Source organism: Allobosea massiliensis (genome assembly GCF_042655245.1).
In the GTDB taxonomy this organism is placed as follows: Bacteria; Pseudomonadota; Alphaproteobacteria; order Rhizobiales; family Beijerinckiaceae; genus Allobosea; species Allobosea massiliensis.
Map to the genome: position 1 here is coordinate 1 of NZ_JBHSLU010000010.1, position 56,045 is coordinate 56,045.

Annotated in this window: 51 protein-coding genes (1 of these 51 running past the window's edge); 30 read left to right on the plus strand and 21 right to left on the minus strand. The window is 69.3% G+C overall.

Translation table 11 applies throughout. From position 1 onward, the window contains the following. Nucleotides 1-207 precede the first annotated feature (207 nt). From ACFPN9_RS06430 to flgF, 6 genes are all read right to left on the minus strand, one after another. The gene (locus tag ACFPN9_RS06430; protein WP_377815990.1) at nucleotides 208-1,404 is read right to left on the minus strand and encodes an IS91 family transposase; all 1,197 of its coding nucleotides are present in this window, start codon (nucleotides 1,402-1,404) and stop codon (nucleotides 208-210) included. Further along, entirely contained in the window at nucleotides 1,368-2,234 is an 867-nt protein-coding gene (locus ACFPN9_RS06435) for a tyrosine-type recombinase/integrase (protein ID WP_465247892.1), read from the minus strand. The genes ACFPN9_RS06430 and ACFPN9_RS06435 overlap by 37 nt, the downstream gene beginning before the upstream one ends. Before the next feature lie 517 nt (nucleotides 2,235-2,751). Continuing rightward, on the minus strand, nucleotides 2,752-3,534 hold the full coding sequence (gene flgH / locus ACFPN9_RS06440; RefSeq protein WP_066720915.1) for a flagellar basal body L-ring protein FlgH: 783 nt from the start codon (nucleotides 3,532-3,534) through the stop codon (nucleotides 2,752-2,754). A gap of 25 nt (nucleotides 3,535-3,559) precedes the next feature. Beyond that, nucleotides 3,560-4,630: a flagellar basal body P-ring formation chaperone FlgA gene (gene flgA / locus ACFPN9_RS06445; RefSeq protein WP_066720883.1), complete on the minus strand. Its 1,071-nt coding sequence runs from the start codon at nucleotides 4,628-4,630 to the stop codon at nucleotides 3,560-3,562. A 17-nt stretch (nucleotides 4,631-4,647) separates the two neighbouring features. Further along, nucleotides 4,648-5,439: a flagellar basal-body rod protein FlgG gene (gene flgG / locus ACFPN9_RS06450; RefSeq protein ID WP_066720890.1), complete on the minus strand. Its 792-nt coding sequence runs from the start codon at nucleotides 5,437-5,439 to the stop codon at nucleotides 4,648-4,650. Nucleotides 5,440-5,460: 21 nt separating this feature from the next. Continuing rightward, the gene (flgF, locus tag ACFPN9_RS06455) at nucleotides 5,461-6,204 is read right to left on the minus strand and encodes a flagellar basal-body rod protein FlgF (protein ID WP_066720893.1); all 744 of its coding nucleotides are present in this window, start codon (nucleotides 6,202-6,204) and stop codon (nucleotides 5,461-5,463) included. Nucleotides 6,205-6,491: 287 nt separating this feature from the next. On the opposite strand from flgF, the gene fliL reads away from it, so the two are divergent. The 5 genes from fliL (at nucleotide 6,492) to ACFPN9_RS06480 (ending at nucleotide 13,109) form a co-directional block, all read left to right on the plus strand. After that, a complete protein-coding gene (fliL, locus tag ACFPN9_RS06460) occupies nucleotides 6,492-7,010 on the plus strand; it encodes a flagellar basal body-associated protein FliL (RefSeq protein ID WP_067987820.1) in 519 nt (172 codons plus the stop codon). Between the two features lie 60 nt (nucleotides 7,011-7,070). Further along, nucleotides 7,071-8,201, plus strand: a complete 1,131-nt coding sequence (gene fliM / locus ACFPN9_RS06465; protein ID WP_066720902.1) for a flagellar motor switch protein FliM — start codon at nucleotides 7,071-7,073, stop codon at nucleotides 8,199-8,201. Between the two features lie 14 nt (nucleotides 8,202-8,215). Continuing rightward, nucleotides 8,216-8,677, plus strand: a complete 462-nt coding sequence (locus ACFPN9_RS06470; protein ID WP_066720904.1) for a DUF6468 domain-containing protein — start codon at nucleotides 8,216-8,218, stop codon at nucleotides 8,675-8,677. Beyond that, nucleotides 8,674-9,510, plus strand: coding sequence for a MotE family protein (locus ACFPN9_RS06475; protein WP_066720908.1), 837 nt, complete (start codon nucleotides 8,674-8,676; stop codon nucleotides 9,508-9,510). The genes ACFPN9_RS06470 and ACFPN9_RS06475 overlap by 4 nt, the downstream gene beginning before the upstream one ends. Before the next feature lie 107 nt (nucleotides 9,511-9,617). Then, nucleotides 9,618-13,109 carry a hypothetical protein gene (locus ACFPN9_RS06480; RefSeq protein ID WP_068308169.1) on the plus strand — a complete coding sequence of 1,164 codons (3,492 nt, stop codon included), beginning with the start codon at nucleotides 9,618-9,620 and terminating at the stop codon, nucleotides 13,107-13,109. A 15-nt stretch (nucleotides 13,110-13,124) separates the two neighbouring features. On the opposite strand, the gene fliP is transcribed toward ACFPN9_RS06480, so the two are convergent. Together fliP and ACFPN9_RS06490 are read right to left on the minus strand one after the other, a co-directional pair. Continuing rightward, nucleotides 13,125-13,904, minus strand: a complete 780-nt coding sequence (gene fliP, locus ACFPN9_RS06485) for a flagellar type III secretion system pore protein FliP (RefSeq protein ID WP_082737629.1) — start codon at nucleotides 13,902-13,904, stop codon at nucleotides 13,125-13,127. 157 nt (nucleotides 13,905-14,061) lie between these two features. Further along, complete coding sequence (locus tag ACFPN9_RS06490; protein ID WP_197426561.1) at nucleotides 14,062-15,603, minus strand: flagellar biosynthetic protein FliO; 1,542 nt, start codon at nucleotides 15,601-15,603, stop codon at nucleotides 14,062-14,064. Nucleotides 15,604-15,827: 224 nt separating this feature from the next. Between ACFPN9_RS06490 and flgB the strand changes: the two genes are divergently transcribed. From flgB to ACFPN9_RS06530, 8 genes are all read left to right on the plus strand, one after another. Continuing rightward, entirely contained in the window at nucleotides 15,828-16,238 is a 411-nt protein-coding gene (gene flgB / locus ACFPN9_RS06495) for a flagellar basal body rod protein FlgB (protein WP_066718696.1), read from the plus strand. Between the two features lie 77 nt (nucleotides 16,239-16,315). Continuing rightward, nucleotides 16,316-16,726: a flagellar basal body rod protein FlgC gene (flgC, locus tag ACFPN9_RS06500; RefSeq protein ID WP_066718693.1), complete on the plus strand. Its 411-nt coding sequence runs from the start codon at nucleotides 16,316-16,318 to the stop codon at nucleotides 16,724-16,726. 14 nt (nucleotides 16,727-16,740) lie between these two features. Then, nucleotides 16,741-17,064 carry a flagellar hook-basal body complex protein FliE gene (gene fliE, locus ACFPN9_RS06505; protein ID WP_066718690.1) on the plus strand — a complete coding sequence of 108 codons (324 nt, stop codon included), beginning with the start codon at nucleotides 16,741-16,743 and terminating at the stop codon, nucleotides 17,062-17,064. Between the two features lie 25 nt (nucleotides 17,065-17,089). Continuing rightward, nucleotides 17,090-17,356, plus strand: coding sequence for a flagellar biosynthesis protein FliQ (gene fliQ, locus ACFPN9_RS06510; RefSeq protein WP_066718687.1), 267 nt, complete (start codon nucleotides 17,090-17,092; stop codon nucleotides 17,354-17,356). A gap of 80 nt (nucleotides 17,357-17,436) precedes the next feature. Beyond that, complete coding sequence (gene fliR, locus ACFPN9_RS06515; RefSeq protein WP_066718686.1) at nucleotides 17,437-18,195, plus strand: flagellar biosynthetic protein FliR; 759 nt, start codon at nucleotides 17,437-17,439, stop codon at nucleotides 18,193-18,195. 6 nt (nucleotides 18,196-18,201) lie between these two features. Further along, on the plus strand, nucleotides 18,202-19,269 hold the full coding sequence (gene flhB / locus ACFPN9_RS06520) for a flagellar biosynthesis protein FlhB (RefSeq protein WP_066718684.1): 1,068 nt from the start codon (nucleotides 18,202-18,204) through the stop codon (nucleotides 19,267-19,269). 66 nt (nucleotides 19,270-19,335) lie between these two features. After that, on the plus strand, nucleotides 19,336-21,834 hold the full coding sequence (gene cckA / locus ACFPN9_RS06525; protein ID WP_066718683.1) for a cell cycle histidine kinase CckA: 2,499 nt from the start codon (nucleotides 19,336-19,338) through the stop codon (nucleotides 21,832-21,834). A gap of 5 nt (nucleotides 21,835-21,839) precedes the next feature. After that, nucleotides 21,840-22,298, plus strand: a complete 459-nt coding sequence (locus ACFPN9_RS06530; RefSeq protein WP_156450117.1) for a hypothetical protein — start codon at nucleotides 21,840-21,842, stop codon at nucleotides 22,296-22,298. Nucleotides 22,299-22,385: 87 nt separating this feature from the next. Here ACFPN9_RS06530 and ACFPN9_RS06535 read toward each other — a convergent pair whose 3' ends face one another. Further along, the gene (locus tag ACFPN9_RS06535; protein WP_066718680.1) at nucleotides 22,386-23,414 is read right to left on the minus strand and encodes a DmpA family aminopeptidase; all 1,029 of its coding nucleotides are present in this window, start codon (nucleotides 23,412-23,414) and stop codon (nucleotides 22,386-22,388) included. A 195-nt stretch (nucleotides 23,415-23,609) separates the two neighbouring features. Here ACFPN9_RS06535 and recA point away from each other — a divergent pair, with 195 nt between their 5' ends. The 4 genes from recA to ACFPN9_RS06555 all read left to right on the plus strand — a co-directional run bounded on the left by recA (nucleotide 23,610) and on the right by ACFPN9_RS06555 (nucleotide 29,452). Next, nucleotides 23,610-24,695, plus strand: a complete 1,086-nt coding sequence (recA, locus tag ACFPN9_RS06540; protein WP_066718647.1) for a recombinase RecA — start codon at nucleotides 23,610-23,612, stop codon at nucleotides 24,693-24,695. A gap of 290 nt (nucleotides 24,696-24,985) precedes the next feature. Next, nucleotides 24,986-27,628, plus strand: coding sequence for an alanine--tRNA ligase (alaS, locus tag ACFPN9_RS06545; RefSeq protein WP_066718645.1), 2,643 nt, complete (start codon nucleotides 24,986-24,988; stop codon nucleotides 27,626-27,628). A 7-nt stretch (nucleotides 27,629-27,635) separates the two neighbouring features. Continuing rightward, complete coding sequence (locus ACFPN9_RS06550; protein WP_066718639.1) at nucleotides 27,636-28,799, plus strand: cyclic nucleotide-gated ion channel; 1,164 nt, start codon at nucleotides 27,636-27,638, stop codon at nucleotides 28,797-28,799. Beyond that, complete coding sequence (locus tag ACFPN9_RS06555; RefSeq protein ID WP_067255175.1) at nucleotides 28,796-29,452, plus strand: hypothetical protein; 657 nt, start codon at nucleotides 28,796-28,798, stop codon at nucleotides 29,450-29,452. Before ACFPN9_RS06550 ends, ACFPN9_RS06555 begins: the two co-directional genes overlap by 4 nt. Nucleotides 29,453-29,477: 25 nt before the next feature. Here ACFPN9_RS06555 and ACFPN9_RS06560 read toward each other — a convergent pair whose 3' ends face one another. Then, the gene (locus ACFPN9_RS06560; RefSeq protein WP_156446468.1) at nucleotides 29,478-30,377 is read right to left on the minus strand and encodes a hypothetical protein; all 900 of its coding nucleotides are present in this window, start codon (nucleotides 30,375-30,377) and stop codon (nucleotides 29,478-29,480) included. 736 nt (nucleotides 30,378-31,113) lie between these two features. After that, complete coding sequence (locus tag ACFPN9_RS06565; RefSeq protein ID WP_066720492.1) at nucleotides 31,114-32,328, minus strand: NADP-dependent isocitrate dehydrogenase; 1,215 nt, start codon at nucleotides 32,326-32,328, stop codon at nucleotides 31,114-31,116. 288 nt (nucleotides 32,329-32,616) lie between these two features. Here ACFPN9_RS06565 and ACFPN9_RS06570 point away from each other — a divergent pair, with 288 nt between their 5' ends. From ACFPN9_RS06570 to ACFPN9_RS06580, 3 genes are all read left to right on the plus strand, one after another. Further along, entirely contained in the window at nucleotides 32,617-33,462 is an 846-nt protein-coding gene (locus tag ACFPN9_RS06570) for a hypothetical protein (RefSeq protein ID WP_067255040.1), read from the plus strand. 54 nt (nucleotides 33,463-33,516) lie between these two features. After that, entirely contained in the window at nucleotides 33,517-34,248 is a 732-nt protein-coding gene (locus ACFPN9_RS06575) for an SDR family NAD(P)-dependent oxidoreductase (protein ID WP_066718760.1), read from the plus strand. Nucleotides 34,249-34,347: 99 nt separating this feature from the next. After that, a complete protein-coding gene (locus ACFPN9_RS06580) occupies nucleotides 34,348-34,893 on the plus strand; it encodes a 2,4'-dihydroxyacetophenone dioxygenase family protein (protein ID WP_066718757.1) in 546 nt (181 codons plus the stop codon). Nucleotides 34,894-35,004: 111 nt separating this feature from the next. Here ACFPN9_RS06580 and ACFPN9_RS06585 read toward each other — a convergent pair whose 3' ends face one another. Next, a complete protein-coding gene (locus ACFPN9_RS06585; protein WP_156446474.1) occupies nucleotides 35,005-35,412 on the minus strand; it encodes a flagellar assembly protein FliX in 408 nt (135 codons plus the stop codon). Between the two features lie 224 nt (nucleotides 35,413-35,636). Between ACFPN9_RS06585 and ACFPN9_RS06590 the strand changes: the two genes are divergently transcribed. The 8 genes from ACFPN9_RS06590 (at nucleotide 35,637) to flaF (ending at nucleotide 42,203) form a co-directional block, all read left to right on the plus strand. Beyond that, nucleotides 35,637-36,770, plus strand: a complete 1,134-nt coding sequence (locus ACFPN9_RS06590) for a flagellar basal body P-ring protein FlgI (protein WP_066718754.1) — start codon at nucleotides 35,637-35,639, stop codon at nucleotides 36,768-36,770. Then, the gene (locus ACFPN9_RS06595; RefSeq protein WP_066718752.1) at nucleotides 36,770-37,123 is read left to right on the plus strand and encodes a rod-binding protein; all 354 of its coding nucleotides are present in this window, start codon (nucleotides 36,770-36,772) and stop codon (nucleotides 37,121-37,123) included. Before ACFPN9_RS06590 ends, ACFPN9_RS06595 begins: the two co-directional genes overlap by 1 nt. A 1-nt stretch (nucleotide 37,124) precedes the next feature. Next, complete coding sequence (locus ACFPN9_RS06600; protein ID WP_066718750.1) at nucleotides 37,125-37,613, plus strand: hypothetical protein; 489 nt, start codon at nucleotides 37,125-37,127, stop codon at nucleotides 37,611-37,613. 159 nt (nucleotides 37,614-37,772) lie between these two features. Next, entirely contained in the window at nucleotides 37,773-38,261 is a 489-nt protein-coding gene (locus ACFPN9_RS06605) for a hypothetical protein (RefSeq protein WP_066718747.1), read from the plus strand. Between the two features lie 267 nt (nucleotides 38,262-38,528). Beyond that, nucleotides 38,529-39,866, plus strand: a complete 1,338-nt coding sequence (locus tag ACFPN9_RS06610) for a flagellin N-terminal helical domain-containing protein (protein WP_066718746.1) — start codon at nucleotides 38,529-38,531, stop codon at nucleotides 39,864-39,866. Nucleotides 39,867-40,055: 189 nt separating this feature from the next. Next, nucleotides 40,056-41,402, plus strand: a complete 1,347-nt coding sequence (locus ACFPN9_RS06615; protein WP_066718745.1) for a flagellin N-terminal helical domain-containing protein — start codon at nucleotides 40,056-40,058, stop codon at nucleotides 41,400-41,402. A gap of 53 nt (nucleotides 41,403-41,455) precedes the next feature. Continuing rightward, nucleotides 41,456-41,848, plus strand: coding sequence for a flagellar biosynthesis repressor FlbT (flbT, locus tag ACFPN9_RS06620; protein ID WP_377816010.1), 393 nt, complete (start codon nucleotides 41,456-41,458; stop codon nucleotides 41,846-41,848). Further along, entirely contained in the window at nucleotides 41,832-42,203 is a 372-nt protein-coding gene (gene flaF / locus ACFPN9_RS06625) for a flagellar biosynthesis regulator FlaF (protein ID WP_066718741.1), read from the plus strand. Before flbT ends, flaF begins: the two co-directional genes overlap by 17 nt. A gap of 85 nt (nucleotides 42,204-42,288) precedes the next feature. Here flaF and ACFPN9_RS06630 read toward each other — a convergent pair whose 3' ends face one another. From ACFPN9_RS06630 to ACFPN9_RS06660, 7 genes are all read right to left on the minus strand, one after another. Then, complete coding sequence (locus ACFPN9_RS06630; protein WP_066718739.1) at nucleotides 42,289-43,806, minus strand: flagellin N-terminal helical domain-containing protein; 1,518 nt, start codon at nucleotides 43,804-43,806, stop codon at nucleotides 42,289-42,291. Nucleotides 43,807-43,813: 7 nt separating this feature from the next. Next, nucleotides 43,814-45,682 (minus strand): flagellar hook-associated protein FlgK, encoded by a 1,869-nt coding sequence (gene flgK, locus ACFPN9_RS06635; RefSeq protein ID WP_066718736.1) that lies wholly within the window; start codon nucleotides 45,680-45,682, stop codon nucleotides 43,814-43,816. A 61-nt stretch (nucleotides 45,683-45,743) separates the two neighbouring features. Then, entirely contained in the window at nucleotides 45,744-47,147 is a 1,404-nt protein-coding gene (locus ACFPN9_RS06640; RefSeq protein WP_066718733.1) for a flagellar hook protein FlgE, read from the minus strand. A gap of 201 nt (nucleotides 47,148-47,348) precedes the next feature. Continuing rightward, nucleotides 47,349-48,356 carry a YcjF family protein gene (locus tag ACFPN9_RS06645; protein WP_066718731.1) on the minus strand — a complete coding sequence of 336 codons (1,008 nt, stop codon included), beginning with the start codon at nucleotides 48,354-48,356 and terminating at the stop codon, nucleotides 47,349-47,351. Then, the gene (locus tag ACFPN9_RS06650; RefSeq protein ID WP_377816061.1) at nucleotides 48,353-49,801 is read right to left on the minus strand and encodes a YcjX family GTP-binding protein; all 1,449 of its coding nucleotides are present in this window, start codon (nucleotides 49,799-49,801) and stop codon (nucleotides 48,353-48,355) included. The genes ACFPN9_RS06645 and ACFPN9_RS06650 overlap by 4 nt, the downstream gene beginning before the upstream one ends. A 10-nt stretch (nucleotides 49,802-49,811) precedes the next feature. Continuing rightward, complete coding sequence (locus ACFPN9_RS06655; protein WP_245282504.1) at nucleotides 49,812-50,327, minus strand: SixA phosphatase family protein; 516 nt, start codon at nucleotides 50,325-50,327, stop codon at nucleotides 49,812-49,814. 21 nt (nucleotides 50,328-50,348) lie between these two features. Next, nucleotides 50,349-51,044, minus strand: a complete 696-nt coding sequence (locus tag ACFPN9_RS06660; protein ID WP_066718726.1) for a TetR/AcrR family transcriptional regulator — start codon at nucleotides 51,042-51,044, stop codon at nucleotides 50,349-50,351. A gap of 100 nt (nucleotides 51,045-51,144) precedes the next feature. Between ACFPN9_RS06660 and ACFPN9_RS06665 the strand changes: the two genes are divergently transcribed. Continuing rightward, complete coding sequence (locus ACFPN9_RS06665) at nucleotides 51,145-52,410, plus strand: ABA4-like family protein (RefSeq protein ID WP_066718724.1); 1,266 nt, start codon at nucleotides 51,145-51,147, stop codon at nucleotides 52,408-52,410. Between the two features lie 13 nt (nucleotides 52,411-52,423). On the opposite strand, the gene ACFPN9_RS06670 is transcribed toward ACFPN9_RS06665, so the two are convergent. Then, nucleotides 52,424-53,332 carry a cell wall hydrolase gene (locus ACFPN9_RS06670; RefSeq protein WP_066718721.1) on the minus strand — a complete coding sequence of 303 codons (909 nt, stop codon included), beginning with the start codon at nucleotides 53,330-53,332 and terminating at the stop codon, nucleotides 52,424-52,426. A 148-nt stretch (nucleotides 53,333-53,480) separates the two neighbouring features. Then, nucleotides 53,481-54,326, minus strand: coding sequence for an AAA family ATPase (locus ACFPN9_RS06675; protein WP_066718718.1), 846 nt, complete (start codon nucleotides 54,324-54,326; stop codon nucleotides 53,481-53,483). A 212-nt stretch (nucleotides 54,327-54,538) separates the two neighbouring features. Here ACFPN9_RS06675 and ACFPN9_RS06680 point away from each other — a divergent pair, with 212 nt between their 5' ends. Then, nucleotides 54,539-56,045, plus strand: the 5' portion of a protein-coding gene (locus ACFPN9_RS06680) for a cation:proton antiporter domain-containing protein (RefSeq protein ID WP_067255036.1). Its footprint extends 284 nt past the window's final position; the window shows 1,507 of its 1,791 coding nt (coding positions 1-1,507); its start codon is at nucleotides 54,539-54,541; its stop codon lies beyond the right edge, outside the window.

The window sequence follows — 56,045 nt, forward strand, 5'->3', positions numbered from 1 at the left end:
TCCCATCGTCAGCCTGCCAGCCGTGGCCGCCTGACCAGCCCGACCAAAGCCGGCACGCGGTGGCTCTGCGAAGCTACACCACCAGCAGGGACACGACCGGATCTGGGATCGCCGCAAGGTCAGTTTCCGCGATCGGGGCGCAAGGGATTGCCCGCTCTCTGGCCGAGACCGGTCGTGGTTTCTCTGGGTGTCGCTGCGGCTCCATCGTCATGATGTGTCGATCCTGACGGCGACGATGGTGCGCGGCGCCGTGCCCGGCGCGAAGCGCTCGACGAGGATCATATGGCCGCCGCAGCATGGGCATGGCGGGTGCGGTTCAGAGGCCTGCTCAGGTTGCGCTGCGGCGACCGGGATGTCGTCCAGCGTCGCCGCCGCGATGATCTCCCTGATGCGGGCGATTGTCTCGGCGCGGCGGCTGGAGGCGAGCAGTCCGTAGTGGCGGATGCGGTGGAAGCCGTCGGGCCGGACGTGGAGCAGGAAGCGGCGGATGAACTCGGAGGCCGTCAGCGTCATGGTCTTGCGCCAGGCCTTGCCGGCGGAGCGGACGCGATAGTCGTTCCAACGGAACGTGACCCCGTTCCGGTCCATGGCAATGATGCGGCTGTTGGCGATGGCGACGCGGTGGGTGTAGCGGGCGAGATAGGCCAGCACGGCCTCAGGTCCACCGAAGGGACGCTTGGCATAGACGACCCAGTCGGCTCGCCGCAGCGGTGCCAGCAGGGCGGCGAAGGCATCAGCTTCGGCGAGCGCAGCGAGATCGCCATGGAAGATAAGCCGCCCGGCCGCGTGCAGGGTGGCGAGCCCTTCGAGGAAGAGCCTGCGGAACAGCCGCGAGAGCACGCGCACAGGCAGGAAGAAGCCTGGCCTGCACGCGATCCAGCGCGAGCCATCCGGCGAGACGCCGCCGCCGGGCGCGATGATGTGGAGATGGGGATGGTGCGTCATCGCCGATCCCCATGTGTGCAGGACGCTGGTGAAGCCGATGCGGGCGCCGAGATGCCGGGGATCGCTCGCGATGGTGGCGAGCGTCTCGGCCGCGGCCCTGAACAACAGCCCATAGACCTCGGCCTTGTTCGGGTAGGCGATGGCCGCGAGGGGCGCTGGCAGGGTGAAGACGAGATGGTAATAGGCCACGGGCAGAAGATCGGCCTGCCGGTCGGCGAGCCGGTCCTTCGCCGCTGCGCCCTGGCAGCGCGGGCAGTGCCGGTTGCGGCAGGAGTTGTAGGCGATGGTCGGGTGATCGCAGTCGCTACAGCGCATGACATGGCCGCCGAGCGCAGCCGTGCGGCAGGCCCGGATGGCACCCATCACCTTGAGCTGGCCGCGGATGAGCCGATGACGCGCAAGATAAGCCTCGCCATGCCGGTTTAGGATATCCGCGACCTCCAGCGCAGGCCGCGCCATAATCGGCGCGGGACCGCTATGGCGGTGGCGGCGGCGCCAGCAGCGCGAGCGGGCTCGTCACCTCGCGCAGGGTCTTCAGCGCGACGCGGGTGTAGACGGCGGTGGTGTCGAGCTTCCTGTGGCCGAGCAGGACCTGGATGACGCGGGATATCGGTCTTCCGCTCCAGCAGATGGGTGGCGAAGCTGTGCCTGAGCGTGTGCATCGACACCCGCTTGTCGAGCTTCGCCGCCTCGGCCGCGGCATGGCAGGCGCGGTTGAGCTGGCGCGTCGTGATCGGCTGGCCAGGCTGCTGGCCGGGAAAGAGCCAGCCGCGGGGGCACTTCACCCGCCACCATTGCCGCAGGAGATCGAGGAGGTCAGGCGCGAGCATGACGTAGCGGTCCTTGCGGCCCTTGCCCTGCTCGACCCGGATCAGCATGCGGGCGCTGTCGATGTCGGCGACCTTGAGGTTGGCGATCTCCGAGACCCGCAGGCCGCAGCCATAGGCGATGCTGAGCGCGGCGCGATCCTTCGGGCTCCGCGCATGGGCCAACAGCAGCGCCACCTCCTGCGTGTCCAGCACCACCGGCAGACGATCGGGCGTCGGGATCCGCGCCATGCGGTCACCGAAGCCGGTCCGGCCCAACGTGACGTGAAAGAAGAACCGCAGCGCCGTGCAGGCCAGGTTCATCCGCGCATAGCTGGCGCCGAGCGAAGCCAGGTGAAGCTGATAGCGCCGCAGATCCTCCGGCTCGGCCCGATCTGGCGGCAAGCCGAGAAAGGCCGTGAACTCGCGGACCTGCCGCACATAATCGCGCTGCGTGTGCTCGCCAAACCGGCGGATGGTCATGTCCTCGATCATCCGCTGGTGCAGCGGAACGATGGTGACGGCATCGATTATGGAAACCTCCGAGGATCAGGGGAACGACCCCGAAATCCTCCGATGCAGCGCCTCACAGGCGAAATCTCAGCGACCCCCGCGCCGCTGCGCCCTGCCGCGAGAGCGGCTTAGTCCGTTGGCGCACCCCCTCCCCCCCACGCAAAAAGCCCCGCCTCGGGAGAGAGCGGGGTTTTCTGTCGGTCGCCTGCCCTGAAGGCTTGGGGAGCGTGGCGGGGCGGCCGTGGGGTCGGCGGCTCGGGAGAGACCGCCTGCCGGCGGGCGCGGGGAATTGCGGGGAGCGTTCCGCGCCGGCCGGGATGGGGAAGCGTGTCGGTGAGGTCGTTCCTGGAGGGCTGGGGGCCGTCATCCCGGACTTGCCCCGGGATCCATCAAAGGGCTCCGGAGCCCTCCGATGGATCCCGGATCGGCGCTGCTTCGCAGCGTGTCCGGGATGACGGCGCGGTTTCGATGCCAGGCGTGAAGCGGCTTAGAACGGCAGCAGGATGTCCATGACCTGCTGGCCGTAGCGCGGCTGCTGGACGTCGGTGATCTGGCCGCGGCCGCCATAGGCGATACGGGCCTGGGCGATCTTGGTCGACTCGATCGTGTTGTCGCTCTCGATGTCCTCGGGCCGGATCACGCCGGCGACGATCAGCTCGCGCACCTCGAAATTCACCCTTATCTCCTGCTTGCCCTCGATCACGAGGTTGCCGTTGGGCAGCGTCTGGGTGACCACCGCCGCGACATTGGTCGCCAGCGTCTCGGAGCGGTTGACCGAGCCCGCGCCCTCGCTCGAGGCGGCGGAATCGAGCTTCAGCAGCGAGCCGGCGCTGGCGCCGTCGGGCAGGTATTTGTCGAGCTTGTTCTCGAAGCCGAAGGCGTTGTCGGCGCCGACATCCTCGCCGTTCTTGCGGCTGCGCTTGGTCGTGTTGTTGAGCTGCGCCTTGTCGGTGACCTTGACCTTGACGGTCACGAGATCGCCGACGAGCCTCGCGCGCTGGTCCTTGAAGAAGGCGCGGGAGCCGGTGCGCCAGAGCGAGTTCGGCGCATAGGAGGCATGCTCCATCGCCGGCATCGGCATCTGCACGGGCTTGTAGCCCTTGGTCGCGGTGGGGTCCTCGATCGGAGACAGCGCCGGCGCCTGGCCGACATTGGCGAGCCGGTCGGCGGCGCCGCAGGCGCTCAGCGAGACGCCGAGCAGCAGCAGGCCGGCGATGCGGGCGACGGTCCGGCTTGCGGGGCGGGTGGTCGGGTTCGACAGGGTGTTCATGATGCTCATCCGGTGGGACGGAGTGTCAGGGGGCGGCGGCGATGGTGCCGGAGGTCGAGGCCTGGACCGAGATCCGGCCCGGCCCGCTCACCGTGCCGTGCAGCACGCGCTTGGACTGGGGGTTGGTGACGCTGATGACGTCGCCCATCGCGCCGGCCTCTCCGGCCCGGCCGCGCATGGTGATCGTCAGCCCGCGGGATTCGTAGACCAGGGTGACGAGATCGCCCTTGGCGACGATCTCCTCGCGGCGCAGATCGCCGGCCCGCAGCGGCGCGCCGGCCATCAAAGCGCGGGTCGCGACCTTGTCGATCGCGACGCGCGGATCGCCGATCAGGTCGGTCGCCTGGCCGTCGCGCGGGCGGCGCTCGACCAGCACGTCGTTCTTGCCGAGCGTCTCGCCGCGGGCGACGGCGCGCTTCGGCACCACGACCTCGACGGTCTCGACGAGCTGGCCGGCGATGCGGACCGGCTTCAGCCGCAGCGCCATGCTGCCGGGCACCGAGACGCGCGCCATCACCCGGCGCGAGCGGGCATCGTAGGAGAGATCGCTGACGACGGTGTCGCCGGTCAGCTCGGGCTCGACCGCGATCGAAGGTGCGCCGCCATCGAGCGTCAGGGCGAAGGCGCGCGCATCGACGCCGTAGCGCTCCTGCAGCCCGGTCTTCACCGCCTCCTCGATGTCCGAGGCAAGCACGCGGCGGGCTGCACGGGTGACGACGACCTGCGCCGCGCCATTGCTCTCGAGTTCGGCGGCCGATGTGATGATGCCGGCGCCGCGCGCCGCCTCGACGATGCGGGCGACCTGGATCGTGCCGGTCTCACCCAGCGCCGGCGCCCGGAAGGCCGGGATCGAGGCCGCATCGGGGGCAAGCCCCGCGATCAGGTCGCCGAAGGAGACGAGATCGCGCGAGAGGATGAGTTCCGAGCGCAGCTGCAGCCGGCGCGGCTGGGCCGGCACCGCCGTGGCGGGCGCCGGGGCGGCGAGCGCCGCGACCGCGACGGCGGGGCGGTTCCCGGTGGGCGCCTGCGCGGCGGCGGCCTGGGCTGCAAGCAGCAGCGCGGCGGCGAGCGAGAGGCGAAGCGTGAAGCGGGTCATGTGCTTGAGCCTCCGGCCTAGCCGCGGAACATCGAGGTCGTCGCCGACATCATCTGGTCGGCGGCGGTGATGACCTTGGAGTTCATCTCATAGGCGCGCTGCGCCGCAATCAGCGAGGAGAGCTCGTTGACCGCCTGGACGTTGCCTTCCTCGAGATAGTTCTGCTGCAGCGTGCCGAAGCCCTCGCCGCCGCCGAAGCCGTCGATCGGCTGGCCCGAGGCCGCCGTCTCGATGAACAGGTTGTCGCCGATCGACTCGAGACCGACCTTGTTGACGAAGCGCACGAGCTGGATCTGGCCGATCTGCTGCGGCGCGGTCTGCCCCGGCAGCGAGACCTCGACCGTGCCCTGCGCGTTGATGCTGACGCTGGTGGCGTTGTTGGGGATCGTGATGCCCGGCTCGACCTGATAGCCGTCGCGGGTGACGAGCTGGCCCTGGGAATCGAGGTCGAAGGAGCCGTCTCGGGTATAGGTCGTGCGGCCGTCCGGCATGCGGATGCGGAAGAAGCCCTCGCCGCGGATGGCCAGATCGTACTGCTTCTCGGTCGAGGACAGGTTGCCCTGCGTCATCACCCGGCCGGTCGAGACGGTCTTGACGCCGGAGCCGACGAAGGTGCCGGCCGGCACCTGCGTGTTCTGGTCCGAGGTCGCGGAGCCCGCGCGCCGGAAGTTCTCGTAGAGCAGGTCCTGGAAATGCACCCGCTGGCGCTTGTAGCCCGTGGTGCGGACGTTCGCGATGTTGTTGGAGATGACCTGGACGTTGAGTTCCTGGGCCATCATGCCGGTGGCGGCGGTCTGAAGGGCGCGCATGGCTTAAGCTTCGTTCCCGGATCAGGCTTGCTGGTCGGCGAGGCGGGAGATCGCCTTGCTGCGGAGTTCGTCGGCCTTGGAGAGCATGTTGGCGACGCTCTGATAGGAGCGCTGGACCTCCATCAGGCGGGTCATCTCGACCACCGCCTTGACGTTGGAGCGTTCGATCGCACCGGGCTCGAGCCGCCCCTCGGGGCCGGCCGGCAGCGGCGCGGCGGCCGAACCGAAGAGGTTGGCGCCCTCGCTGGTCAGGGCGCGCGGATTGGCGAAGCGCACCATCCGCAGCCGCCCCTTCTGGCCCTGGTCGCTCGAGACCGTCCCGTCCGGAGCGATGCGGGGATTGGTCTCCGCCGTGCCGAAGGTGATCGGCCCGCCATCGCCCAGCACGGGCTGGCCGGACTGCGTCACGAGCTGGCCCTGGGCGTTGATGTCGAGCGAGCCGGCGCGGGTGTAGCGGTCGCCGCCGGGCGTCTGAACCACCAGGAAGGCGTCACCGCGCAGAGCCACATCGAGCGGATTGCCGGTGTATTCGATCGCGCCCTGCGACAGGTCGATCGGCGTGCCCTTGTCGATGACGAAGGACAACGGCTTGTCCGCCGGCTTGAAGCTGTCGGCGCTGGCCTTCGGCATGATGAATTCGTTGAAGCGGGCCGAGCGGGTCTTGAACCCGTTCGTGTTCACATTCGCCATGTTGTTGGCGATGACATCCAGCTCACGCGCCAGAGCCATCTGGCGCGACAGGCCGACGAGAAGCGCGTTCTCCACGGCATGGTCTCCCGATTCTGTTCCGCGGCCGCTTCGACGCTCCCCAGCGCAGCAGCCACGCTCTCCCTTCCGCAAGCGGCGTGCCAGTATGGTTAAAACGGCTATCATGCTGTTTACGTTGGGTTTTCTCTTCTCCTCGCCAGCGCCGCAGCCCTGCAGGACCGCCCAAGCAGGCAAGATCGACCCGGCAGAAATTGCCCTCCTTAACGACGCGTTAACCGTGACTGTTCAGGGTGTTTCAACGGTCCGCCGCGGGCGGTCCGCAGCGCAGTCCGGGGCATGCAGCGATGGCGAAGAAGCCCAAGGCCGACGAGGACGGCGCCCCCGCAGAGGGCGCGGCCGAAGGCGGCGGCAAGAAAAAGAAGATGCTGATCCTGATCGTCGCCGGCGTGGTGCTGCTGGCGGGCGGCGGCGGCGCGGGCTGGTTCTTCTTCCTGAAGAAGCCCTCGGCCGAGCAGCTCGCAGCGGCGGAGGCGGCCAAGAACGTCAAAAAGCCGGTCAGCTTCGTCGAGATGAAGGACATGCTGGTCGGCATCACCGGCGGCCCGCAGCAAGAGCGCCAGCCGGTCATCAAGATCAAGGTCGTGCTCGAGGCCGCCGACGCCAAGGTCGCCGACGAGATCAAGCCGCTGCTGCCGCGCGTCGAGGACGCCTTCCAGGTTTTCCTGCGCGAGCTGCGCCCCGCCGATCTCGAGGGCTCGGCCGGCATGTATCGCCTCCGCGAGGAGCTGCTGCGCCGCGTCAACGTCACCGTCTCGCCCGCGAAGGTCGATGCGGTGCTGTTCAAGGAACTGCTCGTCCAGTGAGACGGACGACCCCGGCCGCGGCGGCCGCGCAGACACAGTGACGGAAACGACGACAGCATCATGAGCACGAGCGAGCGCGACAATCCGGGCGCCCCTCCCAAGGACGAGCCCCTGAGCCCCGAGAGCATGGCGGCCGAATGGGCCACCATGCCCGACATCGTCGAGGAGGAAGGCGAACAGGAAGGCGGTACCGACCGCCTGATGAGCCAAGACGAAATCGACACGATGCTCGGTTTCTCGACTGGCGACGACAAGAACGAGCGCAACGGCATCCAGGCGATCGTCGATTCCGGCTCGGTCTCCTATGAACGCCTGCCGATGCTCGAGATCATCTTCGAGCGTCTCGTGCGCCTGCTCTCGACCAGCCTGCGCAACTTCTTCACCGACAACGTCGAGGTCACGCTGGAGAGCATCCGCTCCGTGCGCTTCGGCGACTACATCAACTCGATCTCGCAGCCGGCCATGCTCTCGGTCTTCAAGGCCGAGGAATGGGACAATTTCGGCCTCATCACCATCGAGTCGGCGCTGACCTACTCGATCATGGACACGATGTTCGGCGGCAAGCGTGGCCAGCCGGCGCCGCGTGTCGACGGGCGCCCCTTCACCTCGATCGAGATCCGCCTGATCCGCCGCGTCATCGCGCTGGTGCTGGGCGACGCGGAGGCCGCCTTCAAGCCGCTTTCGCCGGTCAACTTCACCATCGACCGCATCGAGTCGAACCCGCGCTTCGTCTCGATCTCGCGGCCCGCCAACGCCGCCATCCGCGTCGAGCTGAAATTCGACATGGAGGGCCGCGGCGGCGCGCTGCACATCCTCCTGCCCTATGCCACCATCGAGCCGATCCGTGATCTGCTGCTCGAAAGCTTCATGGGTGAGAAGCTCGGGCGCGATCCGATCTGGGAAAACCACCTCGCCACCGAGGTCTGGCAGACCGAGGTGCCGGTCACCTGCGTGCTGCACGAGACGCAGATGCCGCTGAAGCGGATGATGAAGCTCGAGATCGGCGACACGCTGATGTTCGACGCCAAGCCCGATGCCTTCGTCTCCCTGCGCTGCGGCGACTTCGTCGTCAGCGACGGCCGCGTCGGCCGGGTCGACGACAAGATCGCCGTCCAGATCGTCAGCCCGCTGCGGCGGTCCAAGACGACGATCGCGGCCTTCGACACCAACCAGCACGGCCAGCCGGTCTGAGCAGAGGCATACGCATGACGATCACCCTCATCGCCGATGCGCTGGTCGCCAGCCTGCTCGTCGCCACCATCATCACCTGTTACGTCCTGGCCAAGCGGATCGAGCGCCTGAAGGCGGACGAGGCCGCGATGCGCCAGACGGTCGGCGCACTGATCGCCGCCACCGACACCGCCGAGCGCGCGATCGCCGGGCTGAAGCTGACGCTCGGCGATTGCGACCGCACCCTGGCCGAGCGCCTCCAGACCGCGGAGCGCTACGCCGCCGATCTCGCCGCCCAGATCGAGGCCGGCCAAGTGGTGATGGACCGCATCGGCCAGATCGTCAGCGCCGCGAGCATGGTCGGCGGCGGCCGCACCGGCGAGGCCCCCGCCCCCGTCGCCGCCCCCGAACCGGTCTCGCGCCTGGCGGGTGCCGCCCAGTCCGCCGCTGCCATCCGCGCGCGCGCCGCGAGGCGGCTGGAAGGCCACGCCGCGTGATCGAGAGGCCCCGCCTTCTCCCGGCCGTCATCCTCGGCGCCATGGCTCTCCTGGCGCTGAAGCTGTTCGCCTGGATGGCGGAGCCCTATCCCGGAACCATCCCCTCCAGCGGCCTGCTGCTGGCGAACACGCCCACCTCCGCCCCGGCGCAAAAACCTTCTGCAGAAGGCAGCGGCGCGGCGCGACTCGGCGCCATTCTCGATCCCGAGACGACCGGCTCCGTCGACAAGCCCGAGAAGAAGGACAAGGAGAAGGAAAAGGCGGAAGCCGAAGCCAAGGCGGAGGCCGCGCGCGCAGCCAACCCGCTCAACAAGGCCGCGATCATCAATGGAACCGCCCCGCCGGTCTCTCCGGCCGAGCGGGCGCTGCTGGAGCGCCTCGGCGAGCGCCGCGAGGAGATCGACGCCCGCATGCGCGAACTCGAGATGCGCGAGCGCCTGCTCGACACCGCCGAGAAGAAGCTCGACAGCCGCGTCGGCGACCTCAAGGAGCTGGAGACCAAGGCCGGCGGTGGCCCGGGCGCCAAGCCGCCGGGCGAGGAGAGCAAGGCGATCAAAAACCTCGTCATCATGTATGAGGCGATGAAGCCGAAGGACGCCGCCCGCGTCTTCGACCGGCTCGGGCTCGACGTGCTCGTGCCCGTCGTCCAGCAGATGAACCCGCGCAAGATGTCCGAAGTGCTGGCCGCCATGGCGCCAGACCGGGCCGAGAAGCTCACCGTCGCACTGGCTAACCTCGCCCGCAACGGCGCGACCGAGCGCGTTGCGGTCGACGCGACGGCACTGCCGAGCACCGAACTGCCCGCCATCGCTCCCGCCCCGCGGCGGCGCTGAGCGGGGCGAGCCCTTAACGCACCGTTATCCTTGACGCGCTAGCCTGCGCCGATCGGAGTGGTCCGTCCGGCCGCTCCGACCATGTCGTGTTGCGTGAGTGTCCGGCTTTGCGTCTTCCGCGTTCCCTCGCCTTCGGCATCGGCCTTGCGGCCCTCGCCGCCGCTGCCGGCCTCGGCGCGCCGGCGCTGGCCGCCAGCGCGACGCTGCGCGGCGAGGTAATGCCGCCGGGGTTCGGGCGCATCGCACTGACCTTCGACGAACCGACACAGACGCGCATTCGCGTCTCCAACGGCGTCCTCGTCGTCGCCTTCGGATCCAGCGTCCGGGTCGACGTCGCCAAGATCGCCCGCGAGCTGCCGGCCTATGTCTCGATCGCCCGCGTCGATCCCGACGGGCGCGGCATGCGCCTCGCCCTCGCCCAGCCTTACCGCGCCAATCTGATCGAGGCCGGCGAGCGCGCCTTCATCGACCTATTGCCGGAGAACTGGAAGGGCGTCCTGCCCGGCCCGCCGCCGGAGGTCATCGCCGAAATCTCGGAGCGGCTGCGGCTGGCGGAGAGCCGCGCCCGCGAGGCCGCCCGCGCCAACCAAGCGGTCCGCCGCCCGCTCGGCCTGCGCACGGCCAGCCTGCCGACTCTGGAACGGCTGATCTTCAACGTGCCGCCCGAGACGAAGCTGGCCTCCACTCTGAACGACGGCCTGCTGACGCTGACCTTCGACAAGGCGCTCGCGGTCGATCCCGGCGCGATCAAGGACGCGCTGCCGGACGGCATCGCGCTGCGCTCGCACGATACCGGCCCAGGTACAACCACCGTCGCGATCGCCATGCCCAAGAGCTGGCAGGTCCGCAGCTTCAGCGACGAGGACGGGCTCACGGTCGATCTCCTCAAGCCGGCGGGTCAGGCGCAGGCGGCGCCCGATCCGGTGGCCGCACTCTTGGCGGCGGCGCAGACGCCGGCCGGCGCGGCAGCCGTCCCGGCTTCTTCCCCGGCGCCCGGCCCCGCGGCACCGGCTGGCGACAAGCCGGCGGCGCCGCCTGCAGCCCCGGCCGCGGCAAGCCCGCCCCCGGCCGTGGTGGCACCGCCCGTCGATCCCGCGCCCCAGCCGGTCAGGATCGCGGCTTCCGGCAACCGGCTCGATTTCCGCTTCCCGCGGCCGACCGGCGCGGCCGGCTTCTCCGATGGCGGCATCGCCACGCTTGTCTTTGACACCCGCGACACGCTCGACCCCGCCGAACTCAAGGGGCTGCTGCCGCAGCTGATCGAGGACGCGACCGTCACCCGCGAGGGCCGCGTCGTGCTGGTGCGGCTGCGGCTGGCGGGCCAGCCGCTGACGCGCCTCTTCGACGACGGCAACACCTGGTCGCTCGGCTTCGGCGATCAGGGCGGCAGGCCCTCCGAGCCGCTGGCTCCGGCGCGGGGCGTCGACGAGCGGGGACAGACGATGGTCGCTGTGCCGCTGCGCGGCATGACCGGCGTGCATTGGCTCGAGCCCGGCCCCTCCGGCCTGCCCCTCGCCGTTGCCACCGCCACGGCGCCGGTGCGCGTCACCGCCAAGCCCTATCATTTCGTCGAATTCAGCCTGCTGCCGACCACGCAGGGGCTGGTCGTGATGCCACGCTCGGACGATGTCGTGGTCCAGGCGGGCACCGAGCAGGTCCGTATCGGTCGCAGCGGCGGGCTCACCGTGACGCTCGATGTCGGCCAACCCGACAAGACCGGCGAGGACGACGCCGTCGCCAAGCGCACGCCGCTGATCGACCCGGAGGCCTGGAGCAAGCTCGTCGTCGACACGGTGCGCGACCATGAGCGCATGCTGCAGCGCGAGGTCATCGGCGCCTCGCGCGCCCGCAAATCCGAGAAGCGCCTGGCCCTGGCGCGCTTCTACGCGGCCAACGGGCTGATGGCAGAAGCCAAGGGCCCTCTGATGGCCCTCCTCGCCGACGATCCAAGCATGCGGCGCAACCGCGAGGCCCTCTTCCTGAAGGGGCTGATCGCGGCGCAGATGCACCGGCATCAGGATGCCGCAGCCGCTTTCGAGGCCCCCGCGATCAAGGACGACCCGGAAACCGGGCTCTGGCGCGCGCTCGTCGACCAGCGCCGCGGCCTGCACAGCCCCGCTCTGCTCGGCTTCCGGCGCGGGGAAGCCATCCTCGACCGCTACCCGCCCGAGCTGCAGGCGCCCTTGCGCGCGGCCAAGGCCCGCTCGGCGCTGGCGCTCAACGACCTGACCATCGCCGAACGCGAGATCGACGCGCTGGCGGGAATGCGGCCCGACCTGGTCGATCAGGAGGAGATCGCCCTGCTGCGGGCGATGGTGGACGACGGCGCGGGGCGCCCGGACAATGCGCTCGCGGGCTATCGTCCGCTGTTCGAGGCGCGCAGTCGCCCGGTCGCGGCCGAGGCGCAGTTGCGCGCGGTGCGCCTCGTCCAGGCCGAGAAGCGCAACGACATCAATGCCGACGAGGCGCTGGCGCGGCTCGAGACCGTCTCGATGATCTGGCGCGGCGGCGAACTCGAGATCGAGACGCTGGGCGAGCTCGGCCGGATCTATGCCGACGCCAAGCGCTGGCGTGATGCCTTCCAGGTCGCGCGCCGGGCCGCCGAGACCTTCCCCGAGCATCCGATCACGCGCCGGATGCAGGACGAGACGGCGCAGCGCTTCGCCGATCTCTTCGCCGGCCGCGGCATCGACGATCTGTCGCGCATCGACGCGCTCGCCCTGTTCTACGATTTCCGCGAGTTCCTCCCGGCCGGCCGTCGCGGCGACGAGATCACCCGCCTGCTGGCCGACCGGCTCGTCGCGCTCGATCTGCTCGACCAGGCCGGCGAGATCCTGCGCTACCAGATCGACCGCCGCCTGACCGGTGCGGCGCGCTCCACGGTCGCGGCGCGGCTCGCCATGGTCAATCTGATGAACAACAAGCCGGCCGACGCGCTGCGCGCCCTGAATACGACCCGGCTCGTCGAGCTGCCGGCCGACGTGAAGCGCGCCCGGCTGCTGCTGGAGGCCAAGGCCCTCTCCGATCTCTCCCGCACCGACCAGGCGCTCGATCTGCTCGAGGTCGAGCGCGGTCCGGAGATCGACCGGCTGCGCGCCGACATCTACTGGACCGGACGGCGCTGGCGCGAGGCGGGCGAAGCCCATGAGCGCATGCTCGACGAGGCCTGGCGGGGCGAGACGCCGCTCACCGACAGCCAGCGCGGCGACGTCATGCGCGCCGCGATCTCCTATGTCATGGCCGATGAGGGGCTCTCGCTCGACCGGTTGCGGAGCAAGTTCGCCACCAAGATGGCGCAGAGCACGGATGCGCGCACCTTCGCCTTCGTCACCGGCGCGAACCGCTCGAAGGCCGCCGACATCCGCGAGATGGCACGCGCCGCGGCCGCCGCCGGCGCCGACAACCTGTCCGACTTCATGCAGGCCTATCGCGAACGCTATCCGGCCTATTCGGCCGCCGCGCGACCGAAGGCCCCGCCCGCCGGCGCACCCGCCCCTGCCCCCGCGGCCGAGGCACCTGCGGCGCCCGCACCGGCCGCGACACCCGCTGCCTCCGCCGGAGCGCCCGCTCCGGCCCCTGCCCCGCCCGGGCGCAGCTGAGACGGTCTCCGCCCGTCAGCTTCCGTAGCTCTTGACCAGCGATCCGGCGACCAGTCCCCAGCCATCGACGAGCACGAAGAAGATCAGCTTGAAAGGCAGCGCCACCGTCACCGGCGGCAGCATCATCATGCCCACCGACATCAGGATCGAGGCCACCACCAGGTCGATGATCAGGAAGGGCACGAACAGCAGGAAGCCGATCTCGAAGGCGCGCCGGAGCTCCGAGATCATGAAGGCCGGCACCAGCACATGGATCTGCACGTCCTGCGGCGTCGCCGGGGGCGGCTCGCGCGACATCTCCATGAACAGCGCGAGATCCTTCTCGCGGACATGGCGCAGCATGAAGGTCTTGAACGGCACCACGCCGCGATTATACGCCTCCGCCGGCTGGATCTGCCCGGCGACGAGCGGCGCGACCGCGGTCGTGTAGGCCTCGCGCAGCGTCGGCGCCATCACGAAGCCGGTGAGGAAGACCGCGAGCCCGATGATCACGGCGTTGGGCGGCGCCGTCTGCGTGCCCAGCGCCGAGCGCAGCAGCGACAGCACCACCACGATCCGGGTGAAGGACGTCACCATGATCAGGATCGACGGCGCCAGCGACAGCACCGTGATGACGGCGATCAGCTGCAGCGCCCGCTCGGCCACTCCGCCGCCCTGGCCGAGATCGAGCGAGAGCGTCTGCGCCAGCGCCGGCCCGGCGGGCACGGCCAGCAGCGCGGCCCACAGGGCGAGCCTGCCGGTCACGGCGCGCGGGCTCCGCAGGCGGCGGCGCCATCTCGCAGAGAAGCAGATCATGGTCCCGCACATGGCCGTGGTTGCGCCCGAATCAACGCATCGGGCAGCGTCACGCTAGAGCGGGCCTCGCCGCGCCAGCAACGGGCGCGGCGGCGTCAGAGTGCCGCGCGGCGGCGAAAGCTGTTGATCGCGCGGCCGCCAACGGGGCGGAGAACGCTCAGCCCTTGGCCTTGGGGTCGCGCCCGAGCAGCCGCGCGAATTCGGCCTCGATCGCGTCCACCGAGAACGGGTCGATCGCCTTCGGATCGGGCGCGGCCGGTTCGGCGGCCTTGACCTCGGCCATCTCGACCTCCGCAGCCTCGGCCGGCTTCGGCCCGGCGGAGGGAGTGGGCTCGGGATCGGCCGCCGGCGCCGACGGGAGGGGAGTCGTCGGCTGCGCCGCCGGCTTCTGAGGCGGCGGTTCGGCCGCTGGCGGGGCGGAATCGGGACGAGCGGCCGCGACGGGCGGCGGCGTCACAACCGGAGCCGGCGTGGGTGCCGGGCCGGAGACGGGCGGCTTCGGCCCCGTTCGCTCCGGCTTGAGACCCAGTGCCATCGCCAGCTCGGCCTCGACGTCGAGCGGCAGCGCCCGGCCTGCCGGAGTCGGCGCCTCGACGGGCGGCGCCACCGGCGCAGGGGGTTCGATCACCGGCTCGACCTTTGGCGGCGGCGCCACCGGCTTGGCTTCGATGGGCTTTGTGTCGACAGGCTTCGTCTCGATCGGCTTGGGATCGGCCGCCTTCGCCGGTTCGGCCGGCTTGGCGGGCTCGGCCGGCTTGGGGGACTCCGGCGGCTTGGCGGCTGGCGCCGAGCGCACGGGTTCGGCCGCCTTCAGCGGCGGCTCGACCGGCGGGACGGCGGTCTCGGTGCCGGCAGGCGCGGGAGCGGGTCCGGCCGGCAGCGGCGCGACAGGGCTGCCCGCAGCCTGGCCCTGGGCCGGGCGCACGGCCGAGAACGGGCGCTTCAGCGCCTCGTCGAGCTGGCGCGCCATGTCGTCGAGCTCGACCGCGCTCGCCGCCGGGGCGGGCGCATGGTCACGGGCAAAGTTGGGCGGTTGCAGCGCGGGCGCGGCCGGCACCGGCGCGGCATCCTTCGGCAGGACGGCACCGAGCGCAGCGCCGCCCGCCGCCGCAGCGACCGCGGCCTCGATGGCGGCGGCGCCCTGGGCGGAGCGCGGCGGCTGGCGGGGCGAGGTGTCGGCGGCGGGAGCCGGTGCGGCGACCGGTGTGGCCGAACCCGTGGCGCGGCGCAGCTCCTCGAGGCTCTCCAGCCGGGTCGTGTCCTGGCGCACGGTTTCCTGCCTCGTCGTCTCCTGGCGCGGCAAATCCTGACGCAGCAGTTCCGGCGGAACCAGCGTGTCGAAGGGCAGCGGCCGGTCGCTCGGCAGCGGCTCGGCCTGGGTCGGCAGCGCCGCCCTCGCGCCGCTGCGCACGATGTTGGTCTCGACCACGACATCCGAGGCGCCGCCGATCATCACCAGATGCTCGACATTGTCGCGGCGGATCAGCACGAGCTGGCGCTGGCGGTCGAGGTCGTGGATGTCGACCACGCCGAGCCGCGGCTGGCGCGTACGCCCCCCGCCCTGCCCCTTGATCCGCAGCCGCCCGTCCTTGATCTGCCGCGCGAAGAGACCCAGCAGCACGAGCAGGACGAGGATGACGCCGAAGGCGATGACCCACTTCTGCGCGGTCGGGAGATCGAAGCCAAACAAGCTCTGCAAGGTCTGCCTCATAAGCGTCGGCGGGGCCGGGTCCCGGCTGCCGGAATCCACCCGATGTTGAACACGGTGCCTATAGCATAGCGCCCGCGCTTTCAGGAAACATGGTGAATGCGTGGTTAACCACATCTCCGAAAGCGGCCCCCTTTAACCGATCGTTAACCATGGGCTGGGCAATATTTACCCAGTCGACGGGCGCGCCGCGCCGACATCGGAGGGGCGAGATCATGGCGAATTCGGCCCTGGGCACGGGCGGCAACCTGATGCAGGCGCTGAAGACGCGCATGCATTTCCACCAGTCGCGCCAGAAGGTCCTGGCCGAGAACGTCGCCAACGCCGACAGCCCGGGCTTTCGCCCGATGGACGTCAAGGCGCCGGCCGGCCGGACCGGAGCGGGTGGCGTGGGCGATGTCTCGCTGGCGCGTACCAGCGCCGGGCATATGGGCATCGGCGGCCGCAGCGACGGCTTCGACAGCGCCCGCGCCCGCCGCTTCGAGACCACCCCCAGCGGCAACGCGGTCAATCTCGAGGACGAGATGATGAAGGTCGCGCAGAACCAGTCGGACTATCAGCTCGCCGCCTCGCTCTACAGCAAGGGCCTCGGGCTGATGAAGATCGCCATCGGCAAGGGGCGCTGACGAAGGCGGCTGGACGAAGCCGCTGATGCTGAACGCCGCGCAGTCGGCGCCGCGCCGGAGCAGGAGGAACGGACGACATGGATCTTCTCAAGAGCATCGCGGTGGCGACCTCGGGCCTGCGCAGCCAGTCCGGCCGCATGCGCGTCATCGCCGAGAACATGGCCAATGCCGATTCGGGCCCCGAGCGTGCTGGCGCCGACCCCTATCGCCGCAAGATCCCGACCTTCCAGCGCCGCTTCGACCGCGAGCTCGATGCGCAGGTCGTCGACATGGGCCGCGTCCAGCGCGACCAGAGCGCCTTCCGGGTCAAATACGACCCCGGCAATCCGACCGCCGACGCCGCCGGCAACGTCCGCATGCCCAACGTCAATTCGCTGATCGAGACGATGGACATGCGTGAGGCCCAGCGCAGCTACGAAGCCAACCTCAACCTCGTCTCGTCGACGCGCCGGATGATCCAGCGCACCATCGACATCCTGCGCGCCTGAAGGGAACGACCATCATGGCCACGCCCAGCTTCGCCGCCGGCGCCTACGCCTCGATGCAGGGGATGGGTGCGGGCAATCTGCTCCGCAAGCCGCAGGCCGCCTCGGCCTCGGAAACCGGCAGTACGGATTTCTCCGCCCTGATCGGCAAGGCGCTCGAGGCCACCGCCGATGCGGGCCGCCGCTCGGACGCCCAATCGGCCGCCGTCGCCGCCGGCCGCGCCGACGTGGTCGACGTCGTCACCGCGGTGGCGGAAAGCGAGGCCGCGATCGAGACGCTCGTCGCCGTGCGCGACCGCGTCATCGCGGCCTATGAAGAAATCATGCGGATGCCGGTCTGAACCCGGCCCATCAGGACTTTCATCCATGACCTCCGGAGCCATCCTCGACGTCGCCCGCGACGGCATCATGGTCTTTCTCAAGGCCGGCGGGCCGCTGATGATGGTCGCCCTCATCGTCGGCCTCGCCGTCTCGCTGATCCAGGCCCTGACCCAGATCCAGGAGCAGACGCTCGTCTACGTCCCGAAGATCATCGCCGTCTTCGCCGCGATGATGCTGTTTCTCCCGTTCATGGGCGACGCGCTGGCGGGTTATATGGGGCGGGTCGCCGTCCGAATCGCCACGGGCGAATGAGCCTGCCGCTGCCGTGCCCTGCCCTCTGCGGCGGTCCGGCCCCGCGGCGCCCGCAATGGCGACGAGGCCCCGGCGGCACGATGCAGATCGCGATCCTGCCCGAGATCAGCGCCGTCTTCGTGCTCGTCTTCGCGCGGGTGGGCACGCTGGTCATGCTGATGCCGGGCATCGGGGAGCGTTTCATCTTCTCGCGGGCGCGCCTGTCGCTCGCCTTCTTCATCGCCCTGATGATGGTGCCGATGGCCCGCCCGCAGCTCAGACTTCCCCCCGATATGCCGGGCATCTTCGGGCTGCTGGTCGGCGAAATCCTGATCGGGCTGATCATCGGCGTCTGCGCGCGCCTCGTCATGGCAGCGCTGCAGACCGCCGGCACGCTGGTGGCGCAGACCATGGGTCTCGGCTTCGCGATGACGGTCGATCCCACCGGCGGCACGCAGAACCCCTCGATCGGCAACCTGCTCACCATGCTCGGCATCACGCTGATCCTGACCAGCGACCTGCACCATGTCGCGATCGTCGCGATCCATGAGAGCTATCGCGTCCTGCCGCCGGGAGCCGCGCCGCCGGTCGACGACGTGATGACGCTCGCGGTGCGCGCCGCCGCGCAGGGCTTCTCGCTGGCGGTGCAGATTTCCGCGCCTTTCATCGTCTTCGGGCTGCTGTTCAATCTCGGGCTCGGCGTGCTCGCGCGCATGATGCCGCAGCTTCAGGTCTTCTTCCTCGCGGTCCCGGCCTCGATCCTCGGCGGCATGCTCGTCTTCTTCGCCGTCATCGGCGTGATGATGAGCGTCTTCCTGGGCGAGCTCGGCGGCTTCCTGCGCCAGTTCACGGGAAACTGAGCGCCGATGTCCGAGGAGGCCGACAACGAGGACAGAACAGAGGAGCCGACCCAGCGAAAACTGGATCAGGCCGCCGAGAAAGGCGACATTCCCAGATCGCAGGAGATCGGCACCTTCTTCGTGCTCTGCGGCTTCACCCTGGCGCTGCTCGTCGGAGCCGGCTGGGCCGCCCGCGACAGCGCGCTCTCGCTGCGCGCCTTCCTGATGAACGCCCATCAGGTGCCCTCCGACGGCTCCGCCTTCGCGCATGTCGCCAAGCAGGGGGTGATGACCGGATTCGCCGCACTCGGCCTGCCCTTCGCCTTCATCCTCGTCGCGGCCCTGGCCGGCGCGCTCATCCAGCACAAGCCGCTCTGGACCTTCGACCCGCTGATGCCGAAGCTGAACCGAATCTCGCCCATGGCCGGCGCCAAGCGCATGTTCGGCAAGGAGGCCTGGGTGAACTTCGCCAAGGGGCTGGCGAAGACCGGCCTCGTCGGCGCCGTGCTCTGGATCACGCTTTGGAACGAGCACGACCGGCTCGAGGGCTTCGCCCAGATGAGCGTCGCGGCCCTGCTGCCGGCGACGCTCGTGCTGGCGATCAAGCTGATGGGCGCGGCGCTCGCCCTCTTCGCCGTGGTCGCGCTCGGCGATTTCGTCTGGCAGCGCTTCTCCTGGTACCAACGCCAGAAGATGACCAAGCAGGAGCTCAAGGAAGAGTACAAGAACTCGGAAGGCAATCCCGAGGTGAAGGCGAAGCTGCGCCAGATCCGGGCCCAGCGGGTCCGCAAGCGCATGATGGCGCAGGTGCCCAAGGCCACCGTCATCGTCACCAACCCGACGCACTATGCCGTCGCCCTGCAATACGAGCCCGGCATGGCGGCGCCGCTCTGCCTCGCCAAGGGCGTCGACGCGATCGCGCTGAAGATCCGCGAGGTCGCCGGCGAGCACGAGGTCCCGATCGTCGAGAACGTGCCGCTGGCGCGCGCGCTCTATGCCAGCGTCGAGATCGACGAAGAGATTCCTGTCGAACACTATCAGGCGGTGGCGGAAGTGATCGGATACGTCTTGCGCCTGAAGCGCCGCCGCGCCTAACTCGTTCAACAGCCTCGACTGCCGCCGCCAGCGCGGCCCCATGTCAACGGGACGGACCACACCGCAATGGGCGGCACCACGACAGCGATCGATCGTTCCGACAAGCCGGGCCATATCGGCGTCATCCTGCTCGTCGCGGGGCTGCTCGTCGGCTCGGCGATCGCGCTCGGCTTCATCGCCAATGAATGGGCGCAGCCGCTGATCCTGGGCCTGCTCGGCCTGCTCTCCGTGGTCGGCGTCTTCGGCCTCTTCGCCTTCGCGATCGGCCTGGTGCAGTTCTCCGGCCGCGCCGCCCGCAACGACCTGACCAAGGCGATCGTCGACCGGGCCGACGAGGGCGTCGTCGTCACCGAGGGCGAGACCGCGATCGTCTATGCCAACGAGGCCTATCTGGCCCTGGCCGGCGCCCGCGGCGCCAGCGATCTGCGCCCCGTCAACAGCCTCTTCACCGGCCGCGCCGAGGTCTCCGAGGCCATCTACCGCCTCGCCACCGCCGCCCGCGAGAACCGCAAGCTGGTCGAGGAGGTGCGGCTCGAACCCGCCCTCGGCGGGCGCGGCGCCGTCGGCTGGTACCGCATCAAGGTCTCGCCGCTGCGCCGCGACGGCCGCCCGGCCACGCTCTGGTCGGTCTCCGACGTCACGCCCGAGCGCGAGCGCCAGGAGAACGCCTTCCAGGAGCTCCAGCACGCGATCGACTATCTCGACCACGCGCCGGCCGGCTTCGTCTCGATCGACGCCGATGGCGAGGTCTCCTATCTCAACGCCACCCTCTCGGGCTGGCTCGATTTCGACCTCGCCCGCTTCGGCTCCGGCGGCCTGCATCTCGACGACATCGCCACGCCCGCCGCCGCCGCCCTCGTCCAGGCCATCCGCGGCCATGCCGGCGATGTCCGCGTCGAGGTGCTCGACGTCGATCTCAAGCGCCGCAACGGCGCGCCCCTCCCCGTGCGCCTGCACCACCAGGTCGCCTTCGGCAGCGACGGCCGCGCCGGCCCCTCGCGCACGCTCGTGCTCAACCGCGCCCCCGGCGAGGCCGGCACCGACGGCAGCAGCGAGGCCGAGATCCGCTTCGCCCGCTTCTTCCACTCGACGCCGATGGCGATCGCCACTGTCGACCGCACCGGCGCCATCCTGCGCGCCAACGCCGCCTTCGCCCGGCTCACCCCGGGCGGGCCGCAGCCCGCCACGATCCTCGATCTCGTCGCCGCCGGCGGTGGGCTCGACCGGGCGCTGGCGGATGCGATGGAGGGCCGCTCCGAGATCACCCCGCTCGACCTGACGCTGGCGGCCGACGAGACCCGCTCGGTCCGGCTCTATCTCTCGCCGGTGGCGGCGACGGAGGATGGCGACGGCGAGCGCGCCATCATCTACGCGCTCGAGACCACCGCCGAGCGCAAGCTCAAGGACAATATCGACCAGGCCCAGAAGATGCAGGCGGTCGGCCAGCTCGCCGGCGGCATCGCGCACGACTTCAACAACGTGCTGCAGGTCATCATCAACGCCTCGGAGTTCCTGCTGGCGAGCCACCGGCCGACGGACCCCTCCTTCCCCGACATCATGCAGATCAAGCAGAACGCCTACCGCGCCGCGGCGCTGGTGCGGCAGCTGCTCGCCTTCTCGCGCCGCCAGACGCTGCGCCCGCAGGTGCTGGAGCTCGGCGACGTGCTCTCCGACCTCTCGCTGATGCTGAAGCGCGTCGTCGCCGACAAGGTCACGCTCGACGTGCGCCAGGGCCGCGACCTCTGGCCGGTCAAGGCCGATCTCGGCCAGCTCGAGCAGGTCATCGTCAACCTCGCCGTCAACGCCCGCGACGCCATGGCCGATGGCGGCAAGCTCACCGTGCGCACCCGCAATGTCGAGCGGGCCGACTGCGCCGGCTTCGCCCATGCCGCCCTGCCGGCGGACGACTATGTGCTGCTCGAGGTCGAGGACTCCGGTACCGGCATCGCGCCCGAGCATCTCGACAAGATCTTCGAGCCCTTCTTCACCACCAAGGAGGTCGGCAAGGGCACGGGGCTGGGCCTCTCCATGGTCTATGGCATCGTCAAGCAGACCGGCGGCTTCGTCTTCTGCGACTCGGTCGTCGGCCGCGGCACGATCTTCCGCATCTTCCTGCCCCGCCATGTGCCGAGCGAGGAGGAGATCGCCGCCGAGGCCGCGGTCAAGGAGGCGCCGAAGAAGGTCGCCGCCGACCACACCGGCGCCGGGGTCATCCTGCTAGTCGAGGACGAGGACGCCGTGCGCGCGCTCAACGCCCGCATGCTGGTCTCGCGCGGCTACACCGTCCACGAGGCCGCCTCGGGCGTCGAGGCGCTCGACATCTTCCTCGCCCATGACGGGCAGATCGACCTCGTCGTCTCCGACGTGGTCATGCCCGAGATGGACGGCCCGACGCTGCTCGGCGAGCTGCGCCAGCGCAACCCCAACACCAAGGTCGTCTTCGTCTCCGGCTATGCCGAGGAAGCCTTCCGCAAGAACCTGCCCGAGGGCGAGGATTTCCACTTCCTGCCGAAACCCTTCACGATGAAGCAGCTCGTCGAGACGGTGAAGGCGGCGATGGGGTGAGCCCGGTGCGGGGGCCGAGCGCGCGCCGCTATGCGATCCTGCTCGCCGTGCAGACGCTCTGTGCGGCGGTCGTGTTGTTCAACATCCATGCGAGCTTTCGCCTGCTGATCGAGAACATCGGCACGCCGCATCTCTCCACACGGCTGAGCATCGTGCAGCTGCTGCTCGCGGCGGCTCTGGGCCAGGCCTGCTACTGGTACCGGCTGCACCGGGTCGCCCTGCCGCCGATCCGCCGCAACCTGCCGATCGGGCATCTGCTGGCCTTCGCCAGCCGCATCGGCTTCATCTTCGGCAGCGCGCTGTTCTCGGTCTATTTCCTGCGCCACGCCCCGGTCGTCGACCTCTCGACCGCCGACCTGGTCTGGCGCGGCACCCTGCTGCTGGCGATCCTGTTCGCGCTCTATTGCTACACGCTCGAACTGGAGCGTCTCGGCGCGGCGCTTCAGGCGCCGCCTAGCGCCTGAAGCGGGGCGCGGATGGCCAGGTTCCTGCCCAAGCCCTTCACGATGAAGCAGCTCGTCGAGACGGTGAAGGCGGCGATGGGCTAGCGCTCAGCCGAGCGCATCCACCAGCGAGGGCCGGCTGTTGCCGTCGCGCCCAGTCACGGCCGGCGCCGCCAGCATCGCGTTCAGCACCGCCTCCTGCGTCGCCTCGGCGGCCGCCCGGAACGGCCCGTCGATCCGGCTCTCGTTGAGCATCGTCATCGGCAGGAGATCGGCTGTCTCGTGATGGGCGATGCGACCCGCCGTGCTGAACGCGACGGCGATGTCGCCACTGCCATGGCCCCAGAAGGCGCCGAGCCGCGCCAGCCCCGCGCCGCAGCGCCGCGCCACCCGGTTGAGCTGGCGCGATTCGAGCGGCAGGTCGGTCGCCAGCACGATGATCACCGAGCCCCGCTCGGGCGCGGCAGGAGTCGGCACCGGCGGCACGGGCCGGCGCCCGTCCGGCAGAACGAGATCGCCGGCATTGCCGAAATTGGCGAGTACGAGCACGCCCAGCGTGAAGTCCCGGCCATCCAGACGCATCAGCCGCGAGGCCGTGCCGATGCCGCCTTTGAAGCCGAAGGCGCTCATCCCCGAGCCGGCGCCGACCGCACCCTCCGCCACTGGCCCGCCCGCCGCGGCATCGAGAGCCGCGACCGCATCGGCTTCCGTCAGGGCCCGCGCCCGGATGTCCGACAGGAACCCGTCATTGCACTCCAGCACCAGCGGATTGACCGTGCCGGTCTCGCGGCCGATCTCGGGATTGGCCGCCAGCGCCCGGCCGACCAGCGCATCGAAGCCGGTGCCGACCGAGAAGGTGTTGCCGAGCAGGATCGGCGTCTCGATCTGGCCGAGCTCGGCGAGCTGTACCAGCCCGGCGCTCTTGCCGAAGCCGTTGATGACGTCGCATCCGGCCCGCAGCTTCTCGCGGAAAAGATCGCCCTCATGCGGCAGCACAGCGGTGAAGCCCGTGAGAATGTTTCCCTCGCGCAGGCTGCGATGGCCGACGCGCACGCCGGCGACGTCGGTGATGGCGTTCAGCGGCCCCGGCGGCAGGCTGCCGCAGATCAGCCCGAAGTCACGCGCGCGCCTGTTCATGTCACCTCGTCTCCGGTCGGTGCCGAGGCCTTCGCCGCGGCGCATCCCCTCTCCTAGACCCTCCTGCCATCTCCTGTCAGCAGGCGCGAAACGAGAACGAAGAAAGAACTTGCGCGCGAGAACAAACCATGACCATTCTCGCTCACCGGCGCGGATTGAGATGTCCCCGTGCCCCTGCCATAAGGAGCGCAGATCGTGAGTCAGGCGAATCTCAAACTCGTGGAAGGGTCCTCGATGGACAAGGCCAAGGCGCTCGATGCGGCGCTCTCGCAGATCGAACGCGCCTTCGGCAAGGGCTCGATCATGCGCCTGGGCAAGAACCAGCAGGCGATCGAGATCGAGACCGTCTCCACCGGCTCGCTCGGCCTCGACATCGCGCTCGGCGTCGGCGGTCTGCCGCGCGGCCGCGTCATCGAGATCTACGGACCGGAAAGCTCCGGCAAGACCACGCTGGCGCTGCACACCATCGCCGAGGCCCAGAAGAAGGGCGGCGTCTGCGCCTTCGTCGATGCCGAGCACGCGCTCGATCCGGTCTATGCCCGCAAGCTCGGCGTCAATCTCGACGACCTGCTGATCTCCCAGCCCGACACCGGCGAACAGGCGCTCGAGATCACCGACACCCTCGTCCGCTCCGGCGCGATTGACGTGCTGGTCGTCGACTCGGTCGCAGCCCTCACCCCGCGCGCCGAGATCGAGGGCGAGATGGGCGATGTCCAGCCCGGCCTCCAGGCCCGCCTGATGAGCCAGGCGCTGCGCAAGCTGACCGCCTCGATCTCGCGCTCGAACTGCATGGTCATCTTCATCAACCAGATCCGCATGAAGATCGGCGTGATGTACGGCTCTCCGGAGACGACGACCGGCGGCAACGCGCTGAAGTTCTACGCCTCCGTGCGCCTCGACATCCGCCGCGTCTCGACGCTGAAGGAGCGCGACGAGGCCACCGGCAACCAGGTCCGCGTCAAGGTCGTCAAGAACAAGGTCGCGCCGCCCTTCAAGCAGGTCGAGTTCGACATCATGTTCGGCGAGGGCATCTCCAAGGTCGGCGAGCTGATCGATCTCGGCGTCAAGGCCGGCATGGTCGAGAAGTCCGGCGCCTGGTTCTCCTTCGACAGCCAGCGCCTTGGCCAGGGCCGCGAGAACGCCAAGAGCTTCCTCAAGGCCAATCCCGAGGTCGCGGCCAAGATCGAGGCCACGATCCGCCAGAACTCGGGTCTCGTCGCCGAGCGCATCCTCGACCAGGCGACCCCGACGGCGGATGATCTCGACGAGGGCGAGGCCTGAGGGAAGGCTCTCACCGGCGTCATGCTCGGGCTTGACCCGAGCATCTCCTGCCGAGAGATTCTCGGGTCTACGCGGAGTTTATCCTTGGGCCGATCAGAGATCGGACCCGAGCGCTTCGCCCGAGAATGGCGTCACACGAAACACGGGCGGCCCTCGGGTCGCCCGTTGTCGTTTGGGCTCAACGCCTTGCGCTCTTCACTCTCTCGACAGCGGCAGGCCGCCTCACTAGAACGCTTGAAACCGCCGGCCCTGCCCGGAGGGCAGCCCGATAGCCAAGAGTTCGAACAGCGATGAGCGGCGTCAACGAAATCCGGTCCACCTTCCTCGACTACTTCAAGGGCCAGGGCCATGAGGTGGTGGCGTCGAGCCCGCTCGTGCCGCGCAACGACCCGACGCTGATGTTCGCCAATTCGGGCATGGTGCAGTTCAAGAACGTCTTCACCGGCCAGGAGAAGCGGCCTTACGTCCGGGCCACCACCGCGCAGAAATGCGTCCGCGCCGGCGGCAAGCACAACGACCTCGACAATGTCGGCTACACGGCCCGCCACCACACCTTCTTCGAGATGCTGGGGAATTTCTCCTTCGGCGACTATTTCAAGGAACAGGCGATCAGCCATGCCTGGACGCTGGTCACCCGCGAATTCGGCCTGCCCAAGGAGAAGCTGACCGTCACCGTCTTCTCCGAGGACGACGAGGCCCACGGCCTCTGGAAGAAGATCGCCGGCCTGCCCGATTCCCGCATCATCCGCATCCCGACGTCGGATAATTTCTGGCGCATGGGCGACACCGGCCCCTGCGGCCCCTGCTCTGAGATCTTCTACGACCATGGCGACCACATCCCCGGTGGCCCGCCCGGCTCGCCCGACGAGGATGGCGACCGTTTCATCGAGATCTGGAACCTCGTCTTCATGCAGTATGAGGAGGCGGCGGGCGGCGTTCGAACCAACCTGCCTCGCCCCTCGATCGACACCGGCATGGGGTTGGAACGCATCGCCGCCGTGCTCCAGGGCACCCATGACAATTATGCGATCGACCTGTTCGCGGCGCTGATCTCCGCCATCGCCGACCTCACCAATGTCCCCTCCGACGGGCCGATGAAGGCGAGCCACCGCGTCATCGCCGACCATCTGCGCTGCTCGGCCTTCCTGATTGCCGACGGCGTGCTGCCCTCGAACGAGGGCCGCGGCTATGTGCTGCGCCGGATCATGCGCCGCGGCATGCGCCATGCGCAGCTGCTCGGCGCCAGGGAGCCGCTGCTGCACCGCCTCGTTCCGGTGCTGACCCGCGAGATGGGCCGCGCCTATCCCGAGCTGCTGCGCGCCGAGGCGCTGATCTCGGAGACGCTGCAGCTCGAGGAAACCCGCTTCCGCACCACGCTCGCCCGCGGCCTGACCCTGCTCGACGACGCCGCGAAGGACCTGACCGCCGGCCAGAGCCTCAAGGGCGAGGTCGCCTTCACGCTCTACGACACCTACGGCTTCCCGCTCGACCTGACGCAGGACGCGCTGCGCGCGCGCGGCGTCACCGTCGACACGGATGGCTTCGATGCCGCCATGCAGCAGCAGAAGGCCAAGGCGCGCGCCGCCTGGGCCGGCACCGGCGAGGCCGCCACCGAGAAGCTCTGGTTCCCGCTGCGTGACAGGCTCGGCGCCACCGAATTCCTCGGCTACGACACCGAGACCGCCGAGGGCGTCATCACCGCGCTGATCCGTGACAATGCCGAGGTCGAGACGCTCGCCGCCGGCGAAAGCGGGCTGATGATCGTCAACCAGACGCCGTTCTATGGCGAGTCCGGCGGCCAGGTCGGCGATGCCGGTACGGTCCGCGGCGCCGGCTTCCTGGCTGAGGTCGGCGACGTCCAGAAGAAGCTCGGCGATGTCTTCGCCCATGCCGTCACGGTCAAGGAGGGCGTGCTGAAGCGCGGCGCCGCCGTCGAACTGACGGTCGACCATGCCCGCCGCACCGCGATCCGCGCCAACCACTCCGCCACCCATCTGCTGCACGAGGCCCTGCGCCTCGTGCTCGGCGACCATGTCGCGCAGAAGGGCTCGCTGGTCTCGCCCGAGCGCCTGCGCTTCGACTTCTCGCATCCCAAGCCGATTTCGGACGAGGAGCTGCGCGAGGTCGAGGAGATCGCCAACGCCATCGTGCTCAGGAACGAGCCGGTTTCGACGCGGCTGATGAGCGTCGACGAGGCCATCGCCTCGGGCGCCCGCGCCCTCTTCGGCGAGAAGTACGGCGACGAGGTCCGCGTCGTCTCGATGGGCACGAATGCGACTGGCCGCGCCTTCTCGGTCGAGCTCTGCGGAGGCACCCATGCCGGCCGCACCGGCGATATCGGCCTCGTCAGCGTCGTCGGTGAGAGCGCGGTCGCCGCCGGCGTCCGCCGTCTCGAGGCGATGACCGGCAACGGCGCCCGCCTGCGGCTCAACACCGAGTCGCGTCTGCTCGATGGCCTCGCCAGCCTGCTCAAGGTGCCCGCGCACGAGGCCGGCCCACGCTTGGCCGCGCTGATCGAGGAGCGCCGCAAGCTCGAGCGCGAGCTGTCCGAGGCTCGCAAGAAGCTCGCCATGGGCGGCGGCGGCGAGGCGCAGGATCCGGTCCAGGAGATCGCCGGCACGAAGCTGCTCGCCCGCGCCGTCACCGGCGTCGAGATGAAGGATCTCAAGAGCCTGGCCGACGAGGCCAAGGCCCGCATCGGCTCCGGCGTCGTCGCCATCGTCGGCGTCGCGGAGGATGGCAAGGCCGGCGTCGTCGTCGGCGTCACGCCGGACCTGACGGACCGTTTCGATGCGGTCGCGCTGGTACGCGCGGCCTCCGAGGCGCTCGGCGGCAAGGGCGGCGGCGGACGCCGCGACATGGCCCAGGCCGGCGGCCCCGACGGCGGCAAGGCGCAAGGAGCGCTCGACGCCGTCGCCGCCGCGATGGGCTAAAGGCGGCATGGCCGTCGCCGCTCCCAAGGGTTGGCGGCGGCAGGTCCATCTCTGGCTCGACCATGGCGCGGGCGACGATCCCGTCGCCAACGGCATCCATCGCGGCCTCGTCCTGCTGATCTGCGCCAATGTCGCGGCGATCGTGCTGGAATCGGTTCCCGATATCGCGGCGCGCTTCGGCCCGGTCTTCCATGCGCTCGAAACCGTCTCGCTGGCGCTCTTCGCGCTGGAATATGTCGCGCGCCTCTGGGTCGCGCCCGAGCATGTGCGCTACCGCGCGCTGACGCCGGCGCAGGCGCGGCTGACCTATGCCGCCTCGTTGCCGGCCATGGTCGACCTGCTGGCGACCCTGCCGCTCGCCTTCGCCATGCTGGGGCTCGCCGACCTGCAGTTCCTGCTGCTGTTGCGGCTGCTGCGCTTCTTCAAGCTCGGGCGCTACTCGCCCGGCATGGCCTCGCTCGCTGCCGCGCTCCAGGCCGAACGCAAGGCCCTCTTCGCCTGCTTCGTCGTGCTGATGGGCGTGATGCTGATGACGGCGAGCGTCATGCACCTCGTCGAGCGCGAGGCCCAGCCCGACAAGCTCGGCACCATTCCGGACGCAATGTGGTGGGCGATCATCACCCTCACCACCGTGGGCTATGGCGATGTCTCGCCGATCACCGCCGCCGGCAAGGCGGTCGCCGCCGTCACCGCGGTGCTCGGCCTCGTCATGCTGGCGCTGCCGGTCGGCATCGTCGCCACCGCCTTCGCGCAGGAGATCCACCGCCGCGAATTCGTCGTCACCTGGAGCATGATCGCGCGGGTGCCATTATTCGGCCAACTCGATGCGGTCGAAATCGCGGAGGTGATGCAGTTCCTGCGCGCCCGCACGGTCCGCAACGGCGTCGTCGTCGCGCATGATGGCGAGCCGCTGCAGGCGCTCTATTTCGTCGCCAGCGGCGAGGTCGAACTCGCTCTGCCGGAGGGAAAGACGATTCTGGACGAAGGCCATTTCTTCGGTGCGCTGGTGCTGGACGACGTCGCGATCACGAGCCACGCCTCGGGCGTCAACGCCGCCGTCGCGACCGCGCCGACCAAGCTGCTCGTGCTCGACCAGATCGACTTCAAGGCGCTGACCGCGCGCAGCCCGAAGCTCGCCGCCCATATCCGCAAGCTGGCCCGCGACGCATGAGGCGGCGCCGTCTCGTGCTGCTGGCAGTGGCCGCCCTGCCGCTGGCCGCGCTGGCCTCGGCTCATGCGCAGGCTCCGGCCCAGCCGGCGACCGCCCGCAAGCCGCCCCAGCCCGGCGGCCCGGCGCTCTCGGCCTCGCAGCGGGTGATGGCCGGCTCGCCGCTGAGTGTCCTGGCGACGCGTGCGCCGGAGGGGTCGCGGCTCGCCATCGCCCGCCCGGCGGACCCGCCCGCGACCGCCATCGTTGTTGTACCGCTCGGCCCCCGCCCGTCGGCCAGCCTGCCCACGCCGGGCGAGGCCGGCGCCTATGAACTGCGCCTGACGCGCGACCAGGACGGCGCCCCGGTCATCCTGCTGCGCCAGCCGCTCGTCACCACGCCGCCGGAGGCGACGCTGGCCGCACCGGCCCGCATCGGCCGCGGCCAGGCCCTGCCGGTGCGCGGCATCGGCCCCAATGGCGAGCGCGACCGCGTCGTGCTGGTCCCGGCCGGCGCCGCCCCCGAGGCGGAAGGCCCGTCCTTCTTCCCGCAGGAGAACGTCGAGGCGACGCTGGACGGCCCCGACCAGCCCGGCGCCTACGAGCTGCGCTATGTCATGGACGCCCCCGTCAGCGGCCTGCGCGTGCTGGCGACGCGGGCGGTGACGGTGGAGTGAGGCTGGGCAGCCCCGTCTGCCGGCCTTACCCCTGGATCTTGCCGAACTTGCCGCGGGCGATCCTTTTCGCCACCCCGACGCCGCTCTTGATGCGCTGCCCTTCCGGCGCGATCGGCATGACCCAGATCTCCTCGCGGTTGCCCCAGGACAGCACGAGATCGTCGTCGATCTCCCAGCGCCCGGTGCGCCCGGCGGCATCCTTCACCGTTCCGTTGGGATTGACGCAGAGCGAGGCCTCGGTGTCGTAGGTGCCATTCTTGATCGGCCAGTCGAACACGTATTTCGCCCCGCCCGGCAGGCTCCAGGTGCCGACCAGCCGCACCGCGTTCACTTCCTTGATGATGTCGGCATGCTGCATGAGCGGAAAGCGCAGCCAGAGATCCGTGTAGGTGAGCGACTCGATCCAGGCGGCCCTGAGGCTGGGGCCCAGCATGTTGGCGAACAACCTGAATTTCGGGCCGTCACCATTGTGGACCTCGCTCACGTCGGGGTTCTTGAAGGAATGCGCGGCCGTCGTATGGCCATAGACCCAGACGCCGAGCCCGATCCGATCGTTGAGGGAGGTGGTCAGCCCCCCCGGCGATCCCGCGAGACAGGAATAGAAGACGACGCTCGCGCCCGGCTTCAGCTTCGGCTTGAGCGCGTCCGCCATCTTGTTGATGTCGTCGGGCGTCAGGATGTGGCCACCGAGCTGCGTGTTGTAGCCGTGCCCGAAATAGGCGAACAGATCGAGCCCGCCGGCCATATTCTCGATCTTTTTGAGCAGGTCGTCGCGGTTGCGCGGATAAGGCAGGCCATTGGAAAACTCCGAATAGCCGCCGGTATAGGCGTCCCGCAGCCGGGCCGCGGCCGGCTTGAAGACGATGTCGCAGTCCTTCTCGTCCTTCTTGTTGTCTCTCGTGGTGATGGCCCAAGCATTGATCACGGCCGGCTCCGGGGCTGCTGCGACGGTGACGCCCATGGGAGACCAGCATACCGGGATCGCACGTCCCTCAAACGGATGAGGTCGACTGCACGGCGGTCACGGGCGTGACGGCGGTAACGGGACGCGCCCGCCCGGGTTGGTCCTCGGAATGCCGACTGATCGTCCGCCGAATCTTATCCCCGCAGTCTCACCCGCCCCTATGCTCCCCCTGCTGCACCCGACCAAGGGGGCTGTCGCGAGGCGTCGTGCGGCCGGGTGTGGTGGCGGGTTTCGGGAGGCGTCGCCGTCGCGGGCGGGGGCTCCCGGAGGTCGAGCGGTTGGACGTCCCCTCGTCAGGGACTGATGGCCGCGACGCCCAAAATCCCCGCGCGCGGAGCCGGGCGGCGCGAGATCGGCGCTGCATCGACATTCCGACACCGACGCGCGGCTTTGGTCCGCGCGCCACCTGGCTCCGCGCATCCCCTTTCGGGGGCATTGATGCGAAACCCCGCGGCTCAGGCCGGTCGGGGGGTTCGGTGCGAGGTACGCTTCTAGTTGTCTCGGAAACACCACCGTCATCCTGGGCGGCCGAAGGCCGACCGGGATCCATCATCGGGCGCTGTCCAGCCCTAGGATGGATCCCGGTCTGCGCCGCTACGCGGCTTGTCCAGGATGACGGCGTCGAGGAAACGGCCGCCCCACGAAAAAGCCCGGCCGTCGCCGGCCGGGCTCTCATCGTGACGAAAAGCTCGCCCGCTCAGGCGGCCATGGCCTTGCGCATGTTCTCGCTGACCTTCTCGAGGAAGCCGGTGGTCGAGAGCCACTTCTGCTCGGCGCCGACCAGCAGCGCGAGATCCTTTGTCATGTCGCCGGCCTCGACGGTGTCGACCGTGACCTTCTCGAGCAGCGAGGCGAACTTGGCGAGCTCGGCATTGCCGTCGAGCTTGGCGCGGTGGGCGAGGCCACGGGTCCAGGCGAAGATCGAGGCGATCGAGTTGGTCGAGGTCTCCTTGCCCTTCTGGTGCTCGCGGTAGTGGCGGGTCACCGTGCCGTGGGCGGCTTCCGCCTCGACGGTCTTGCCGTCCGGCGTCATCAGCACCGAGGTCATCAGGCCGAGCGAGCCGAAGCCCTGCGCCACCGTGTCCGACTGCACGTCGCCATCGTAGTTCTTGCAGGCCCAGACATAGCCGCCCGACCACTTCATCGCCGAGGCGACCATGTCGTCGATCAGGCGGTGCTCATAGGTGATGCCGAGCTTGTCGAACTCGGCCTTGAACTCGGCCTGGTAGATCTCCTCGAAGATGTCCTTGAAGCGCCCGTCATAGGTCTTGAGGATGGTGTTCTTGGTCGAGAGATAGACCGGGTATTTGCGGATCAGGCCGTAGTTCAGCGAAGCGCGGGCGAAATCCCTGATCGACTCGTCGAGATTGTACATCGCCATGGCGACGCCGGCGTCCGGGGCCTTGAAGACCTCCTTCTCGATCACCGCGCCGTCCTCGCCGACGAACTTGATCGACAGCGTGCCCTTGCCGGGGAACTTGAAGTCGGTGGCGCGGTACTGGTCGCCATAGGCGTGGCGGCCGATCACGATCGGCTGGGTCCAGCCCGGCACGAGGCGCGGCACGTTCTTGCAGATGATCGGCTCGCGGAAGATCACGCCGCCGAGGATGTTGCGGATCGTGCCGTTCGGGCTCTTCCACATCTGCTTGAGGTTGAATTCCTTCACGCGGCCTTCATCGGGGGTGATGGTCGCGCATTTCACGGCGACGCCGTGCTTCTTGGTCGCGTTGGCGGCGTCGATCGTGACCTGGTCGTCGGTGGCGTCGCGGTTCTCGACCGAGAGGTCGTAATAGTCGAGCTCGAGATCGAGATAGGGGAAGATCAGCGTGTCCTTGATCTTCTGCCAGATGATGCGGGTCATCTCGTCGCCGTCCATGTCGACGACCGGGTTGGCGACCTTGATCTTGCTCATGTGAAACGACCCCTGCTGCTGGCCAGATGTGGAGCTTTTCCAGACTGCGGCAGGGATGCCGCAGGCGGTTGGCCGCTTCCTAGAACATCGGCCCTCAAAGGGAAATGCGGTTTTCGGCTAAGCCGGCGCAAATGCACGTCAGGCCGGGAGGCGCCTCTGTGGCAGGCGCGGCTTTCGCGCAACGCCGGGCAGCCGATCGCGAACCGCCCCATCCTCGCCGCAAAATCGTCCGGATCCGCCCCGAGCCTCCCGCGCTCGTTCACGCCGGCCCGGAAGACCGCCTCCCCCATGCCTCGCTCGCTCCTCCCTTGCTCGCCCCTGCCTCCGCTCTCGTCACAGCCTGCTCTCGCCACGCTCCGCTATCCCTTCGCCATCGCTCTGCTTCTGGCCGCCGCGCCCCTGGCCCGCGCCGAGACCCCGGCGGAGGAGCCGGCGCCGGTTCAGGACGCCGCCTTCGGCGAGGAGGCCGAAACCAGCCTGTTCGCACCGATTCCGCGCTGGGAGGCGGCGACACCGGAGCCCGCTCCGGAGCGTCCCGGCTATCTGACGCCCGGCGCCGGCCGGCGCGCTCTGCCCAATCCCCTCGCCCGGCCCGAGATCGCGGCGACGCCGATCCGCCGCGGGCTGACGCCTTCCGGCGCCCCGCTGCCGGCGGTGACCGAGCGCGCCGTCGGCATGAAGCTCGGTGCCGAGCAGGTCTCGCTCTCGACCGAGATCGTCACCGGTCAGGGCGGCTGGCAGCGCGGCGACACGCGGCTCGGCTGGAACCTGGCGCGAAGCGCCGATTCCGAGGGCAACGTCGTCTGGAGCGCGGCGGCCGGCGGCAGCCTGCCCGCTTCCGGCGCCGCGGAGCAGACCGGCGAGGCCGTGCTCGGCTACCGCTTGCGCCCGCACGATATCGTCACATTGACCACCGAGATCGCGCTGGCCGGCAGCTACAGCTTCGCCGCGCAGAACGGCCTCGCCGGCAGCCTGACGCCCCGCGTCAAGGTCGTCGCCGACCTGACCCGACCGCTGGCGACGCCCTGGCGCACCACGCTCGATCTCAGCCTCGGCCGGCAGGTGCCGATGGTCGGTCGCGACATCCAGACCAGCGGCACGGCTCTGCTGAAACTGGAACTGCCGACGCCCTGAAATGCAGGGCTGGCGCCCTTCCCGTCCCGCCGGCACCCCGATAGTCTCCAGCCCATGACAGCCGACGCGCCATCCTCTTCACCCCGCTTCGCCCTCGTCACCGGCGGCACCCGCGGCATCGGCCAGGGCGCGGCCCTCGCGCTGGCGGCGGCCGGCTACGAGGTCCTCGCCACCGGTCTCACCGAGGCGGAGGTCGCGGCCGCCCCGCCCCACGCCGCGATCCGCCATGCCAGGCTCGACGTCACGCAGGACGATGAGGTCGCGGCCACCGTCGCGGCCTGCCCGCGCATCGACGCGCTGGTGAACTGCGCCGGGATGATCCAGCGCGGCGGCAAGGAATTTGAGATCGAGGCCTTCCGCCAGACGATCGAGGTCAACCTCACCGGCACGATGCGGATGTGCCTCGCGGCGAAGGACAAGCTCGCCGCGAACCGGGGCGCCATCGTCAACATCGCCTCGATGCTGACCTTCCATGGCTCGGCCTATGCGCCGGGCTACGCGGCCTCCAAGGGCGCGATCGGCCAGCTGACCAAATCGCTCGCCGCCGCCTGGGCGGGTGACGGCATCCGCGTCAACGCCGTCGCGCCGGGCTGGATCGAAACCGAGCTGACGCGGCCCCTCGTCGAGGACGCCGCCCGCTCGGCGCCGATTCTGGCGCGCACGCCGATGAACCGCTGGGGCCAGCCCGGCGATGTCGGCGGCGCCATCGCCTTCCTGCTCTCGGATGCCGCTGGCTTCGTCACCGGCACGATCCTGCCGGTCGACGGCGGCTATCTGGCGGTCTGAGCGCCAGCCATAAAAATCCAACCGGCACAAGCAGATGCCGGGCTTATCTGAATCGGTTCGGCAACGACGGTTCAGCCACCATCGAACGGGAGAAACGCCATGAACAAGGTCAGCCCCATCCCCGTCGTCGCCAGCGACGCCGAGCGCTGGACGCCCTATCGCCATCCGCAGCCGAAGGATTCCCCGCCCGAGCTGATCGTGCCCAACGTCATCCCGGAGGATGAGCGCGTCTGGGTGCCGGTGGACGACAATGTCTGGTTCCGCCCCCTCTGCCTCAGCGTGACGCGCGGCTACTGGATGAACCTGCTGCGCGTGCGCCGCTCCGGCGTGCTCTCGCGCCACCGCCACCCGCAGCCCGTCCACGGCTATGTGCTGAAGGGGAAGTGGCGCTACCTCGAGCATGACTGGGTCGCGACGGAAGGGGCTTACGTCTACGAGGCGCCGGGCGAGACTCATACGCTGGTGGTCGACCCCGACACCGAGGAAATGATCACCATGTTCCAGGTCAACGGCGCGATGATCTATGTCGACCCGGACGGCAAATGCCTCGGCTATGACGACGTCTTCACCCGTCTCCACAAATGCCGCGCGCATTATGCGAGCAACGGGCTGGGCGCCGACTACGCGGACCAGTTCATCAGGTAACAGACCCGCTCGTCATTCTCGGGCGAAGCGAAGCGCAGACCCGGGAATCCCAGGACAGGAGGGGTCCGGCTTCCGCGATGGTCGGGTCAGGCCCGACCATGACGCCCTCGCCTACCGCCCGAGCTTCGCCAGCTCCACGGCAGCCCGCAGTTCGATATGCGCCAGCACGTCGTCGAGGCGCGGATCGTCGGTCGCCTCGCGGCGCTGGGCAAGATTGGCGCGGATCTGCTCGAGTTCGGAGAGGTTGACGCGCCCCGTGAGCAGCGCGGCCTTCAGCCGGTCGAGCCCGTCGAGAAGGTCGTGGCCGCGCTTGGCCTGGCGCTTCTTGCGCTCGGCCGGCTCCTCATAGGCCTGCACGGCCAGCAGCGTGTCGAGCGGGCCGGACGCGGCGATGCCGGCGCTGCGGCTGCTGGCTGCGCTGTCCTTGGTCGGCAATGTGAAGGCGGCGCCGCCCGAGCGCCGCGCCGTCCCGGCGGGGGCGGCGTTGGTGATGGGCGCGCGCTGGTCGATCCGGATCATGGTCGCCTCGCGTAATCGGTCATCGAACCCTCGCGCCGGCATGGTTAACAGGCGGTAAACCACCCGGCAGAAACTGCCGCCCCGGCAGGATCGGCCTGCACCGTCCGGCGGGACAGAGCCTGCGCCCGATTCCCAAACAACTGATAAATCAGCACTTTCAATTTAGCGGCGTCTGGCACGCGGATCGCAGGAGGGTTTCCGATCGTATCCTGACCGGTGAGACCATGCTCCGCACAGCCACCCTCAAATCCCTGGTGACGCCGCTCGCCGCGCTGGTCGCGCTCGGCTTCGCCATGGCGGCGAGCCCGGCGCAGGCGCTCTCCCGGATCAAGGACCTCGCCTCGGTCGAGGGCGTGCGCTCCAACCAGATCCTCGGCTACGGCATCGTCGTCGGCCTCAACGGCACCGGCGACACGCTCAACAACGCCCCCTTCACCAAGCAGTCGCTGACCGCGATGCTGGAGCGGCTCGGCGTCAACACCCGCGGCGCCAATATGCGCACCGCCAACGTCGCCGCCGTGATGGTGACCGCCAATCTGCCGCCCTTCGCCACCCAGGGGACCCGCATCGACGTCACCGTCTCGGCGCTGGGCGACGCCAAGTCGCTGCAGGGCGGCACGCTGCTGGTGACGCCGCTGCTCGGCGCCGATGGCGAGGTCTACGCGGTGTCGCAGGGCCCAGTCGCGATCGCCGGCTTCTCGGCCGAGGGCGACGCCAGCAAGATCACCCGCGGCGTGCCGACCGTCGGCCGCATCGCCAATGGCGGCGTCGTCGAGCGCGAGATCGACTTCGCGCTGAACAAGCTCAAGACGCTGCGGCTGTCGCTGCGCAACCCGGATTTCACGACCGCGCGCCGCATGGCCGCCGCGATCAACGACTTCCTCGGCGGCGACGCGGCCGAGCCGACCGACCCCTCCACCGTCGTGCTGCAGATCCCGCCGCGCTTCCAGGGCAACATGATCCGCATGCTCACCGAGATCGAGCAGCTCAAGATCGTGCCGGACCAGCTGGCCCGCATCGTCATCGACGAGCGCTCCGGCATCATCGTCATGGGCCGCGACGTCCGCGTCTCCACCGTGGCGGTCGCCCAGGGCAATCTGACGGTGACGATCACCGAGCAGCCTCAGGTCAGTCAGCCCGAGCCGCTCTCGGACGGCCAGACGGTCGTGACCCCGCGCACCAATGTGAAGGTCGACACCGGCGGCGGCAACAAGCTCGCCCTCGTCCGCGAGAGCGTGACGCTGGCCGAGCTGGTCGACGGGCTGAACGCGCTCGGCATCGGACCGCGCGACCTGATCTCCATTCTCCAGGCCATCAAGGCGGCCGGTGCCCTCCAGGCCGAAATCGAGGTGATGTGATGAGCCCCACCCTAGCCATGCCGGCCGCCAAGCTGGCCCTCAACGTCGCCGGCAGCCTCGTCAGCGGAGTGTCCAATGCGCTCGATCCCGCCAAGGCCAAGGCCAAGAAGCAGGCCGACGATTTCGAGACCATGTTCCTCGAGCAGGTCACGCAGCAGCTCACCGCCGCCCCTGCCGGCAGCGAAGGTCCGCTCGGCGAGAACGGCATCGGCGGCGACGTCTACAAGTCGCAGCTGACCCAGGAATACGCCAAGTTGATCCAGAAGTCGGGCGGGATCGGCCTGTCCGACAGCATCCTGCGCGATCTCCTGCGCGTGCAGGAGCAGTCCGGCGCCGCCGCGGCCGGAGCCTGAGATGTCCATCGCCAGACGGGTCGTCGACGAACGGCCGCGCATCGCCACCGCCCCCGAGGCGCGGGCTCTGGTCGAAGGCGTGCTGGAGGCGCTGTCGGCGCTCTCGCATCTCGTCGGCGAGGAGACGGAACTCGTCCGGGCCGGGCGCCTGCCCGAAGCGCTGACGCGGGAGCCGCGCAAGACCGAACTCGCCGGCCTCTACATGCGAGGCGTCGAACAGGTGAAGCTGAACGCCGTCGCGCTCGCCCGGTTCGTCCCCGACCAGGTGCAGCGGTTGAAGGCCGCGCATCTCTCCTTCCAGGGCCTGATCGAGACCAACCAGATCGTGCTGGCGACGGCGCGGGCCGTTTCGGAGTCGATCGTCCGCGACCTCGCCGCCGATGCCAACCGCCCGACCAAGGCCGCCGGCTACGGCCCGACCGCGACCGTCGGCGCCGGCGCTTTCGCGCGCCCCAATTCCGGCCCGCTGATGGTGTCGCGCCGGCTTTGAGCGCGGCTGCACCGGAACCCGTCAATATTTACCTAATTTCTTGACCTCGGATTCAAGTTTCTCTGCCACCGTGAGCAGGTTCGGACAGGTGCGACCGGTCCGGACGAACGGCAGGCAGCGGTCGATGCCGCTACGTCGTGACTCCAGAAGGAGTGAGCCATGGATTTCGGCAATGCGCCCCGCACGGCGCCCATCGGAGGCATTCCCGTCGTCCCCCGCGCCGACGTCGTCGCCACGCAGGGCGGTGTCTCGGTCGAGCTGCCTCCGGAGCAGACGGTCCAGTCGGCCCAGGCCGGCGAGGCTGTGAAGCTCGACCTGCGCGCGCAGGAACGCAGCGCCAGGGACCTCGACGCCCGCACCCGCGATCTGCAGAATCGGGCTGCCTTCGAGCGCCGCAGCGCCGAGGGCCAGCAGCAGCAGCGTCAGGCCGACCAGGATCTCGACGCCGCCGTGGACCGGCGCATCGTCATCGAGCCGCGCACCCGCGCCATCGTCATGCAGGAGCGCGACCGCGAAACCGGCGAGACGATTTCGCAATTGCCCGACGAAACCATGCTGAAGCTGCGCATCTATTCCCGCGAGCTCGCCGACCGCGCCCGCGAAGCGGAAGAGCAGCCGCCGGCCCCGCAGGTCGAGCGCATCGCCTGACCGCGGCAGGCCGCCTCGCCGCATCCCCAACACCGTCCTCTGACCAACGCCCGCCTCGCGCGGGCGTTTTGCTGCGTGCTGGCCCGCAGGCGCGCAGCAGCGTGCGGCGTTGCCCTTCCGTTAACCACGATCGCAGCCCGGCCCGGACGCGCTGCATTCGACCGCTGAAATTTACCTCCTGTTACGAGCTCGGGACCGATGGTCCACCCGTCGCGGCCAGAATGATCGCGACTGCCAGAAGGCACCAAACCAGAAGGGTTTAAGACAATGGCCACTGCCATCTCGAACGGCGTCCGTTCCTCGCTCGCCTCGCTTCAGACCATCACCGCCCAGGCCGCCGCCGTTCAGAACCGTCTCGCCACCGGCAAGAAGGTGAACACGGCTGTCGACAATCCAGTCAACTTCTTCACCGCCCAGTCGCTGAACAACCGTTCGGACCAGCTCAAGGGGCTGCTCGACGGCATCTCCAACGGCATCCAGACGGTGCAGGCCGCCTCCAAGGGCATCGACGGCATCACCAAGCTGGTCGGTTCGCTCCAGTCCACCGTCAAGCAGGCGCAGGCCGACGCGGCTCAGAACCGCCCGACCGTCGTCGGCACGGGCACGACCCTGGCCACCGCGAGCGAAGCCGCGCTGACCAGCAAGAGCCTGAAGGACATCGCCCTCGACAAGCGCGTCGGCAGCGCCGGCGACACGACCGTCGCCACCGCCACGGCGTCCTCCGCCGGTGACCTGGGCATCGACACCACCGCCACCCCCGCGCTGAACATCCAGATCGTCACCAACCCGGCCGCGGCGACCTCCACGACCAACATCTCGGTCGCGCTGACCGCCAACACGACCGTCCGCGACGTCGTGAACGCGATCAACACCTCGGGCGTCGCCACTGCCTTCGTCGACGAGAAGGGCCTGCTCAACGTCAAGGGCACCGGCTCGGAGACGCTCGGCGTCGGTATCGGTGTCGGCGCGGACGCCGCTGCCGCCACCACGGCGTCGGCGACGGGCACGTCGAACACGGCCTTCGGCCTCGCCGCCACGGACCGCACGACGGGTATCGCCTCCTCCGGCGTGACCTCGGCGACGCGTTCGAACCTGATCGAGCAGTTCAACACGCTGCGCACGCAGATCGACTCGCTGGCCAAGGATGCGGGCTTCAACGGCGTCAACCTGCTGCAGGGTGACAAGGTGACGATCGCCTTCAACGAGAAGGGCGGCAAGAACCAGACGAAGCTCGACATCCAGGGCACCAACCTGACGTCGGACAACATCGGCATCCAGCAGGCCGGCAACGCCCAGGTGGCGGGGACGATCAACTTCCAGAACGACTCGGATCTGGAAAAGGCCACCACGGCCCTGACGAACGCCCTCACCTCGCTGAAGTCGCTGTCGTCCACCTTCGGTGCCAACCTGTCGGTCGCCCAGACCCGCCAGGACTTCACCAAGGACCTGGCCGAAGTGCTCTCCACCGGCGCTTCGAACCTGGTCAACGCCGACGCCAACGAGGAAGCCGCGAACCTGCTCTCGCTGCAGACCCGCCAGCAGCTGTCGCAGACGGCTCTGTCGCTCTCCTCGCAGTCGGACCAGGCTGTCCTGCGTCTGTTCTGATCCTTCGTCCGCAGAATGCGGGCAGCCCACAGGATGTGGGCCGAAGACAAGAAGGCGGCGGAGCCCCGGCTCCGCCGCCTTTCTGCATTCATGAACGCATCAGGCGCCGCATTAACGGTTTGTTATCCTTAACGAGGAATTATCGGCCATCACCGCACGAGCGCAGAATCGCGCTTCAGGGGACCGAAGATGGCGAACACGATTCTTTCCAGTGGCGTGCGCAATAACCTGCTCACGCTCCAGAAGACGACGAGCGAGCAGGCCGTCCTGCAGAACCGCCTGGCGACCGGCCGCAAGGTGAACTCGGCCATCGACAACCCGGTGAACTACTTCACCGCCCAGTCGCTCAACGACCGCGGCAGCCAGCTGACCGGCCTGCTCGACGGCATCTCGAACGGGATCCAGACGATCCAGGCCGCCTCCAAGGGCATCGACGGCATCACCAAGCTGGTGCAGTCGCTGCAGTCGACCGTGAAGCAGGCTCAGGCCGACGCGGCCCAGAACCGCCCGACCGTCGTCGGCACCGGCACCGCCCTGTCGAGCACCGCCGAAACCCAGGCGACCAACAAGAGCCTGAAGGACATCGCCCTCGACAAGCGCGTCGGCAGCGCAGGCGACACGACGGTGACCACGGCAACGGCGGGCTCCGCCGGCGACCTCGGCATCGACGTCACCGCGACCCCGGCTCTGAACATCCAGATCACCACCGGCCCGGTCGGCGCGCCGACCTCGACGACCAATATCGGCGTGACGCTGACCGCCAACACCACGGTCCGCGACGTCGTCAACGCGATCAACGCCTCCGGCGTCGCCACCGCCTTCGTCGACGAGAAGGGCCTGCTGAACGTCAAGGGCATGGGCTCGGAGACGCTCGGCGTCGGTATCGGCGCTGGCGCGACCCCGGCCGCGGCCGTCACGGCCTCCTCGACCGGTGCGCAGAGCGCCGCCTTCGGCCTGAACGCGACCGACCGCACCACCGGTATCGCCTCCTCCGGCGTCACCTCGGCCGTCCGCTCGAACCTGATCCAGCAGTTCAACGACCTGCGCACGCAGATCGACCAGCTCGCCAAGGATTCGAGCTATAACGGCATCAACCTCCTCGCCGGCGACCGTCTCTCGATCGCCTTCAACGAGAAGGGCGGCACCAACCAGACCAAGCTCGACATCCAGGGCACCAATCTGACCTCCGACAATCTCGGCATCCCGCAGGCGGTCAACACGCAGCTCGCCGGCTTCTTCAACTTCCAGAACGACCTCGACCTCGAAAAGGCGACCGGCTCGCTCTCGACGGCGCTGACCTCGCTGCGCTCGCTCGCCTCGACCTTCGGCTCGAACCTCTCGGTCGCGCAGACCCGGCAGGACTTCACCAAGGAGATGGTCAACACCCTGACCACCGGCGCCGACAACCTCGTCCTGGCCGACTCCAACGAGGAAGGCGCCAAGCTGCTCGCGCTCAACACCCGCCAGCAGCTCTCGCAGACCGCGCTCTCGCTCGCCTCGCAGGCCGACCAGAGCGTGCTGCGGCTGTTCAGCTAACACTCGTCCGGGGGCAAAGGCCCCCTTCTCTCCAGCCAGAAGGCAGGCGCGTCATGGCTCTCAAGGTCGAACTCAAGCCCCGCGAGCGCATCATCATCGGCCAGGTGGTGATCCGCAACGACGAGCAGCGCACGCGCTTCTTCATCGAGGGCGATGCGCCGATCCTGCGCGAGAAGGACATTTTCACGCCCGCGACCGCCGACAGCCCGGCCAAGAAGATCTATCTGGCGATCCAGCTCATGTATCTCGCCCAGGACCCGATGTACCAGCATCAGGTCTATTTCGAGCTGGTGCGCGACTTCGTCCAGGCCGCGCCGAGCTCTCTGCCGCATATTCACGAGATCAATAACCGCATCTTAAGCAGCGACCTCTACAAAGCTCTCAAGGCAGCCAAGAAGCTGATCGCTTACGAAGCGGAACTCATCGAGAATGCAACACGGGTTTAACGCTTACGCCTCCGCCTCCCGCGCCACGCAGGCGGTCGTTTCCCCCCGCGAACTCGAAGCCTCCCTGCTGATCAAGGCCGCCTCCCGGCTTCAGGCGATCGCCGACGACTGGTCGCTGGCCGAGCGCGACCTCGACGAGGCCCTCGCCTACAACCGCAAGCTCTGGACGCTGCTGGTCTCGGCCGTGATCGCCGAGGACAACCCGCTGCCGGTCGGCATCAAGACCAATATCCTCAGCCTGGCGAACTTCATCTTCAACCAGACTTTCAAGGTCGCGGCGAACCCGACGCGCGAGGGCCTGCCGGTCCTCGTCAGCATCAACCGCGACATCGCCGCCGGCCTGCGCGGCCGCTGACCGGCCCAAGGCCGGGAGCCGGAACAGAAAAGGGCGTCACCGGAACCCGGTGGCGCCCTTCGTCATTCCCGCAGCGATGCGGCGATCAGAGATAGTTTGTCAGCGTCAGCTTGGAGAGGATTGAGGTCGTCTCGTAGCTCGCCTGCAGCTGCGTCTGCAGCGCCAGGATCTGCACCGCGACCTCCTCCTTTGACACCGTCTCGACATCCGCCAAAGCGCCGGTGAGGTAATTCTTGGTGCTCTCGTGCCGCTCCTTGGCGCGTGCCAGCGAGGTCTGCGCCGAGCCGAGCTCGGTGATGATCTCGGCCGGCTTCTGGGCGCCGTTGCCGAAAGCCAACCGATCGCTGACGCGCGCGATCATCGCCTCGTAGCGTGGCTGCGAATTGGCGTCGTTGGCCGGGAAGGTTTCGACCGCCATGACCGCGAACTGCGCCAGCCCGATGCGGAACGCCTCTTCATTGGCGCGCGCGCCCGTGCCGACGATCTGGCCCTTGTCGACCTGGATCGAGGATGTGCTGCGGGCCGGATCGCTGCCGTCGTCGCCCTTGTACCAGATCACCGTATTCGCGGCCGTGCCCGGCGCCGGCGCGGCGGTCGCCGTGTCGTAGGGCGGGCCAGGCACGCGCAGCGGCGGGCTATTGGTGCTGCCGGCGAAGAAATTGCGCGCCGCGACCTGGGAGGATGCGGCCGAGAGCGTCGTCGCCGCCTCCTTGCCGATGGCGGCCGTGATCGAGGCGCGCAGATTGGCGGCGGTCGTGTTGACGTCCGTGCCGATCTCGAAGCTGTCGGCGGCATTGCCGGTGGTGCCCGGCGCCCGCGCGGTCAGCACGATCTCCTCCTCCGTGCCGTCCGGCAGGGCGAGCTTGACCCGCAGCGTGTCGCCGACGGCGGGCAGGCTCGCGACGGTGACGGTGAGATCCGCCGGCGGCCCCGCCGTATAGGCCGGCGTCAGCGCCGCGGAGGAGCTGGTCGCGCCGGCGAGCTTGAAACCATAGCTGTGAACCGGGTTGGCATCGGCGATGGTGGCGGTGGCGCCCGCCCCGCCGGTCGTCAGGCGGCCGAGGCCGCCGACGCCGAGATCCGCCTGGCGGCGCTCGTCGATCATCTGGCGCAGACCTGCCCTCCCGGCTCCATCGCCGTCGATCATCTCGGCATAGGTCGCGGTCGGCTGCACATCCGATGTCTTGCCCGAGAACAGGTAGCGGCCGTTCACCTGCGTGTTCAGCAGGTCGAGCGTCTGCTTGAACTTTTCCTCGGCCAGCACCTGCGGCGCCGAGCGGCCCGTTGAGCTGGGGATATAGGTGTTGGAGCGCGTGTCGTTGACGGTCTCGCTCGTCAGCTTCGCGTAGTTCTCCACCGCCTTGGAGGCGATGTTGAGGTTGACGTTGCCGCGCGTGATGCCCTCCAGCCAGGCGTCGAGCGTCGAAACCTTCTCGTTGAGATCGAGGCTGACGCGCCGGTCCATGCCGAGATCGCCATAGCTCTCCGCCCGCTGCTGCGTGGAGAGCTGGCGCTCGAGATCGGTGAGCTCGTTACGAGTTGAGACGAGGCGGTTCGGCGTCGCCGCGCGATAGGCCCCGGAGCCATAGGCGGAAATGGTCATGGCGCGCTCACACTCTCATCAGCACGTCCATCATCTCCTTGACCGTGGAGATGATGCGGGCGTTGGCGGCATAGGCGTTCTGGAGCTCGATCAGCGTCGACATCTCCTGGTCGATGCTGACCTGCGCGGTCTGCTGGAAGCGGCTCTGCACCGCAGCCAGCGCGACCTGCTGCCCCTCGTCGAGGCGCTTGGCGGCCTCGACCGCCTGCCCCTGGGTCGAGACGACCCGCTGCACGAGGCCGGAGACGGTGACGCTGGTGGTGGCCGTCGAGCCGTCGAGACCGAGGCGGTTGGTGACCGCGCGCTGGCTGTTGGTCAGCCGGTCGAGCAGGAGTTTCGGCCGGGTCGTATCGCCCTGCGCGGTCGTCGGCTCATAGGTGACGAGCTTGGAGCGGTCGGCCACCAGCGCCTGGTTGAGCTGGATGCGCCCGGCGAAGCCCAGCGTCTGCGAGCCGTTGTCATAGGAGCCGGTGAAGGCGGCGCCGTTGGCGCCCCCGTCGACGAAGAAGGGCAGCTCGGCGCTGCCGCCGACCGAGGAGAGCGTCGTCGCCGTCGGGCGGGCCGTGAGCGCCTTGACGTCGCGCGTGCCGGCCGCGCCGTCATCGACGATGCGCAGCACCGAGCCGGTGTTCGAAACCGTGAAACCGGCGCCGAGTGCCGTCTGCATCTGCGCGGCGACCGAGGCCGGACCGCCGGAGAAGTCGATGCCGATGACGCGGTTGTTGGCGTCGCCACCGGCCGAGGCCGGCAGCGGCAGGGAAGCGGCCGAATCGACACGCACGAAGGTGAAACGCTGGGTGGCGCCGCCCGGCGTCACCGCATAATCGAGCGTGACCTTGTTGCCGGCCTGAAGGCCCGTGAGGTCGACCTCGAAACCGGTGGCTGCACCGGCGGTGACGGCTGTGCCCGCGATCTCGCGATCCGACAGCGCGCTGGCGAGCTGCGCGGCGATCTCGTCGAGCTGGGCCTGCGCTTGGACCAGCGTGGTGTCGCGCATCTCGATGAGCGCGGCGATCTCGCCGGAGCGGAAGGTCCTGTTGGCGATCGCGTCCAGCGAACCGCCGGTGGGCGTCGACATGGTGATGGTGCCGACGCCGCGCTGCGCCGGGTTGCTGCTCCACTGGTCGTCGGGCGTCAGCCCGGAGCGCGCATCGAAGCTGAACACGACGGCCGGGCGGCCGTCGAAAAGCTGCGTCCCGCCGCCGGTGACGACGCTGACCGACCCGCGCGCATCCTCGCTCGTCTTGATGTCCATGTATTGGGACAGGTCGGACAGGATCAGGTCGCGCTGGTCCTTGAGATTGGCGAGCGCCGGATCGTTGGGCGAGCCGACGATCCGGGCGTTCACCGTCGTCAGCGCGTTGAGCAGATCATTGATCTTGGTGACGCCGGCCGAGATCCCCGCCTCGGCCTCGGAGCGCAGGCTCTGCACGCCGTTGGAGAGAGTGTTCAGGCGACTGGCGAGTTGGGTCGCGCTATCCAGGACCGAGGTGCGCAGGCTGTAGGACGAGGGGTCGTTCTGGAACGCCTGCAGCGCCGAGGTGAAGCCGTTATAGATCGTGTCGAGCGCCGTCGAGCTGCCGGGCGCGCCATAGAGCTTGTCGACGCTGGCGAGCATGTCGGCGCGGGTCGAGGTGTAGGCGGCGCCTGCCGATTCCTGCCAGAGCTGGTGCTGGACGATCTTGTCGAGCAGACGCTGGACCTGCGTGGTCTGCGTCGAGATCGTCAGACCGGCCAGGCTGTCCGAGGTCGAGACGACGCGGCGGACATAGCCGGCCGTGCCCGCATTGGCGACGTTCTGCGAGACGACGCCGATCCCGATCTGGGTGGCGTTCAGCCCCGAGACCGCGGTGTTGAGGGAGGTGCTCAGACCCATCGTCGGCTCCTGTCTTGCCGCGCGGCCCTTCTGGGCCGCGCCTCATCCGCCCCGAAAGCCGTCAGCGGATGATGCTGAAGACGTCGCGCAGCATCTCCTGCGCGGTGGTGATCACCTTGGTGTTGGCCGAATAGGCCTGCTGGGTGACGATCATCTTCGAGAACTCGTCGGCGATGTCGGTGTTCGACTGCTCGATATTGCCGCCGATGAGCTGCGACGTGCCAAGGCCGATGATCGGCGGGCCGGATTCGATCGTCTCCTCGAAGGCGCCGCCATCCAGCCTCTTGAGGGCGTTGTCGGCGTTGAACCGCGCGACCGAGAGCTGCGCCAGCGCGACGACCTGGCCGTTGCTGAAGGTGCCGATGACCTGGCCGTTCGCCGAGATCGAGGTGCGGTCGAGCGTGCCGGCGGTGTAGCCGTCCTGCCGGATCGAGCGCGCGTCGATCTGGCCGCTGACGTCGCCGTTCTGGGTCAGGCCGCTGCCGCCGGTGGTGACCTGGATGCCGGTGATGGTCGTCCCTGCGATCGTCATCGTCGGCAGGGTGATGTTGCCGGTCGCGGGCGCGGTCAGCTGGCCCGTCGAGCCGAAGGTGACGTCGACGTTGGCGTTGCGATAGGCCGTCGCACCGCCCGTCGCCGCCGTGTTCTCGGCGACGAACAGGTTCCAGGTGTCGACGGTCGCCGGCGGGCCGGCCGAGGCGTTGGTGGTCTTGGCCCAGCGCAGCTCGACGCTCGTCGCCTTGCCGAGCGAGTCGTAGACGGTGACAGAACCGCCGGGGATCGACTGGTTCAGGAAATTCGTGATTTCGCTGCCGATGACGATGCCGGTGCCGCCCTGGGTGGTCGAGAGCGGGTTGCTGGTGAAGCCGGCCGGGCTCAGCAGCTCCGAACCGGCGACGGTCGGGTTGGCGCTGGCGTTGTTGGTGCCGGGTTTGGCGGGGATGTTGGCGCGATACTCGATCGAGGTCGTGGCCTTGGCCGGGAACTGCTCCTTGGTGATGCGCAGCACATCGGGCTGGGTGCCGATGAGCTGGCCCGTGACCGTGTCGATCTTCAGGCCCTTGAGATAGTAGCCGGCCCCGTTGACGAGATAGCCGTTGGCGTCGAAGTCGAAATCGCCGCGGCGCGTATAGAGGTTGCTGTTGGCGAACTGGGTGTTGCTGCCCAGCCCGGTGAGGCGCTGGTCGACGACGAAGAAGCCGTCGCCGTTGATCGCGGCGTTGGTATCGATGCGAGTCGCGGCCAGGTCGCCCTGGATCGAGTTCGTCGCTTGGCTGAAGGCCGCGACCGAGCCCGAGAGCTGGCGGTTCAGCGCCGAGTCCGGAACCAGATCGGAGAAGGTCGTGTCGACCCGCTTGAAGCCGGCCGTCCGGGAATTGGCGATGTTGCCGGAGATGTTTTCCAGCGCATAGGACTGCGCCGTCATACCCGAAACCGCGGTGGTCAACGCACTGAAGACGCCCATGTAACCCTCACCTCGACCGGCGCCCTCACCGGGCGGCCCTCAACTGTCGGTGCGGTTACTGCACGCCATGTGCCACGAAACGGACCCTGATTTTTCAAGGACTTGGATGGTTTCGGGAGTGTTTCGGGACCGTTTCCGCCGGGTCAAATCCGCCCTGCCCCGGCAGATTTTGCCGGGAGCCCACCCATCCGGCGACCGGCTTCAGGCGCCGCTGTCCTTGCCGCCCCAGGAGCCGAGATCGCCGGCGACGTCGCCCAATGTCGGCGGGGCTGCTTCGACGAAGGGCAGCGGCCGGCACACCGCCAGCGCCGCGAGACCGATGCGCGCCGTCAGCAGCCCGTTGAGCACGCCCTCGCCGAGCTTGGCCGAGAGCCGCGCCGCCAGCCCCTGCCCCACCACCTGCTGGATCACGGCATCGCCCGCCGCGATGCCGCCGGTCACCACCAGATGCCCGAGCACCTGACGGGCGAGGCGCAGCAGACCCAGCGTGCCCGGCCGGCCGGCATAGATGCCGGCGATCGTCCGCAGCAGCCGCGCACAGGCGACAAGAACGAAGACGATGTCGATCAGCGCGCGCGGACTCACCGCCGTGACCAGAGACACCCGCCGCGCCGCCTGGGCGATCTGCGCCTGGGCCAGCGCGTCGAGCGGCGCCATCAGGCTGCGCTCCGCCACCGTCAGCACGTCGCGGGCGGCAAAGAGCTGCGGCAGGCTGTCGGCGATCTGCACCCGGCCCTTGGCGGTTTCGGCGCGCGCTCCGTAAAGCGCCGTCAGCTGGGTCGCCACTGCCTTCGCCGCGTCGACGCTGCCATCCGCCAGCGCTGCGGTCGCCCGCAGCCGCAGCGCCTCGACCTTGCGCTCGCGCAGGATGTCGCGGATCACGCGGCCGAGCATCACGGCGAGCGCCAGCGCCGCCACCGCGGCGCAGGCCAGCGCCGCATAGCCCAGCACCGAGCTCTGGCTCATCAGCCAAGCGATGGTCTGCTCGGCCCAGACGCCGAAGGCGAGCGCCAGGAAGCCCGACAGCCCGGCGACGAAGAGCCCGCCCCAGGACCAGCGCCGCTTCACGGGCGCGACGGCAGCGGGCTCGACGACATCGATCGGCTCGCTCTCGGGCAGGATCGCGACATCGCCCCGGCTCACGGACGGACCGAGGCCGCCCTCCGGGGCGGTCGGATCGAGACGGATCGCGCGTGGCGCCTTGCTCATGCCAGCCGGTCTCCGATCAGGAACTCGAGGGCGCGGTCGAGCCGGATCTGCGGCGGCGGCTTCACGCGCCCGCCCGCATCCGGCGCCACCAGCGGCGGCCGGAAGCGCGGCGCCCGGATCTGCCAGCTCGCGGCGGGATCGAACACAGCCTCGGGCCGCTCGGGCAATTCGCCCGGAAAGATCGCGGCCTCGCTGACGCCGTCGAAGACCTCGCCATCGACGCGCTCGCCCGCCTCGGGCACCCCGGCGATGGCGGGCAGCTCCTCGCGACCATGCTTGATGCGGACCTCGCGCGTCGCGCGCACGGCGGCGAGCGCCATCGCCTCGACCCGCGCGCCTGCGCCCTGGGCGCGCGAGGCCGCCCGCGCCACGAGATGCGACATCACCGCCGCCAGCCGGTCATGGCTGCCGTGATGGACATGATCCGCCTTGGTCGCGGCGAAGAGCACCCGCTCGATGCGCGGCGCGAACAGGCTCGACAGCCAGGAATTGCGCCCGACGTGGAAGGCGGCGAGCGCCTGGCCGAGCGCGGTTTCGAGATCGGCCAGCGCGGGCGCCCCGGCATCGAGCGCAGCGAGCACATCGACCAGCACGATCTGGCGGTCGAGCCTGGCAAAATGGTCGCGGAAGAACGGCGCCACCACGACGCGCTTATAGGCCTCGAAGCGCTCCGCCATCAGCCCCGCCAGCGTGCCGGGTTGAGGCTCCGTGTCGGCCCCGAGATCGAGCGGCGCGAAGGTCAGGGCCGGCGAGCCCTCGAGATCGCCCGGCATCAGGAAGCGCCCCGGCGGTGTCACCGCCACGGCCTCCGGATCGGCCCGCAGCCGCGCCAGATAGGCCTTGAACAGGTCGCTCGCGGCCTCGGCAGCCATCTCGTCGGGCGGCCCCGCCGGATCGCGCTGCGGCAGGTCCGCAAGCCAGGCCGCCGCCGCCTCGCGGCGATGCGCCTTGCGCGCGTCGCCCACCGCCTGACGCGACCAGCTCTTGTAGTCCTGACCGATCAAAGCGAGGTCGAGCAGCCATTCGCCGGGATAGTCGACGATGTCCAGCGTCAGCGTCGCCGGCCCCTTGAACCAGCCGGCGGCGCGCTCATAGTCGATCTCGACGCGCAGCTCCGAGATCCGCCGCGTCGACTCCGGCCAGCGCCGCTCCGGCCCCGTGAGCGCGGCGCGGTGGGCCTCATAGGGAAAGCGCGGAATGTCCGGGTCGGGCTGCGGCACGAGGCGAACGCGGGCGATCCGGCCCTCGCTCGCCGCCTTCAGCACCGGCAGCGCGGCGCCCTCGATCAGGTTCTGAATCAGCGCCGTGGTGAAGACGGTCTTGCCCGAGCGCGACAGGCCGGTGACGCCGAGCCGCAGCCGCGGCTTCGCCATGCCGAGAAGGGAATCGCCGAAGGCCAGCGCCGCGTTGCGCGCCTCGTCGAGATAGGAGCGCTCGCTCACGATGCGGCCGGGCTCACTCGTCCGGACCTTCGCCCAGCGAGGCCGGCGTCACGAAGCGGTCGAGCCGCCCGCCGCGCGCGGCGACGTCGCGCCAATCCTCCACGGCGAAGTCGAGCACGGCGAGCCCGCAGGTCGGGTATTTCTGGCTCATGCGCGAAGCCGCATAGCGGTCGCCATGGCCGGTCAGCAGCGCCGCCAGCTCCTCGAAACCGGGGTTGTGGCCGATCATCAGCAGGGTGCGCACCACGGGCTCGGTTTCCTGCACCACCTCGAGCAGGCGCTGCGTCTTGGCCTCGTAGATGCGCGGCTCGTGCTGCACCGCCGGCTTCTCCGGTAGCATCGGCGCCACGAGCTGCCAGGTCTCCTGCGTCCGGCGCGCCGGCGAGACCAGCACGAGATCCGGCAAGAGCAGCTCCTCGGCGAGATAGCGCCCCATCACGGGCGCGGCCTCACGGCCCCGTGTGGCGAGCGGCCGCTCGCGATCGGCCACGCCTTCGGGCCAGTTCGACTTCGCATGGCGGAGGAGCATCAGGCGGCGCATAGCGGGCATCTAACCATCATATGGGCGTTTTGCGAGGGCCGGATCCGGCGCCACCGCCGCCACCAGCAACTGCATCAGGCGCCCCGAGAACAGGTCGAGCAGGGTCCCGGTTCCCTCCTGCCCGACGAGAAAGTCGAACTGGCCGTCGATCAGCAGCGTCGTGAAGCCGTGGGTGAGCGACCAGACCAGCAGGATCTCCGCGAAGTCCGGCGCCGCCGCCGTGCCCTCGGGCGGAGGACCAGGCGGTGGGGCGGCCGGCCCGGCGCGATGGGCGCGCGTCTCGGCCACGAGGATGCCGAAGGCCCGCGTTCCCGCACGCTGCATCTCGGGATCGGACGTGTCCAGCTCGCGGCGGCCGAAGACCACGCGGAACCGGCCTGGCCGTGCCAGCGCGGTCTCCAGATAGGCCCGGCAGATCGCCGCGAGCCGGCAGCCGCCGGTCGCGCTCGCCTGCGCCGCGGCGGCCTCCATCGCATCCGAGATGTCGTCGAAGCCGAGCGTCGCGACCGCTGTCAGGAGCCCGGCGAGATTGCCGAAATGATGCGCCGGCGCCGCCGCCGACACCCCTGCCCGCCGCGCGCATTCGCGCAAGGTGAAGCCGCCGACGCCACGCTCGGCCAAGACCGCCTCGGCCGCGTCGAGCATCGCCTGGCGCAGATCGCCATGGTGATAGCCGCCCCGCCCCGCCCCGCGCTTCTCCGCCATGCCGCCGGCCTCCCTCGGCCGCAGCCGCTCATCTTGACAGCATCAAGATAGCGTCTTACGCCAGAGAGACAACTTAACACTGTACAGATCCGAGATCGCGATGGGCTCGCTCGACTTCGACGCCGCCTTCTCCGCCGCCGGCGCGCTGGCGATGGCAGGCTGGGCGAGCATGATCCTGCTGCCGCGCTGGCGCAGCCTCTCGCGGCGCCTCGCGGGCCTCGTCATCCCGACGATCCTCTCCCTCGGCTACGTCGTTCTCGTCGCGGTGCATTGGCACGGGGCGAGCGGCGGCTTCGGCTCGCTCGACCAGGTCGCCGCGCTCTTCGGCTCCCGCCCCCTGCTGCTGGCCGGCTGGGTCCACTACCTCGCCTTCGACCTCCTGGTCGGAAGCTGGATCCTGCGGCGCTCGCAGGCTGAAGCCGTGCCGCACGGCCTCGTCGTGCCGGTGCTGCTGCTGACCTTTCTCTTCGGCCCGCTCGGCTACCTCGCCTACGTCTGGCTGGAGGCGAGCATCCGCGCCGCGCGGGAGGACCGGATCGCGCGGTTGCAGGCGCGTTTGCCGGCCTGGCTGCGGGCGCTGGAGATCGAGCCGCGCCTGATGGCTGCGGCCTTGGCAATGCTGGCGCTCGCCATCCCCACGACGCTCGCCGCGCTGATCGACCCGCGCCTGTTTCAGGGCGTCGATCCCTGGATCAAGCCGCTCAAGTTCGAGATTTCGATCGCGCTCTATCTGGCGACGCTCGCCCTGCTCGTCCCGCTGACGAGCGAGCGCTTTCGCGCCGGGCTCGCCGGGCGCTACCTGATCTGGCCAGTGATCGTGCCGCTGTTTCTCGAGGTCTTCTATATCGGCTGGCGCGCCTCGCGCCTCGAAGCCTCGCACTACAATGCCGACGACGCCCTCGGCGCGGCGCTTTACACGGCGATGGGAATCGCGGCCGTGATCTTCACGCTGGCGCCGGCGGTGCTGGCCTGGGGGCTGGCGCGGCGCGACGCGGCCGCCCTGCCCGCGCCCTTGCGGCTCTCGCTGATCGGCGGCCTCGGCCTGACCACCCTGCTCGGGCTGGTCAGCGGCTTCGCGCTCGGCGGCAGCCCAACCGGCCATTATGTCGGGACCGTGCCGCCCGCCCATGCCACCCTGCCCCTGCTGGGCTGGTCGCTGGAGATCGGGGACCTGCGCGTGCCGCATTTCCTCGGCCTGCACGCGCTGCAGATCGTCCCGCTCTTCGGGCTCTTGGTCTGGACGGCGACGCGACACGCGACAAGGGGCATCGCCGCCGTCGCGCTCTTCGCGACGGCCTATGCGGGGATCACGCTGATGGCGCTGGCGGCGGCCCTGCGCGGTCGGCCGCTGCTGGGGTGGACCTGAAGCTGGCGCGCGCTCAATCGAGCTTCAAGCTGCCGCGCAGGCCCCGGCTGTCGAGGCCGCGGCTCTCCAGCATGAGCGAAGCGAGCCGCGCATCCGGCCGGGCCGCAGGCGCCGCAACCGACGCCGTCTTGCGGGTCAGACCGAGATCCATCGGGCGGCCGGGCGGCAACGGGGCGGTGACGAGCACGTTCGCCGCCAGCGCGACCGGCGCGACAGTGGCCGGCGCCGGGGGCGCGAAGGCGAGCGGCGCGCTGGCGAAGGAGGTCGGCACGGCGGAGGCACTCGTCGCGATCGGCGTCGAGGCAGAGGCGAGCTGGTAGCCCGTCTCCTCGATGCGGCGACGCTCCGGACGCTCGCCCTTCACATAGAAGGCGTTGCCGCCGGCGACGGTGACGTAATGCATGTTCGGATAGGAGAAGCGCAGCCCCGCCATATGAAAGTGCTTGGCGTTGCCGACGGCCTCGTTGCGCTTGCCGGCCAGGATATCCTCGGCGACAGCCGCGACCTTCGGCAGGTCGCGCGGCGACATCGACCGCGTCAGCACGCCCGGCGCGAATTGCCGCGGTGCGCCGACGACGCTGCAGATCGTCTCGGGCTTGTTGGCCGCTTCGACCCGGTTCAGCACCACCGTTCCGACACCGAGAAGCCCGGCCTCGCTGGAGCGGTTCGATTCGAAGTACATCGCGCGGACGAGGCATTCCTTCTCGCGCGGATCGGCCTTCGCCAGTTCGATCGCCTGCTTGCGCTTCTCGTGAGGCTTGGTGGCGGTCGGGGTCGGCTTCGTCGCGGCAGTCTCGACCGGCGACAGGCTGCAGGCGCCGAGCGCCGGAGCCGCCAGTCCGATCAGCAGCGGGATCGCCTTGCGGCGGTGGCGGAGAAAGCCCGCGGAACGGACGGCTTCGGCAGCAGTTTTGGCGCGCATCGAGCGGCGGCCTCCTGATTTCGGGCGGCGGCCACCGCAAGCGGCGGCCCCTCGTCACCGGCAAGGAACGCCGCTCTCCTTAACAGAAAGTTAATGGGCGGCGAAAGAGGGATTGGCGTCGTCGCGCCAATGCCCCCTGAAAGGCCCCTCAGCGCCCCTCGCGGCGGGTCATGAAGGCCAATTTCTCGAACAGCGAGACGTCCTGCTCGTTCTTCAGCAGCGCGCCGTGCAGCGGCGGGATCAGCTTGCGGGGATCGCGCTCGCGCAACATCTCCGGCGTCATCTCCTCGGCAACGAGCAGCTTCAGCCAGTCGAGCAGCTCCGAGGTCGAGGGCTTCTTCTTCAGGCCGGGCACCTCGCGCACCTCGAAGAAGAGCTTCAGCGCCTCCTCCATCAGCCGCTTCTTGATGCCGGGGAAATGCACCTCGACGATCGCCTGCATCGTCTGCGCGTCGGGGAAGCGGATGTAGTGGAAGAAGCAGCGGCGCAGGAAGGCGTCGGGCAGCTCCTTCTCGTTGTTGGAGGTGATGATGATCACCGGCCGCTGGGCCGCGCGCACCGTCTCGCCGGTCTCGTAGACATGGAACTCCATGCGGTCGAGCTCGAGCAGAAGGTCGTTGGGAAACTCGATATCGGCCTTGTCGATCTCGTCGATCAGCAGCACCGGCCGCACCGGCGCGACGAAGGCCTCCCAGAGCTTGCCGCGGCGGATGTAGTTGGCGATGTCCGAGACGCGGGGGTCGCCGAGCTGGCTGTCGCGCAGGCGGCTGACCGCGTCGTACTCGTAGAGGCCCTGCTGCGCCTTGGTCGTCGACTTGACGTGCCAGGTGATCAGCGGTGCGCCGAGCGCGGCGGCGATCTCCTCCGCGAGCACCGTCTTGCCGGTGCCGGGCTCGCCCTTGACCAGGAGCGGCCGCTGCAGCCGGATCGCGGCATTGACGGCGACCGTCAGATCCTCGGTGGCGACATAGTTCTCGGTGCCGGTGAAACGCATGGAGGGGCCTTCTGAAAGCGAGCGCCGGACGCTACCCCGGATGTGCGCGGCGGGAAACCGCCTCGCGACGGGCCCGCGCAAGGCTAGGCGGCTAAGCCCCGATGGCGGCAAGCAGAATTCGCCCTTGCGCCGTGCCGCGCCGGTTGTGTCGGCGCGGCCGAAACCGCACAGTCGAAACACTCTCCTCCTCCTTCCGAATCGCAAGGCACCTCTTGGCCGCCACCGTCGACCCTTCCGTCTACAAGGACGCTGCCGTGGTGCTCGCGACGGCGGGCGTCATCGTGCCCTTCGCCAAGAGCTTCAAGATCAATTCGGTCGTCGCCTTCATGGCCTGCGGCGCGCTGCTCGGACCCTTCGGCCTCGGCGGGCTCGTCTCCTCGATCCCGCTGCTCAGCACGATCACCGTCTCGAGCCCCGAGGCGCTAGCCGGCCCGGCCGAGCTCGGCGTCGCCTTCCTGCTGTTCGTGATCGGGCTCGAGCTCTCCTTCGAGCGCCTCAAGACCATGCGCCGCCTCGTCTTCGGGCTCGGCCTCGGGCAGATTGTCCTGTCGGCGGCCGCGATCGGGGGCGTTGCCTATGCGCTCGGCCAGCCGGCCACGGCAGCGCTGATCATCGGCTTCGGCCTCGCCTTGTCCTCGACGGCGATGGTGGTCGAACTCCTCTCGGCAAAGAGACGGATGACCTCTTCGGCCGGTCGCGCCAGCTTCGCGGTGCTGATCAGCCAGGACATCGCGGTCGTGCCGCTGCTCTTCCTCGTCAGCGTGCTCGGCGCGCAGGGCGGCGGCGGCTCGCTGCTGGCGGGCCTCGTCCAGGCCCTGCTCCAGGCCTTCGCCGCGATCGCCGTGATCGTGCTTGTCGGCGGGCGGGCGCTGCGGCCCCTCTTCCGCTTGGTCGCCTCGACCGACTCCTCCGAGAGCTTCATGGCGGCGACGCTGCTGATCGCGCTCGGCACCGGGATGATCGCCGCCGCAGCCGGCCTCTCCATGGGGCTGGGTGCCTTCATCGCCGGTCTGCTACTCGCCGAGACCGAATATCGCCGCGCCATCGAGGTGACGATCGAGCCGTTCAAGTCGCTGCTGATCGGCGTCTTCTTCCTCACCGTCGGCATGGGCGTGAACCCGGCCGAGATCGCTGCCCATCCCTATGCCATCCTCGGCATCGCGGTCGGCCTATTCGCCGCCAAGTCCCTGCTGGTCTACGCCCTCGCCCGCCTGCTGAAACTGTCGAAGGCGACCGCGCTGGAAACCGCGATCATGCTGGGCCCAGGCGGTGAATTCGCCTTCGTGCTGCTCAGCGGTGCCGTTGCAGCGAAGCTGCTGGAGCAGGCGCCGGCGAGCCTGGTTCTCGCCAGCGTCTCGCTGACGATGATCGCCCTGCCGCTGCTCGCCCGTCTCGCCCGCAGCCTGGCGCGGACGCTGGCCGTGCCGGTGGCCCTGCCGGAGGAGGCGCAGATCCTGCCGCCCGACGACCACACCGCGCGCGCCATCGTCGTCGGCGGCGGCCGTGTCGGCCAGCTCGTCGGCAGCATGCTGGAGGAACACCGGCAACCTTACATCGTGATCGACGCCGATCCGATGCTGATCGCCGCCCAGCGCCGCGCCGGCCGCCCGGCCTTCTATGGCGACGCGACGCGGCCCGATTTCCTGCGCCTCTGCGGCGTCATGGAAGCCACGACCCTGATCGTCACCATCGACAATCCCCGTGCGGTCGACGCGATCG

Coding starts and splice junctions, on each gene's coding strand:
- ACFPN9_RS06430 (WP_377815990.1), bottom strand. CDS start 1,404: ATGGCGCGGCCTGCGCTGGAGGTCGCGGATATCCTAAACCGGCATGGC.
- ACFPN9_RS06435 (WP_465247892.1), bottom strand. CDS start 2,234: ATGACCATCCGCCGGTTTGGCGAGCACACGCAGCGCGATTATGTGCGG.
- flgH (WP_066720915.1), bottom strand. CDS start 3,534: ATGAACACCCTGTCGAACCCGACCACCCGCCCCGCAAGCCGGACCGTC.
- flgA (WP_066720883.1), bottom strand. CDS start 4,630: ATGACCCGCTTCACGCTTCGCCTCTCGCTCGCCGCCGCGCTGCTGCTT.
- flgG (WP_066720890.1), bottom strand. CDS start 5,439: ATGCGCGCCCTTCAGACCGCCGCCACCGGCATGATGGCCCAGGAACTC.
- fliL (WP_067987820.1), top strand. CDS start 6,492: ATGGCGAAGAAGCCCAAGGCCGACGAGGACGGCGCCCCCGCAGAGGGC.
- fliM (WP_066720902.1), top strand. CDS start 7,071: ATGAGCACGAGCGAGCGCGACAATCCGGGCGCCCCTCCCAAGGACGAG.
- ACFPN9_RS06470 (WP_066720904.1), top strand. CDS start 8,216: ATGACGATCACCCTCATCGCCGATGCGCTGGTCGCCAGCCTGCTCGTC.
- fliP (WP_082737629.1), bottom strand. CDS start 13,904: ATGATCTGCTTCTCTGCGAGATGGCGCCGCCGCCTGCGGAGCCCGCGC.
- flgB (WP_066718696.1), top strand. CDS start 15,828: ATGGCGAATTCGGCCCTGGGCACGGGCGGCAACCTGATGCAGGCGCTG.
- flgC (WP_066718693.1), top strand. CDS start 16,316: ATGGATCTTCTCAAGAGCATCGCGGTGGCGACCTCGGGCCTGCGCAGC.
- fliE (WP_066718690.1), top strand. CDS start 16,741: ATGGCCACGCCCAGCTTCGCCGCCGGCGCCTACGCCTCGATGCAGGGG.
- fliQ (WP_066718687.1), top strand. CDS start 17,090: ATGACCTCCGGAGCCATCCTCGACGTCGCCCGCGACGGCATCATGGTC.
- fliR (WP_066718686.1), top strand. CDS start 17,437: ATGCAGATCGCGATCCTGCCCGAGATCAGCGCCGTCTTCGTGCTCGTC.
- flhB (WP_066718684.1), top strand. CDS start 18,202: ATGTCCGAGGAGGCCGACAACGAGGACAGAACAGAGGAGCCGACCCAG.
- cckA (WP_066718683.1), top strand. CDS start 19,336: ATGGGCGGCACCACGACAGCGATCGATCGTTCCGACAAGCCGGGCCAT.
- ACFPN9_RS06535 (WP_066718680.1), bottom strand. CDS start 23,414: ATGAACAGGCGCGCGCGTGACTTCGGGCTGATCTGCGGCAGCCTGCCG.
- alaS (WP_066718645.1), top strand. CDS start 24,986: ATGAGCGGCGTCAACGAAATCCGGTCCACCTTCCTCGACTACTTCAAG.
- ACFPN9_RS06550 (WP_066718639.1), top strand. CDS start 27,636: ATGGCCGTCGCCGCTCCCAAGGGTTGGCGGCGGCAGGTCCATCTCTGG.
- ACFPN9_RS06555 (WP_067255175.1), top strand. CDS start 28,796: ATGAGGCGGCGCCGTCTCGTGCTGCTGGCAGTGGCCGCCCTGCCGCTG.
- ACFPN9_RS06565 (WP_066720492.1), bottom strand. CDS start 32,328: ATGAGCAAGATCAAGGTCGCCAACCCGGTCGTCGACATGGACGGCGAC.
- ACFPN9_RS06570 (WP_067255040.1), top strand. CDS start 32,617: ATGCCTCGCTCGCTCCTCCCTTGCTCGCCCCTGCCTCCGCTCTCGTCA.
- ACFPN9_RS06575 (WP_066718760.1), top strand. CDS start 33,517: ATGACAGCCGACGCGCCATCCTCTTCACCCCGCTTCGCCCTCGTCACC.
- ACFPN9_RS06580 (WP_066718757.1), top strand. CDS start 34,348: ATGAACAAGGTCAGCCCCATCCCCGTCGTCGCCAGCGACGCCGAGCGC.
- ACFPN9_RS06585 (WP_156446474.1), bottom strand. CDS start 35,412: ATGATCCGGATCGACCAGCGCGCGCCCATCACCAACGCCGCCCCCGCC.
- ACFPN9_RS06590 (WP_066718754.1), top strand. CDS start 35,637: ATGCTCCGCACAGCCACCCTCAAATCCCTGGTGACGCCGCTCGCCGCG.
- ACFPN9_RS06595 (WP_066718752.1), top strand. CDS start 36,770: ATGAGCCCCACCCTAGCCATGCCGGCCGCCAAGCTGGCCCTCAACGTC.
- ACFPN9_RS06600 (WP_066718750.1), top strand. CDS start 37,125: ATGTCCATCGCCAGACGGGTCGTCGACGAACGGCCGCGCATCGCCACC.
- ACFPN9_RS06605 (WP_066718747.1), top strand. CDS start 37,773: ATGGATTTCGGCAATGCGCCCCGCACGGCGCCCATCGGAGGCATTCCC.
- ACFPN9_RS06610 (WP_066718746.1), top strand. CDS start 38,529: ATGGCCACTGCCATCTCGAACGGCGTCCGTTCCTCGCTCGCCTCGCTT.
- ACFPN9_RS06615 (WP_066718745.1), top strand. CDS start 40,056: ATGGCGAACACGATTCTTTCCAGTGGCGTGCGCAATAACCTGCTCACG.
- flbT (WP_377816010.1), top strand. CDS start 41,456: ATGGCTCTCAAGGTCGAACTCAAGCCCCGCGAGCGCATCATCATCGGC.
- flaF (WP_066718741.1), top strand. CDS start 41,832: ATGCAACACGGGTTTAACGCTTACGCCTCCGCCTCCCGCGCCACGCAG.
- ACFPN9_RS06630 (WP_066718739.1), bottom strand. CDS start 43,806: ATGACCATTTCCGCCTATGGCTCCGGGGCCTATCGCGCGGCGACGCCG.
- flgK (WP_066718736.1), bottom strand. CDS start 45,682: ATGGGTCTGAGCACCTCCCTCAACACCGCGGTCTCGGGGCTGAACGCC.
- ACFPN9_RS06640 (WP_066718733.1), bottom strand. CDS start 47,147: ATGGGCGTCTTCAGTGCGTTGACCACCGCGGTTTCGGGTATGACGGCG.
- ACFPN9_RS06645 (WP_066718731.1), bottom strand. CDS start 48,356: ATGAGCAAGGCGCCACGCGCGATCCGTCTCGATCCGACCGCCCCGGAG.
- ACFPN9_RS06655 (WP_245282504.1), bottom strand. CDS start 50,327: ATGCTCCTCCGCCATGCGAAGTCGAACTGGCCCGAAGGCGTGGCCGAT.
- ACFPN9_RS06660 (WP_066718726.1), bottom strand. CDS start 51,044: ATGGCGGAGAAGCGCGGGGCGGGGCGGGGCGGCTATCACCATGGCGAT.
- ACFPN9_RS06665 (WP_066718724.1), top strand. CDS start 51,145: ATGGGCTCGCTCGACTTCGACGCCGCCTTCTCCGCCGCCGGCGCGCTG.
- ACFPN9_RS06670 (WP_066718721.1), bottom strand. CDS start 53,332: ATGCGCGCCAAAACTGCTGCCGAAGCCGTCCGTTCCGCGGGCTTTCTC.
- ACFPN9_RS06675 (WP_066718718.1), bottom strand. CDS start 54,326: ATGCGTTTCACCGGCACCGAGAACTATGTCGCCACCGAGGATCTGACG.